This window comes from Hyphomicrobium denitrificans ATCC 51888 (assembly GCF_000143145.1).
Taxonomy (GTDB): domain Bacteria; phylum Pseudomonadota; class Alphaproteobacteria; order Rhizobiales; family Hyphomicrobiaceae; genus Hyphomicrobium_B; species Hyphomicrobium_B denitrificans.
This window is the reverse complement of sequence record NC_014313.1, coordinates 2,445,991-2,501,791: the sequence shown is the minus strand read 5'-3', so window position 1 is coordinate 2,501,791 and position 55,801 is coordinate 2,445,991. Positions and strand designations below refer to the sequence as shown.

The following is a 55,801-nucleotide window of genomic DNA, read 5'->3' as shown; positions in this document are numbered from 1 at the left end:
AGCCCGCCATTGACGGCGACGTGCGGGCGGAGAACGCTCGGCTCCGGGCCGAACTCGCAACCGCTCAGCAACGCATCGCGGAGCTGGAACAGCGTACCGCAGACGCCCTAAATCGGATTGATTGGGCTCTCGATTCGCTTCATAACCATTCCCCAGGCGAATGAGGTGCGCGTCATTCAATCAGGGGGACGGCTGCGCCGTCGACGTGAGTGGCTGACGTTGCAATAAACTTCAACGGCCGCAGCTATCGTTTCGCTTGTGGCGATAACGAAGTTCAGCGCCTCGAAGAAATCGCGAAATATCTGACCGGCAAGCTCGAGGCCTTGACGCGCGAGCACGGCAACATCGGCGACGAACGGCTCATGCTGATGGCGGCCCTGGTCGTCGCCGACGAGCTTTTCGACGCTCGCGCCGATGTCGACGAGCTTTTGCAAGGCCCGTCCGACAACACGGACTCGACCGAGCCTGCTGCCACCAGACGCACGGCTTTCGGCTGAGCACATCCATCGCGTCGAGGTTGGCTCTGGATTTTTGACGGCCACTCGCCTAATTCTGGGATGCTGCGGGGCTCGTTAGGGGCAATATGACCCGGGGGCCTATAAGATCCGCACGGGCGCTGTCCCTGACCGGAGCCGTGGCTTCGGACACACGGTGCCCACCTACGCTCGTAGGGACCACGCGGGATCATGATCCCGACGGCCTTCGCGGCACTTGATTTCCTAGAGGTACTGCTGGGTGACGGACGAAACGAAGCTTGAGGCTAAAAAGAAGTTGCGCGCCGAAGCGCTTGAGCGCCGCAAGGCCGCTTTCGCACAGCACGGCGCCGAAGCGAGCCGCAAGATCGCGGCGCATGGCGTCGATTTTCTGAACGCTGCCCCGGGCGCAATCGTGTCTGGTTTTGCGGCGATTAATGACGAAATCAATCCCGCGCCCCTGATGACTTGGCTGCAGGCCGAGGGCTTTCGCCTGGCGCTGCCGGTGATGCAGGGGCGGGGAAAGCCGCTGTTGATGCGCGCCTGGACGCCGGGCGATGCGATGAACGTCGCGGCTTGGGGAATTGCCGAGCCGATGGAAGACAAGCCGGCCGTCGATCCCGATATTCTGCTCGTGCCTTTGCTGGCCTTCGATGCGCGCGGTTATCGTTTGGGCTACGGCGGCGGCTTTTACGATCGCACGCTGCAAAGGTTAAGAAAGCTGAAACCGATCGTGGCTGTCGGTCTCGCCTACAATGAACTGAGGGTCGACGCCGTGCCTGCCGAAAGCTATGACGAGCGCCTGGACTGGGTGCTCACGCCCTCCGGTCCTATCCATTGCCTCGACTCCTGATCCAGGCCTGCTGATGCGATTGTTGTTTCTCGGCGATATTGTTGGTCGGCCGGGCCGGACCGCGATTTGTAACGCTCTTCCCGCCCTCATTACGCGCTACGGAATCGATTTCGTCGTCATCAACGGCGAGAACGCCGCCGGTGGCTTCGGCATTACCGAAGCGATCTTGAACGATGTGCTCGACGCTGGCGCCGATTGCGTCACGCTCGGCAACCACTCGTTCGACCAGAAAGACACGCTCGTTTTCATCGAGCGCCACGACCGCCTGATCCGCCCTCTCAATTATCCGAAGGGTACGCCCGGCAAGGGCTCAACATTGCTGAAGGCCAGGAACGGCGCCGACGTGCTCGTCATCAATGCGATGGGCCTCGTCTTCATGCCCGATCTCAATTGCCCCTTCCGCGCCGTCGATGCGGAGTTGACCGCGTGCGCTCTGAAGAGCGGCGCCGACGTCATCCTCGTCGATTTTCACGCCGAGGCGACGAGCGAAAAGCAGGCGATGGGGCTTTTCCTCGATGGCCGCGCCAGCGTCGTCGTCGGCACGCACACCCACACGCCGACCGCCGACGCCCGCATTCTGCCCGCCGGAACGGCCTACATGACCGACGCTGGGATGTGCGGTGACTACAACTCGGTGCTCGGAATGGACAGCGACGAGCCGATCAACCGCTTCCTGACCAAGATCCCGCGCAGCCGCTACGAGCCCGCCACCGGCCCCGGCACGTTGTCCGGCCTCCTCGTGGACATCGACGATGCGACCGGCCTCGCGACGCGCGTCCAGCCGCTCCGCCAGGGGCCTTGCCTGGCGCCCGCAACGCCGGAAGTGTGAGGGATGCCGCGCGAGGCTTGACCGTGGCAATCGGAGCCGCGAAAAGGAGCGGCAATCTTCAGAAACTGGACGCTCGACGGACTAGGACTCATGGCCGGCCATTCGCAATTCAAGAACATCATGCATCGCAAGGGCAAGCAGGACGCCATGCGTTCCAAGCTGTTTGCGAAGCTCGCACGCGAAATCACCGTTGCAGCCAAGTCCGGCACGCCCGATCCCGACATGAACCCGCGCTTGCGCCTCGCGATCCAGGAAGCGCGCGCCGAAAACATGCCCAAGGATAACGTCGAGCGTGCGATCAAGAAGGCCGCCGGCGGCGATCTCGCGAACTATGAAGCGGTGCGTTACGAGGGCTATGCACCCGGCGGCGTCGCGATCATCTGCGAAGCGCTGACCGACAATCGCAATCGCACGGGCGGCGTCGTGCGCAGCGTCTTCACGAAATACAACGGCAATCTCGGCTCGACGGGCTCCGTCAGCCACATGTTCAATCACATCGGCGAAATTACTTACAAGCCCGAGACCGGCTCGGCCGAAGCCGTGCTCGACGCCGCGATCGAGGCCGGCGCCGACGACGTCCAGTCCGACGCCAACGGCCACGTCATCGTCTGCGCGTTTGAAACGCTGGGCTCGACGGCGGCGGCGCTCGAAAAGGCGCTCGGAGAAGCGCAAAGCGTCAAAGCTGTCTGGAAACCCAATCTCACGACGCAGGTCGATGAGGACAACGCTCAAGCGATCATGAAGATGCTTGCGGCGCTCGAAGACGACGACGACGTTCAGAACGTCTTCGCCAACTTCGAAATCTCCGACGAGGTCCTGAAGAAGCTGACGGCGGCCTGATCAAGCGCCGCTTCAGCTTCCAACGTAGAAGATGCCGAGGAAGATCGCCATCAGCCCGGCGAGCATCATCAGAAAGCCGACGATCCCGAAAAATTGCGACATCGCCCGTCGAAAGCTTCCCGGCGGGGATGCCTTCGCGCCTGCCTGACCCTTCAAAATCTTTCCGAAGTTCGCGTCGCGCTGCCCGGCGGCGCTCCGCGCCGGCGCACCGAGGCGCCGTGCCCATCGGAACAACAAAAAGCCGACAAAGACCAGCAAGACGCCGGACGCGATCCAAAGAGGATGACCGAATGTCGGGTCCATTTCGCCCCCCATTTCTGGCAACGGATGTGAGGCTGCGCCTCCCTGATAGAGGGACAAGTAGTTAAAGGGAAAGAATGGACTTGGCGAGCCTTGTCGGGTCACGCGTTTTGGGTCGCGCGGAGGAAAAAAGGCTTTATAATTAGGTTGGTGTAGCCGGTCGCGTGGGAGACGGGCATGTCGTCGGACGTGCGAGCGAGGGGAGGGAGCCGGACGCGTATCGGCTTGGTGGTCGTCCAAGGTGTTGGTGACACCGAGCCCGGATATTGCGTTAACGCTCTTCTCGATACCCTCGCCGCGACAAGGCCCGGCTACAGCGTCCTGCCGGCGAACGAATTCAATCGCATCGCGGAGCCGGGCGTCGAAGACCCGGCGCCGGTGTTTCCGGTCATTCGCCGTGGCGGACGCCACACCAGCGGCGTCGATATCGAAGCCGTCGAAGTCCATCTCGCCGATCTTGCGGCGATGGGCTCCAGCCGTGTCGACACGATGCTCGGATTGTTCCGGGTCATTTTCGAATCCCACCATCTCGTTGACGCGATGCTGTCGCGCTCGCTGGGGCTGATGGCGGTCGTCGTGCGAACGATCCTCTGGTTCGCCGCTTGGTTGCTGCGCGGTCCGATCGCGGCGCTGACCGTCGCGACGTCGCTCATCTGCGGCGTCTATCTCTACGAGCCGAAATGGCTCGGCATCGATCGCTTCGATGCCGGATTGCAATTCATCGTCGTCCAGACGGCGTTATGCGCGGCCGGGCTCTATCTCGGCTATCGCATCGTCAAGGGCCAGGATTACTCGTGGTACGACGCGGCGTTCTGGCTGGTCTTTACGAGCGCGGCGCTGGTCGCTCTTGCCGCAAACGGTGCCCTGATCCCGCTGACCGATCTCTTTCCGCCGCTGAAGGTCCGCGGCGCTCAGATCGCGATGGAGACGAGCAACTGCCTGCCGAGCGACCCCTTGGCGGCGTGTTACGTCAACGGTCTCTACCGCGTCATCATCTACGGCTGGCGCTTCTGGGGCGCGCTCATCCTGGTCGCAACACTGCTGTTGCTGACCGCGCTGGGCGGCAAGCGGCGCTCCGGCGACCCGTCGCGGCTCGCAGCGCTTTCGACGAGCGTCGGCATCCTGATCATGCAGTTCCTTCTGTGGACGACGATCGTCGTGACCATCATCTACACGATGCTGACGCGCGCCGAGACCGGCTCGTCGCTGCAGGCGGTGCGCGACGCCGTCTTGAGTGCCGTTCGCGAGAAACGGATCGCCGTCGACAACCCGATCCTTCCCTACCTGCAGGTGCCTGACCTGAAGCTCGAATGGATTGCGCGGTTCAAGTTCATCTATGCCGCCGCCGCCCTGACGGTCATGGCGTTCCTGCTCGGCGCCTGGCTGCTGATGAAAATCCGGCGCTACCGCGCCCGCACCGGCCTCGACGATCTCGAGCACACCTCGCGGACCATGCCCCGGCTGTTGTTCAATCCGTGGCTGGTGGCGCTGCTGATCGGGTCGTTTGTGATCGTGCTGACGTTCGTTTTCTTCCAGCCCGAAATGGAATCGAGCCACGCGTTCATCTCGTTCCGCAGCTTCGTGCTGCCGCTGGCGGCGGTTGCGGCGCTCCTCGTGCCGTTGTCGTTCGGCCATCGCGTCGCGAACGTCATCCAGATCGCGCGCGACCTGATCGATCACAACTATCGCCCGACCCTCGAAGCCGCGATGTTCTTCATCCCGGCGAGATTCCGCCCGGCCTCCGAACGCCCGCGGCGCGCCCGCATTCAGGAACGGCTGAAACTCGTCCTCAAAACCTTCGTCCAGCATCAGGGCTACGACGGCGTCATCTTCCTCGCGCACAGCCAGGGCTCGATCGTCGCCTACGACTATCTCCGCGACAACGGCCCGGTTTACCCGGAACTTGGCGACGCCGCGCCAGCTCTGCTGACGTTCGGATCGCCGCTCGGGACGATCTACCAGAAGTATTTCCACGAATACGCCGCCTCGCATCCCGTTCCGCATGGCATCGCGGCGCGCTTGAAGTGCTGGATCAACCTGTACCGCGTCGACGACTACATCGGCGGACGCGTAATCGCGCCGTCCGGCCTGCGCGTCGACAATCACGTGATGGGGCCCGGCGGCCACACCGGCTACTGGACCGAACCGGATGTCGCCGAGGCTCTGGACGCGATTTTAACGGGAAAAGTCGCCGATGCGACCAAGCCGCCGCCGCTTCCGCCGCTGCTCGCTTCGCCTTCGGCCTCCTACGCGGTTCGTGCTATGCGCAATGCATGACTGCACGAGCGATTCGCATCATCGGATTTGACCCCGGCCTTCGGCGCACGGGCTGGGGCATCGTCGAAAGCGATGGCGTGCGCCTCGTTTACGTGGCCTCCGGTGTCATCACGCCGCCGAAGGACGACGATCTTGCCTATCGCCTTTCGGCCCTGTTCGATGCCGTGACCAGTGTCATTCAGAGCTTCAGCCCGTCGGAAGCCGCCGTCGAAGAAACCTTCGTCAACGAGAACCCGCGCTCGACGCTGAAGCTCGGACAGGCGCGCGGCGCCATCCTCCTGGCGCCTGCAAGGCTCGGTCTGCGAGTCGCCGAATACACGCCGAACCTGATCAAGAAATCCGTCACCGGCACGGGACACGCCGAAAAGCAGCAGATCCAGGCGATGATCTCGTTCCTGCTGCCCAAGGCGACGTTCGATTCCGCCGACGAGGCCGATGCGCTCGCCATCGCGATCACCCACGCGCATCATCGCTCCAGCCGCCAGCGGCTCGCGACGGTCGCAGCGAAAGTGGCCGGCACATGATCGGCAAACTCAAAGGCAAGGTCGACGCGATCGGCGAGAGCTTCCTCATCGTCGACGTGCATGGCGTGGGGTATGAGGTTCAGGCTTCCTCGCGAACGCTCCGCAATCTGAAGCCCGGCGACGACGTCACCCTGACCATAGACACGCACGTCCGCGAGGACGCGATCCGTCTGTTCGGATTCCAGAGCGAATTCGAGCGCAGCTGGTTTCGCACGCTGCAGACGATCCAGGGCGTCGGCGCCAAGGTCGCCTTGAGCGTTCTCGGCGTGCTCGGACCGCAGGAGATCGCGAACGCGGTGGTGCTCGGAAACTGGGCGGCGGTCGAGGAAGCGCCCGGCGTTGGCAAGAAGCTCGCGCTGCGTATCGTTGCGGAATTGAAGGACAAGGCACCGTCGTTGTCCCTAGCCGGACTTCCCGCAACTCCGGGCGGCGGACCGGCTGCGGCCGTCGCGCCCGTCGGCCTCCCAGCCGCCGAAGCCATCTCTGCGCTGACCAATCTCGGCTATAATCCAGCGCAGGCCAATCAGGCCGTGGCCCTCGCGTCCCGAGAACTCGGCGAAGCCGCCGACACGGCGGCGCTCATCAAACGCGCCCTCAAGGAACTTGCGCGCTAGAGTGCTTCCGGAAAAGTGGGCCCCGGTTTTCCGATAAGAAGCACGACCAAACAAACGGCCTGAAGCCGTTCCGCTATTCAACGAAAAGCGGAATGGCTCTAGGTTTCACCGCGAACAGGATTGAATGAAAGTGAACGACGTGAGCAACGGACAACGTGCCCTTTGGATGGTGCTGATCACGTCGCTCGCTGCGCCGTTTTTCGCGAGCCTGTTGTGCACCGGACTAGCGCTCGCACGGCCGCTGACCGAGTTCTTGATGCCGGAAGCTCCGATGCCGGCGCCGGGCGAGTTCGCCGTCGATGTCTTCGCCTGGAGCGCGCTTCCCGCTACCGTCGCAGCACTCGGCCTGACACCGTTCGTCCTTCAGCAAGGCACCTATTCGTGGCTGCATGCCGCCGTCGCGGGCGTGCTTGCGTTTACAGCCGCGTCGATCATCTTTCCGTTCCCGAACCAGGCCGCATTGCCGGTTCTGGCATTTCTGGCCGGCCTTATCGCCATCGGCATGCGGCAGCTGCTGATCACGGGCCGAATTCTGCTCGAAACTCCAAAATCTTGATTTTGTCCGCGCCGCCTTTGTCGTTGGCGATTGGAACGCTCGGCTTGACGTCATCGCCGAATAGCCCCACGAACAAACCATGACCGACCGGCTCGTCAGCAGCGCGCGCAAGGAAGTGGACGCCTACGAGGCGACGATCCGCCCGCAATCGCTTGATGAATTCATCGGCCAGGAGCAGGCGCGCGCCAACCTCCGTATTTTCATTACGGCGGCACGCGGACGCGGCGATGCTCTCGATCATGTGCTGTTTGCCGGACCTCCGGGCCTCGGCAAGACGACGCTGGCGCAGATCATGGCCAAGGAGCTAGGCGTCGGATTTCGCGCGACGTCGGGCCCGGTGATCTCGAAGGCCGGCGACCTCGCGGCGCTGCTGACCAATCTCGAAGAACGCGACGTGCTGTTCATCGACGAAATCCATCGCCTCAACCCTGCGGTTGAAGAAATTCTCTATCCCGCGATGGAGGACTTCCAGCTCGATCTGATGATCGGCGAAGGTCCTGCCGCGCGCTCGGTTCGGATCGATCTTCCGAAATTCACGCTCGTCGGCGCCACGACACGTGCCGGGCTGCTGACCAATCCGCTGCGCGATCGCTTCGGCATTCCGGTGAGATTGAATTTCTATTCCGTGCCCGAATTGGAGTTGGTCGTCTCGCGCGGCGCCCGTGTGCTCGGCGCCAACATGGCAAGCGATGGGGCGCGCGAGATCGCCAAGAGATCGCGAGGAACGCCACGCATTGCCGGACGTTTGCTGCGCCGGGTTCGCGATTTCGCGGCGGTCGAAGGCGCGGCCGTCGTCAATGCGGCCGTCGCCGATCGGGCTCTCAAGATGCTGGAGGTCGACGGCGAGGGGCTCGACGCCCTCGATCACCGCTACCTCGGTTGCATCCTGAAAAATTACGAAGGCGGCCCCGTCGGCATCGAGACGTTGGCGGCAGCGCTCTCCGAACCCCGTGATGCGCTCGAGGAAATCGTCGAGCCTTATCTCTTGCAGCAGGGCTTCATCAGCCGCACCCCCCGCGGCCGCGTCCTGACGCTCAAAGCTTACCGCCACCTCGGCGTCAGCGGTCCGGCGCGGACGGCCACCCCCGATTTGCCGATTTTCGACGACGGTGCTGACGAGACTTAACGCCGCTATCGCACGCTCTCGCGGCAAATATTCACGATTCTGTCCGCATTTTCGGGCGATCATTCGACGCTCACAGTATAGATTGCGCCACATCGGTCGAAGGACTGCCTCGTGATCACCCGCCGCGATTTGCTGAAGATGCTTGCTGCCGTGGGGGTCGGCTCCACGGCGCTGAGCAGCTATGCCGTCGCGGAATCGTTCGGCGAATGGGTAACACCTTACGCCCTGACGCCGCCCGGATGGACGCCTGGCTTGCGAGTGCGCCTTGCGGTGCTCGCCGATCTCCACGTCTGCGAACCCTGGATGTCCGTCGATCGCGTCGCGGCCATCGTCGATCAGACCAACAGTCTCAAACCGGACGCAATACTGCTGCTCGGCGATTACGTCGTCGGCCGAAGCCTCCGCAGATTGTCGACCTCGGTTGTCAGCGCCGGAACATGGGCGACAGCGCTCGGACGCCTCAAGGCGCCGCTCGGCGTGCACGCGGTTCTCGGCAATCACGATTGGTGGGATGACCCCAATGTGCAGAAGCGGCGGGCGGGGCCGACACGCGCGGGGCTTGCGTTGCAGGCTGTCGGCATCCCCGTTTACGAGAACCAGGCAGTCCGGCTGGAGAAGGACGGGCAAGCATTCTGGATCGCGGGCCTGGGCGATCAGTGGGCATTCCGCTCGCGAGAGGGCGACGACGAAATCCCGCCCAGCAAAGGCTTTCGCTATCAAGGTGTCGACGATCTCCCGCGCACGTTGGCGCAAGTGACTGATGATGCGCCGGTGATTCTGATGGCACACGAGCCCGACATTTTTCCTGAAGTGCCCGACCGCGTTTCGCTGACGGTTTCCGGCCATACGCACGGTGGTCAGGTTCGAATTTTCGGCTTTGCGCCGATGGTGCCGTCACGGTTCGGGCTGCGTTACGTATACGGCCATAAAGTGGAGCACGGCCGCAACCTGATCGTGTCCGGAGGCCTCGGCTGCTCGACGCTTCCCGTGCGGCTCGGATCGCCGCCCGAGATCGTCAGGATCGATCTCGGCGGCAACGGGGGAGAAGTGTGACCGACAAGAAATGGCCGGATCTCGCAGGCCGCATTTTCCGCGACGAAGCAGGCCAGCGCCATGTGCTGCCGGTGCGCGTTTATTTTGAGGACACCGACGCGGGCGGCGTCGTCTACCACGCGTCCTACGTCCGCTTTTGCGAGCGTGGGCGAACGGACTTCCTACGCCTGCTCGGAACCGACGCGCGCCGTTTGATCGACGGCTCTGACAACCGCGAGCCTGCCGCGTTCGTCGTCCGCCGGATGACGTTCGATTTCTTCCGCCCCGCACGCATGGACGACCTGCTCGAGGTCGAGACCCGCGTCAAGGAAATCGGCGGCGCGAGCGTTACGCTCATCCAGACGGTCACGCGCGACGGCAATCGCATCGCCGAAGCGGAGGTGACCGTGGTGCTGATATCGGTGTCGGGAAAGCCGTTGCGTCTGAGCCAGGCGGTGCGCGGCGCATTTCTCGCGCATACGCACGTGCAGGTGAGCTAGCTAACGGCGCGCCGCCTTTCAGCAAAAGCCTACGGATTGCGACGCTTCCAGGCTTCCCAGTTGATCCGCGCCATACGGTAGGCATCCGGGATCGACAGCGCCCACACGAACAGGCCGAGCGCCGATCGCCCGATGATCGAACGATCCGGCGGCGCGAATTGCCAGGTGACCAAGGCGAGCAGCAGCGTAAACAGCGCGAACATGAACCCGCGCTGTTGCTGGCCGATCGCAACGTGTCCCATCCCCGGAAGAACGATCGCAAGGGCAAGAATGAGATACGGGTTGATCGGTTTGCGATCGGCTTGCAGCGCATTCATGCAGCAGACACCAGCTTGACGTTGAGAAGCAGACCCTCGACTTCGAGCACCTCCGCGAGGAGTTCTCCAAGGTCGTCCGGGTTCAATCGTGCGTTTTCGAACACGATCTGCCTGAGAATGAGATGGTCGCCGCGTTTGCCTTCCGCAAGCTGGCGCATGATGCGAATGCCGCGCGGCGTGATCACGACCTCCTTGACGTAGGGATCGCGAAGAAGGCCGGCGACGTAGGGCGCGACCCGCTCGAAGATATGACGCGCGCCGGGGCCGTCGCCCTTGATCAGACACATCTCGGGAAAGTTTGCAGGCGGCTCGATGCGGTAGGTCAAGCGATCGGTCAGCGAGAAATAATCGGCGCCCGTCGGCCGGATCAGAATGGCGACGCTGCCGTCGATCGGCAGGTTGCGCCTCATCGTGACGTCGAGCCAAAGCTGCGGCAGCCGGCGGAACGTCAGCGTGTCGGGAACGAGGGCAACGCGGAATGCACGTCCGCGGAACGTCCCGTCCATTTTCGGGAAGCCGCACGTATCGATTTCGACACGCGCGCCGTCGAGGACGTCCTTTGCGGAATCGAGAATGGAATGTCGGGCGGCGGCGGCGATGCGCGCCTCGCGGCGACCGTAAATGACGAAAAACGCGATCGTTGCAGCGATCAGCAAAGCGGCAAGCGTGAGAGGCATGAACGGGTTTCCCGCAAAAGAGGAAGGTGGCGCATCGCGAGGATGCGCCACCTTTGGGTTAGCGTTCTCAGTAGCCCTGCGGACGCGGCCAGTTCATCGTGAACTGGTCGCCGCGACGGACGTACTTGTAGCGGTGGAAGTGGAACCAGAGCGAAGCGACGATGAAGAACACCATCATCGCGACGAGCTGGGTGCCGTATCCAAGGAACACCGCGAAGTATGTTGCGGAGCAGATGGTCAGCAGAACAAGCGCCGGGATCGGATGGAACGGATGCACGTATCCGCGTTTGATCATGTCCAGCGGCCACATCTGACGGAAGAAGATCACCTGGATCGACATGTACGTATATCCGAGCAGACCCGACAGGATCGAGAACGTGATCACCTGATCGAGCGGCGCGAAGTACGCAAAGGTCAGGGCGACGGGCACCAGGAACACGATCGACCGGAAGGGCGTCCTGTTCTTGGGATGCACGGCGCCGAACCAGGTCGGCAGATAACGGTCGCGGCCCATCGAGAACCAGGCGCGCGACGCGTCGTTGATGCAGCCGTTGGCGGATGCAAGCGTCGAGAACATCGTACCGATGAACAGCAGGACCATCAGCGGCGTCGAGCTTGTCAGCCGTGCGGCGTCGAAGAGCGGCGTCGTGGCCTGACCGAGGTATTCCCACGGCATCAGACCGGAGCAGAGGTACCACGTCATCGTTGCTGCGATGAGCAGGGTCATGATGCCCGCCATCGTTCCGAGCGGCAGCGAGCGAGCTGGCGAGCGGACCTCTTCGGCAGCCTGACACGTTCCCTCGATGCCGAGGTAATACCAGAGGCCGAAGTGGAGCGAAGCAAGCACGCCGATCCAGCCATAGGGCAATCCGTTCAGGATCTCCTTATGATTGAGCATCTCGGTCGACCACGGCTTCACCGCGGTGAACAGGATGACGACGGCGATGAACGCAATTGCGGTCAGAACCAGGTTCACCGTCAGCGTCGCGTAGACGCCGCGATAGTTCAGCCACGCAAGGAACACGATGGCCAAAACGATGAATGGCTTGTCCTGAGCTTCTGCGAATCCGGCCATTTGTCCGACGGTCTGGACGAGATAGCCGAGCGTGATGGCATTCGCGGCTTCCAGCATCGTGTAGGCAAACACGAGATAGAGACCGACGTTGAACGCCATCAACGGTCCGATGATGTGTTTCGACTGCGCGTACTGACCACCGGCGGCAGCGACGGTCGACGTCACTTCCGAGTCGATCATGGCGACGCAGGTATAGAGTAGGCCGGCAGCCCAGCAGGCGATCAAGGCCGCGATTGCGCCGCCCTTGCCCACCGCGAAGTTCCAGCCCATGTACTCGCCGACGAGCACGATGCCGACGCCCAATGCCCACACGTGTGCGGGACCGAGGACGCGGAGCAGAGAGATTTTCTCTCCGTGAACAGCAGTTGTCTGATTCACAGGTGCCCCCCTTGGTGCGGCGGGTCGATGACGAGCGCTTCATCGATTTCGCCTTCGCGCGACGACGTCAGCAAGTCTTCGCTGTAAGCGCGATTGGTTTTGATGGTGTCGAAGAGCATGTAGAGACCGAGCACGATCGAAAGTGCCCAGGCTGCATATTCAATGAGTTGAAAACTATTCATCGCTGCCTCTCACTTTTTGCCAAAGCGCTCTTCGAGCACTTCGATGTATTCACGCTTCGAGAACATAAACAGCAGCACGAAGTAGCCGATCACCACCACCGCGGTGATGCCGAGTTCGAGCGGGCTGAAGCTGTAATCGAATCTAGACGTGATCAGCGGAGCAGCAGTATCGGGAGTGAATCCGAGCTTTTCCCATTGTCCGGCTTGCGCGGCGTTCTGGCCGAGCCCGGTCCACGTCGATTTGTCGGCGACAGGAAGATCGATTTTGCCGCCGCCGGCGAGTTTCAGATAGAGAGGCGTGAAGAGAGCGGCGAGCACGAGGACAAGCAAGAACAAGCTGTCGAATAGCTGGCCGACTGCGGATTGCTTTGGAGGTTCGTAGTGAGGCTTTTCCACGGTACCACCTATCAGCTGTAAGATTTTTTCTTGGCGAGATCGATGTAGTGAAGATCCAGCCCATAGATTTCATCACGCTCCTCGCTGAGGTGCGCGACCATCGCCAGAATGGCGGCGGTATTGAACAAGAGGACAAGCCCACCAAATATAGCGAGTGTCCAAGCAACCTGTTGGTCGACGTAGTCCTTCACTTCGTAGAAGACGAAAGCGTAGAGCGCCCATAGAACGCCAACTGCGACAAATGACCAGTTACGGTCACCCGCAAACTTCTTGGCTATTCGTGGGTCAGCGTGAGGATTTTCCTTGTTCATCAGCGTTTCCCTGTCATTCAACGTGTACGGATTAGTTTCTTTTTTTGATACGCGTTTGAGCCTGGACCACAGCAAAGTGTGTCACTTTGCCTGATTGCCCAGCCTAGTACCAACTCGCGTATCTGTTGGCTCTTAGTCAACTTTTTTTCGTAACATGAAAACAAAATTCGATGACGCGCTGCGCATAACGCAGTGCGGTCAACCTAGACATTATTGATTGAAATCAAATTGTTGGGCTCGTGCTGCAGCGCGAAATGCATAAATTTTGATCAATTGCTTAAATAGAGTGCATTCATTTTCGGCCGTCCGGTCAGTGAGACGAGCGCCCCAAAACCAGCGCGAAGGACTGTATTTCCGCGGCAAGGATGGCGCCAACACCCAACGCGCGCGATTGTCGCATGTTTTGCGTGGATAAACCACCGTCTGCGCCATCGCGTCTGCGGCGCAGGGGCCCTTGTTTCGTCATATTGCGCGGCGAAAGCTCTGATCCACGAAAAGCGCATGCGGCGGGGCATGTCAGTCAGGGTGGACGTCATATCATCGCCACACGCTATCGCGAGCGATCCCGCGGCGCGCGATTGCCGGCGTCTTCTGGCTTTAATCTCATGCGCGCTCCGACCGAGCCCTGCATTTCTTCGACATGGATGGTGAAATGAATCCCGCGGATGTCGCTCAAGGCGTCGTTGCTCCGGTCAATGCAGCTGGATTTTCCTTCATTGAACTATTCATGCAGGCCAGCCTCGTCGTCAAAATCGTGATGACGGGATTGGGTCTCGCCTCGATCTGGTCGTGGGCGATCATTTTCGAGAAGCTGCTGGCGTTTCGCCGCGCCCGCGTCGAGAGCGATAAGTTCGAGCAGATGTTCTGGTCCGGCCAGTCGCTCGACGAGCTTTACGCCAATCTCTCGCGCGGACGGACGATCACGATGGCTGCGCTGTTCGTCGCCGCGATGCGCGAATGGAAACGCTCCGTCGAAGGCAACATCCGCGCGCTCGGCGGCATTCAGCTGCGCGTCGAGAAGGTGATGGACGTCACGATCAGCCGCGAGATGGAACGCCTCGACCGCCGGCTGCTCTTTCTCGCGACCGTTGGCTCGACCGCGCCGTTCGTCGGTCTGTTCGGCACCGTCTGGGGCATCATGACGAGCTTCCAGTCGATCGCTGTTTCTAAGAACACGTCGCTGGCGGTCGTTGCGCCGGGTATCGCGGAAGCGCTGTTCGCAACGGCGCTCGGCCTCATGGCCGCTATTCCCGCCGTCGTGTTCTACAACAAATTTTCCGCCGATTCGTCTGCGATTTCTCAACGCCTGTATGCGTTTTCCGATGAGTTCGCCGCGATCGTATCGCGTCAGATCGACGTGAGGACCTGATTCCATGGGCGCCAGCATCAAGGTAGGCGGCGGAGGCGGCGGTCGTGGCCGCCGGCGTCGCGGCCGCAACGCTCCGATGAGCGAAATCAACGTCACGCCGATGGTCGACGTGATGCTCGTGCTTCTGATCATCTTCATGGTCGCCGCGCCGCTTCTGCAGGTCGGCATCCCGGTCGATTTGCCGGAAGCGAAAGGCCAGCAGATCCCGACGCCGAAGCAGGAGCCGCTCGCGGTCACCGTGAAGGTCAACGGCGACGTCTTCATCGGCGATACGCAGATCAGTCTCGATGAACTGGCGGACAAGCTCAAGGCCATTGCGAAGAACGGATACGACGAGACGATTTTCGTGCGCGGCGATAGAGGCGTGCCTTATGGCGTCGTCATGAAGGTGATGGGACGCATCAACGACGGCGGATTCAAGAAGCTGTCGTTCGTTCTCGATCAGGAGAAGGGAGGCACTTAGCGGTGCCCTTCGGACTTGTCCTGTCGTTAGCATTTCATGCCGCGCTCCTCGGATGGGCGCTTTTTTCCATGCGCTCAGTTCCGGCCCTGACGCCGGACACGCCGGCGATTGCTGCCGACATCATCACACCGTCGGAGTTCCTGCGCCTGAAACAGGGGAGCGAGGACGCGAAGAACCTCGAGACGAGGGCCAAGGAAGAACCGAAGCCCGACGACAGCAAGAACGACACGGCCAAGCCGAGCAACGCTGCGCCGCCACCACCGCCGCCGCCGCAGGAGCAGCAGGTCGCCAAGGCTGAGCCGCCGCCCGAGGCGGCCGAGCCTCCTCCGCCCGCCGAGCCCCCGAAGGCAGCCGAGCAGGTGAAGCCTCCGCCGCCACCTGATCCGATCGCGAAAAAGCTGGAAGAGCCGCCGCCTCCTCCTGAGCCCGCGCCCGGCCCGACGCCGGACGAAAAGAAGATCCTCGAGCAGAAGCTCGAGGACGAGCGCAAGGCTGAGGAAGCCAAGAAGAAGGCGGAGGACGAAGCGCGCAAGAAGGCCGAGGACGAGGCAAAGAAGAAGGCTGAAGCAGAAGCCAAAAAGAAAGCCGAGGAGGCCGAGAAGAAAAAGCGCGCTGCCGAGCTGAAGAAAAAGAAGCAGGAAGAAGCCAGGAAAAAAGCCGAAGCGGCGAAGAAGCAGTTCGATCCGAGCCGCATCGCGTCGATCCTCGACAAGTCGCCGGAAGACGCGCCTCCGAAGGCGCTGCTCGACAAGGACCCGAGGAAAAAAGGTCAGCAGGCGGCCGGTTCGAGCGCGACCGCGGAAAAAACCGGCCGCGAAGCCGGAACGGCCACCGGCACCGACACCGTGCTGTCGCTGCGCGAGCAGGACATGCTGAAAGGCATGATAAAGTCGCAGCTCAACGGCTGCTGGCGTCCGCCCGGCACCGGCGGCGGCGAGGAGGTTCCAGTTGTCGAACTGCATTGGGAAATGAATCCCGACGGCAGCCTATCGGGCGAGCCTCGCGTTACCTCCGCGCCACCAACCACGGCGGGACAGGTTTATACGGAAGCGGCGCTCCGAGCGGTGCGAATGTGCGCGCCGTTCAGATTGCCTCCCGACAAATACAACGCATGGAAGATCGTCGACTGGACTTTCGATCCGCGCCAGATGTTGTAAACGCCAAAAAGTTGCTTCATTCGACCACGAAGCGAACACGACCTGTGATGGCCAACGATTGACGGATGAGAGATCGAGCATGAGCCCGAAAAATCCACTGCAGTACGCGCTTGCCTTCATCTGTCTGATCGCTGTCGGGCTCGCGCTCGACAGTGGTTTTGCAACGAGGGCGCAGGCACAACTCAAAGGCACGCAGACGGAAGGCACCATCGCGCCGATCCCGATCGCGATTCCGCTCTTCGTTGGTGATGATCCGCAACTCGCGGCCAACGTCTCGGATGTGCTGCAAGCAGATCTCGAACGGTCCGGCCTGTTCCGGCCCCTCGACCGCGCGTCCTTCCTGGAGCAGATCAGGGACGTCAACGCCGTGCCGCGCTTCGGCGACTGGCGCTCCGTGCAGGCCGATGCCCTGGTTGTTGGGCGCATCGTCAACGCAGGTGACGGCCGTGTGGGCGCTGAGTTCCGGCTTTGGGACGTCGCAAGCGGCAAGCAGCTCGCCGGCCAGCGGTTCTCGACGTCAGCGCAGAACTGGCGGCGCATCGCGCACATGATCGCCGACAGCGTCTATGAGCGTCTCACGGGCGAAAAGGGCTACTTCGATACGCGCGTCGTGTTCGTCGACGAGACGGGCCCGGCGCAGAATCGCGTCAAACGCCTCGCGATCATGGATCAGGACGGCGCCAACGTGCGCCTGCTGACGCAAGGCAAGGAGCTTGTGCTCACGCCGCGGTTCTCGCCGACGAACCAGGAAATCACCTACATGTCCTACACGTCCGACCAGCCGAAGGTTTTCATCATGAACCTCGAGTCGGGACGGCGCGAGCTTGTGGGCGACTTTCCCGGCATGACGTTCGCACCGCGCTTCTCGCCGGACGGGCAGCGCGTCGTGATGAGTCTCGGCACGCCGGACGGACGCTCCAGCATTTATGAAATGGACCTGCGGACACGGCAGCCGCGCCGGCTGACCGAGTCGAGCGGCATCGACACCAGTCCGAGCTATTCTCCTGACGGCCGCCAGATCGTGTTCGAGAGCGACCGCGACGGCACGCAGAAGCTTTATGTCATGAATGCCGACGGCTCTGGCGCGCACCCGATCTCGCTCGGAGGCGGCAGCTACTCGACGCCGGTCTGGTCACCGCGCGGCGACTACATCGCCTTCACTCAGCAGGCCGGCGGCCGATTCTTGATTGGCGTGATGAAGCCCGACGGCTCCGGAGAGCGTGTTCTGACGGAGGGTTTCCATAATGAAGGGCCGACTTGGGCGCCCAATGGCCGCGTCCTGATGTTCTGGCGCGATTCTCAGTCGACGAGCGGCGGACCGAAGATTTACTCGGTCGACATCACCGGCTTCAACGAACGTCAGGTGACGACGCCATCCTTCGCATCAGACCCCGCCTGGTCACCGCTTCTAAATTAACACCTTCTTTAGAAACGGCGGGCTCCGGAACTTCGAGCAGGTTTCGGAGCAGACAAAATAATATGGTTAAAACAACAAGTTAGGTGCGCTTTCGACGTCCGCAAAAGTGTTGACTTTCCCACACGCGCTGTCGTTGCATTTTCGCATCTATAGGATTGGAAAACTTGGTTTTTGTCGCCTCTGTCCTTGATCGTGCGACGCCCTCCCGGTACCCCAGAGTACGGCTTTTGCCGGAATCGTATCAGGAGATATGACCATGCAGGGTGTGAAGGGGCTGATCCTTTTGTCAGTCATAGCTACGGCTGTCGCAGTTAGCGCATGCCGTCGCGAAGCTGAGCACGTTCCTTTGAAGCTCGGCGGTCCCACCGCAAGCAGCCAGGCCGTTCGCTAATAGCGGACTGTTTGGAACTCAAAGGAGACTACACATGAAGAGCGCAATCGTTCTTGCTGCAGTTCTAGTTGCTGTTGCTGTCGGCGCATGCCGGAAAGAAGTTGAGCATCAGCCTCTGAAGCTCGGCGGTCCGGCCGCTTCGGCTCAGGCAGTGCGCTAAGCACCGCCTGTTGTCTTAGTAATGCGTTTTTCATACCGATCTTCAAGACCGAGTTGTTGGCGATTTCCTCGCCACCATCTCGGTCTTGAGCTTTTTGGCGTATCGATTCGTCGGCTGTCGAATTTCGGTTAGGAACCGAGTCGAAAATGTGCTGACGGCATGACCACATTTTGCATGTGGGAAATTCTGCAAAATCGAATTGGTCGCACGTGCGCCGCAAAGCCGCGATGTTACATACCGTTGGGTCGGCTGATGGTCTCGCTGCGCTAACAATTGCGTCGGCATTCGATGCACATGAAATCGCTGTGAATCTGCGGAATCGGCCATATTTTCGGCTGATCATTCCACTAAACGCTGACAGAACAAAGATGGCCTCTTGCGGAGCGGATTAAACGCGATCTGGCTTGCTCGAGAGTTGCGATCGAGACGAAAGGGATAAACGAAATGCTGGCAACGATAGCGCGGAGCATGTGGCTGCGCCTCGCCGCCGTTTCGATTCTCGCAGCGACTGTCGGTGCGTGCGCGAGCAACAAAGAGCTCCAACCGGACGCGTTGAGCGGCAAGTACGGCGCCGCGACTCCCGGATCTCAGCGCGACTTCAGTCAGAACGTCGGCGACATCGTCTACTTCTCGACCGACTCGATCGACCTGACGCCGGAAGCGCAGCAGACGCTCTCGAAGCAGGCGCAGTGGCTGCAACAGTACTCGCAGTACGCGATCACGATCGAAGGTCATGCCGACGAACGTGGCACGCGCGAATACAACATCGCGCTCGGCGCCCGCCGTGCCACGACGGTGCGCAATTTCCTGTCTCAGCACGGGATCAACGGCGCGCGCATCCGCACGATCTCGTACGGCAAGGAACGTCCGGTCGCGGTTTGCAACGACATCTCCTGCTGGTCGCAGAACCGGCGTGCTCAGACAGTGCTGAACAGCGGCGGCGTCGTAAGCCAGCGCTAACTTCTGTACCGAAATTCAGATTGGCGCGGGTGGCTGGATTAAATTAGCCACACGCGCCAATTGCTTTTGACGGGCTCTAAATCGGCAAAGTTTGGCCTAATTGGACGGCCATAACGGGCGGGAAAGCCGAATTACGCGCACCCCGTCAAATGCAGAAATCGCTGTCATCCAGGTTCGTGATTGGCGTCATGTCGGCGGTACTCGCCCTCATGATGGCGTTCACGCTGTCTGCGATTGCGCAGGAAGACGACGACGGTCCGAACGGCGAGACTGCTGCGGAACTTCTCGTCGATGGAATGGACGCGGCTTCGGATCGCGCATACGATTCCGCGCGTCGGCTATTCCAGAAATTGATTTCGGCCTTTCCCGATTCGCCCGAAGCGGCGCGTGCGCGCCGGGCGCTGTCGTCCCTCGGTTCCGACGGAGATACCGAAGAAGGGCGCGCCGCAATCCGCGCTGATGAAGCCGAACGAACGGCCGAGTACCGCCATGCGTTTCTGATCAGCGTCGGCGATCGGGTATTTTTTGCGGAAAGCAGCGCGGAACTCGGCGGCCGGGCGCTGGCCATTATCGAGGGCCAGGCCCGCTGGCTGAAACTCCGTCCGAATCTGACGATCACGGTGATTGGCCGCTCCGACGATGGCGGTGACCGGCGATCCGCGCAAACCTTGTCCAAGCAGCGGGCCGAAGCCGTGCGCGATCGTTTGATCGCGGCGGGACTCGATGCGAGTCGCGTCGACCTGAGACCAACGGGCAACGACGACAAGGTTGCGGTCTGCTCGACGTCGATGTGCCGGGCGCAGAATCGCAACGCCGAAGTTTTCATTAATGATCTTCGCGATCAGGATCCGATAAGATCGAGCATGCAATCGTCCACAACGCGGCCGCCTAGAGGATTGTCGGGCCGCCCCGCCGAGACGGGCCAAGTGGCGCAATAAGCCGTCTTGGCTTCGCCGCGATTGCCGCATGGGCGGGGAAGCTCATGACTCTTCATTTGATTTTGCCCAATATCGGGCGCACGAGACAGGTCGATACGCGATAGCTGTGCTAGACTCGGCGCCGATATCGAAACGAGTAGCTTTGATAGAATCATACGGAGCAGGGCCAGGGCATGGCTAAGCGCAAACTGATTCCAGTTCGGTTCGGAATTCCTGTGGCGGCAGTCGCGTTGCTTGTCGCGGCGACGCCTGCGCTTGCTCAGTCCAAGGATAAAGCGCCGAAGGCGGCTGACAGCGGGCTGCAGACGCGCGTTCAGTCGCTCGAAGAACAACTCGTCGATATGCAGGTCGTCGTCGGCACGCTCGAGACGTTGGCGAAGAGCGGTGGCTCCGCGCCCGCGCCATTTCCGGCTTCGACAGCCGGAGGCGACGGCGATGCGGCGCGCATCGAAAGTCTCGAGACTCAGATCCGCGCGCTGACCGCTCAGGTCCAGCAGCTTTCCGATCAGGTTCGCAGCCTCGGCGGTACGCCGCGCCGGTCCGACATCCCGCCATCCTCGGCCACTGCGTCGGCTGCTGACGGAACCTACCCGCAAGCACACGATGGCGAGCCAAGCCCCGGATTCGGCTCGACGACGGTCGCCGCGGGCGAGGACGCGATCGGCGGTTTGCTCAGCAGCGATAGCGCGCATTCGCCGAACGCTGCTCCGGCCGCTGGAAACCCGGCCGCGGAAGCGCCGCCGGCATCGGTCGCAACGGCGGCGTTGGCTCCGGCCAGTGAGTCGAGCAACGATCCGAAACAGCTCTATGAGCAGGCTTACGGCTATCTCTTGCAGCGCGATTACGGCGCGGCGGAAACGTCGTTCACTGAGTTCTTGAAGAAGTTTCCGAACGACTCGCTTTCCGGCAACGCGCAATACTGGCTCGGCGAAACGCATTTCGTCCGCGGGCAATACAAGGCTGCCGCAAGCGCATTCTTGAAGGGCTATCAAACGTACGCGCAAGGCGCGAAGGCCCCCGACAGCTTGCTGAAACTCGCGATGTCGCTCGATCGTCTTGGTCAGAAAGATGCGGCGTGCTCCTCGTTCGCTGAGTTGGCGACCAAGTTTCCGACGGCTCCCAAGAGCGTCAAGACGCGCGCACAGAGCGAACGTCAGCGCGTCGGGTGCCAGTAACGCGTAGCTGGCGGTGAAGAGCGATGTCGCGCGGCTCACATCTGCCGATCACACCAGACGAAGCGGACGCCGCGTTCGAGCCGCTCGCGAAGTTTGAGCACGTCGTCCTCGCAGTTTCGGGCGGACCGGATAGCATGGCTCTGCTCGTGCTGGCCTCCGAATGGCGTCAACGCCGAAACGGCGCTCCGCCATCGCTCTCCGTCGCAACGGTCGATCACGGACTGCGTCCCGAATCTCCGCGCGAAGCCGAGTTCGTCGCAAGCGAAGCGCAGCGATTAGGACTGCCGCACGTCACATTGCCTTGGACGGGCGAGAAGCCGTCGCGCGGCATTCCCGACGCCGCACGCCGCGCACGTTACCGGCTGCTCGATGATCATGCACGCGCGCTGAGCGCGAGCGATGTCGCCGTCGTCACCGCGCATCATCAAGGCGATCAGGCCGAGACGTTCGCCATGCGCCTCGCACGCGGAGCCGGCGTCAACGGGCTCGCCGGAATGCCGGCCGAACGCGTGTTGCACGAAGGCTCGACCGTCAGCCTCGTGCGGCCGCTGCTGGCGTTCGCCAAATCCCGCCTCATCGCAACGCTCGAAGCACGCGGGCTATCGAGTGTCGATGATCCGAGCAACTCGGATCATCGCTATGAGCGCGCGCGCATGCGAAGTGCGCTCTCCGATCTCGATGCGGCCGGAATTTCGCCTGCGGCGTTGGCAACATCCGCACGGCGTCTCGGTGAGGCGGAGGCCGCGTTGCGTTACGCCGACGAATGCTTCGCCGCGACTCTCGCGCTCTCGTTCGGAAACGAAGTCTTCGCCGCCTTCGACCGCAACGCCTTCCGCGCCGGTCCCGCGTTGCTCCGCCAGCGCCTTCTCGGGAGCCTCATCGCACGTTACGGAGGCGCCAGCGAACGACCCGACCTTGTCGAAATCGAAGACCTCACGGCTCGACTTCAGGCGGAAGACAAAAGTACTGCAACGCTCGGCGGCGTGATGGTCTCCAGCGGCAGCCGTTTCGTCCGCGTCTGGCGCGAGGCGGGGCGGCTCACGCAGTCTGACCTTATTCTATCTCCAGGTGAGAGCCGGACGTGGGATCGCAGGTTCATTGTCCAGCGTGCGGCGGACGCGATCGGGGCGGTAAAAGTACGTCCGCTCGGCGCGGAGAATTACGCGAGGATTGCGGGCCGTCTCGCCGCTAAATATCGGCCGCCGTCGCGGGCGGCACATGCGCTGCCGTCGTTCTGGCAGGGTGACGATTTGGTCGCGGTGCCGTCGCTCGCCCCCTTCGCCGTCGCATCGCAGGCGTCGCTTGAGGAGACGGGCTGCCAACTCAAGGCATTGGCAGCCGCGGCTGCTTGTTAAGGATTTATCGGCAGGCTGTAGGCCGAACTTGTGCGGATGTGTCGAGCCTCTTATGTTAAGCGGGAACCCGGCCCCATGCTCAGCCGGAGCCCAGAACGCTGGCCGCGTCACTGGCCTAAACAGGGAACCAAATGAACCCTAATTATCAGAAGCTTGCGATCTGGGCGGCGCTGCTCGTCCTGCTGCTCGCGTTATACAACCTGGTTAGCAACCCGAGCCAGTCCAGGCATTCAAACGAGATTCAATATTCGGAATTTCTTGACGCTGTCGATAAGGGTACTGTGTCGGAAGCGGTTCTGGCAGGTAATCGTATCACCGGCACGAAGCGCGATGCGTCTGGCAGCGAAGCCGCATTCGCGACGTACGCTCCTGAAGACCCGAATCTCGTGACCCGCCTGCGTGAGAAGGGTGTGAAGTTCAAAGCGCGGCCTGCAGAGGATGAAGTGCAGTCGATCACGAGCATTCTGCTGAGTTGGTTCCCGATGCTGCTTCTGATCGGCGTCTGGATCTTTTTCATGCGACAGATGCAGTCCGGCTCCGGGCGTGCGATGGGCTTCGGCAAATCGCGCGCGAAACTCCTGACCGAGCGCCACGGCCGCGTCACGTTCGATGACGTCGCCGGCGTCGATGAGGCGAAATCCGATCTCGAGGAGATCGTCGAGTTCCTTCGCGATCCGCAGAAGTTCCAGCGCCTCGGCGGACGCATTCCGCGCGGCTGTCTGCTCGTCGGCCCTCCCGGCACCGGTAAGACGCTGATCGCGCGCGCCGTTGCCGGCGAAGCCAACGTGCCGTTCTTCACGATCTCGGGCTCCGACTTCGTCGAAATGTTCGTCGGTGTCGGCGCGAGCCGTGTCCGCGACATGTTCGAGCAGGCGAAGAAGAACGCGCCCTGCATCATCTTCATCGACGAAATCGACGCCGTCGGCCGCCATCGCGGCGCCGGTCTCGGCGGCGGCAACGACGAGCGTGAGCAAACGCTCAATCAGTTGCTCGTCGAGATGGACGGCTTCGAAGCCAACGAAGGCATCATCATCATCGCGGCGACCAACCGCCCCGACGTGCTCGATCCCGCGTTGCTGCGTCCCGGCCGTTTCGACCGCCAGATCATGGTGCCGAATCCGGACGTCAACGGACGCGAAAAGATCCTCCGCGTGCATATGAAGAAAGTGCCGCTGGCACCCGACGTCGATCCGAAGGTCATCGCGCGCGGTACGCCGGGCTTCTCGGGCGCCGATCTCGCGAACCTCGTCAACGAGGCAGCGCTGCTTGCCGCTCGCCGCAACAAGCGGCTCGTGACGCAGGCCGAGTTCGAGGATTCCAAAGACAAGGTCATGATGGGCGCTGAGCGCAAGACCATGGCCATGACGCAGGAAGAAAAGCTTGCGACCGCCTATCACGAAGCGGGCCATGCCATCGTCAACCTCGTCGTGCCGGGCAACGATCCGCTGCACAAGGTGACGATCGTACCGCGCGGCCGTGCGCTGGGCGTGACGATGAGTTTGCCCGAGCGCGATCGCCTCAGCTATTCGAAGCAGTGGTGCGAAGGCAAAATCGCGATGGCCTTCGGTGGCCGCGTCGCCGAGCAGATCATCTACGGTCGCGAGCACTTGAACACCGGCGCGTCGAGCGACATCAGCCAGGCGACCGGGATCGCCAAGCGCATGGTCACGGAATGGGGTATGAGCGACAAGCTCGGTCCGCTGCTGTACTCGGAGAACTCGCAGGAAGTCTTCCTCGGGCATTCGATCACGCAGCAGAAGAACATGAGCGAGGAAACCGCCAAGCTCATCGACGAGGAAACCCGTCGCATCGTCACCACCGGGCAGAGCATCGCCTGGGAAGTGCTGACGAAGCACAAGGCCGAACTCGAAACCATGGCGCAGGCGCTCATGGAATACGAGACGATCACCGGCGAAGAGTGCCAGGCGATCATGCGCGGCGAGAAGATCGCCCGTCGCGATGACGACGATGGCACGAAGGGTTCGGCAGGATCGGCAGTGCCCTCGGCCGGGCGTCAACCGCCCCGTCCGCGCAGCGAGCCATCGGGCGGCATCGACATCGGGCCGGAACCCCAGCCGCAAGGTTGAGCCTCCGCTCAAACGCACGATCCACGATCAAACGGCCGCGACCCGCTCGCGGCCGTTTTGTTTGCCGACCTCCAACAGAGCCATCAGTCCGAGTGAAGACGCCGACGAAGCTCCGCTCTAATTCCCCTCCCCTTGACGGGGAGGGGTCAGGGGTGGGGTGGAGAGCCAGGCGGAATATCAACGGCCTGACCGACCCCATCAGCGACCAACGTCAACTCGTCCAACGGCTCGCGCATCTCCGCCCCCCCTTCGACGGCGCGGCGTGAAAATCCAGGCGCACGTTTGAAACTTTTCTCGTAAGAACACCTGCACAGCGATGGACACGGACGCCGAATGAAACGCTCGATTTACCTCCAGCCGACTGCGATCTTCTGGGACAGGAGCCGACGCCGCGCCATCGACGAGCCCGATATCCCGGAATGGCGCGGATTGCCGCTCGCAGGCGGGCGCTTGTCGTTCGCCGCGCTGGATGTCTTGACGCGCGCGACGCCGGAAACGAAGCGGCGCACGATCGTCCTCGGCGATGCGTTCAGCGGCGACTGGGGCCGCGAGGCTCTGGCGGCAGCCGACATCCTCGAGGAACTATCCACGCAGCGTCCACGCATCGCCGGATTGTCGCTCGACCGGCCCCGCATCATGGGCATCGTCAACGTCACGCCGGACAGCTTCTCCGACGGCGGCGAAAACCTCGACGCCGAGAAGGCAATCGCGCACGGTCTTCAGCTCGTCGCCGAAGGCGCCGACATCCTCGATATCGGCGGCGAGAGCACGCGCCCGCAGTCGGACGCTGTTGCACTCGACGAGGAACTGCGTCGCGTCCTCCCGGTCATCGAAGGCCTGCGCGCCCGCACCGACGCCGTGATCTCAATCGATACGCGCAAGGCCGAGGTGATGCGCCGCGCCGCCGCTGCCGGGGCCGACATTCTGAATGACGTCTCGGCGTTCACGCATGATCCGGACTCGCTCGCCGTCGCGGCTGAAACCGAGCTGCCCGTCGTCATCATGCACGCGCAGGGCGATCCGAAAACGATGAACGACAATCCGCAGTATGACGATGTCGTCCTCGACGTATTCGATTACCTCGAAAGCCGCGTGCAGGCCTGTGTCGCCGCCGGAATCCCGAAATCGAAAATCGTCGTTGATCCCGGCATCGGCTTCGGCAAGCACCTTCATCACAACGTCGCGGTGATGGCGGGGCTGTCGCTCTATCACGGTCTCGGCGTGCCGATCCTTCTCGGTGCGAGCCGCAAGAAAATGATCGGCCAGCTCTGCAACGTCGATGACGCGAAGGATCGCGTGTCGGGATCGCTGGCGACGGCCATCGCGGGTGTCGGATCGGGCGTGCAGATCGTGCGCGTTCACGACGTCAAGGAAACGAAGCAGGCGATCGAGGTCTGGCGCGCCTGTACGGCGGGCACCGAAAAGGGGTTGGATTAACCGAGGGATCAAGCGCGGGAGATTGGCTCTGATGCAAATTGCTTCCGACATCGCATTCACACCGTCCGTCAAGGCCGAACAGTCAAAGCGCGGTTCGCGTCTTCAATACGAGCGGATGGAACGTACGAGGGGCTGGCCGAGCACCGTCACGCCGGACCTCACCGCATTCATCGCCGATGCGCGCTCCTTCTACCTTGCAACGGCGAGCGCCGACGGCCAGCCTTACATCCAGCATCGCGGCGGGCCCGCGGGGTTTCTCAAGATCCTCGACGACAAGAGGCTGGCGTTCGCTGATTATGTTGGAAACCGGCAGTACATCACGATCGGCAATCTCGCCGAGAATCCGAAAGCCTACATATTCATCATGGATTACGTGCATCAGCGGCGCGTAAAGCTCTGGGGTACGGCGAAGGTGATCGAAGGCGATGACGAGCTGCTGTCGAAGCTGAGCGATCCGACATATCGCGCGCGGCCGGAACGCGTGATCGTCTTCACGATCGAAGCCTGGGATCAGAACTGCCCGCAGCATATTCCGCGGATGCTGCCATTTGACGAAGTGGCAGGCGCGATTGGACGGCTGCAAACGCGGATCGCCGATCTCGAAACGGAAAATGCCCGCCTGCGCAACGACTCCAAGGCGCAATGAAGGCTCACCGGACGTCCGATTTTCCCATCCGAAGCACTGCGTAAAGCGCGAGGATCAGGGCGATCAGCGCGCCTGCGAGAGCGGGCGCGCGCCAGTCGCTGCTTGCCAGTCGCGTCAAAAGCAGACCCGTGCAAACGGCAATTCCCGCAAGCGGCAGGATCACCGGTATTTCGAACTGGCCCGGCTTTTCGTCGGCGCGGCGCTTGAGCGTAACGAGCGAAGCATTGACGGCGATGAACACCACAAGAAGCAGCAAGACGGTCGCCGCAGCAAGGTCGGCGATGCCGCCCGCAATCACCAGCAGCAGGGACACCGCAAGCAGCGCCAGCACGGCGATATGCGGCGTGCGTTGCTTCGCGTGGAGCCGCCCGAAATGATTCGGCAGCAATCCTTGTCCGGACATGCCGTAGATCAGGCGCGAGGCCGTGACGTAATTCACGAGCGCAGTGTTCGCGACCGAGAACAGCGCAATGAATGTCATGATGCCTGGCGGAATTCCCGGCGCGCTGCGGCGCATGACTTCAGTCAGCGGGCTCGATGTCGTCGCCAGCTCATGCCACGGGACAACCGACACGGCAGTGACCGCGACCGCTATGTAGAGCAGCGCCGCCGTAAAGGTCGCGATGATCAGACCGCGCGGAATAGTCCGCTCCGGATCTTTGCATTCCTCCGCGACGTTGATCGCATCCTCGAATCCGATGAACGCGAAGAACGTCAACACCGACGCCTGCAGTACGATCACGCCGAAGGCCGTATCCGCGCGTTCCGGCGGCGTCTGGAAGTAGTCGACGCTGCCCCAGTAGGAAATGCCGGATGCAATCACGAGCAGCAAACCGCCGACTTCCATCAGCGTGCAAACCACGTTGACCCACATGCTCTCGCGGATGCCGCGAAAGACGATGCCGCCGAGAATGAGAAGAAATCCGATGGCGATGAATGTCGGTGAAAGCTGTTCGAGGCCCGCGATATCCGCAAGGATGGTGGCGAAAATTTTGGATTGCGTTGCGATCGACGTCAGGCCCGAAGCCACAAGCGCGAGCCCGATGATGAAGCTCACGATTGGAAGGCGAAACGCGCGCCCCGTCACGTACGCGGCGCCTCCCGCCCTCGGATAGCGCGAGCCGAGCGACGCATAGGAAAGCGACGTCAGCAGAGCGGCGCAGAGCGCGACGACAAACGACAACCAGACCGCAGATCCGGCCTCGCCGGCAGCCTTTCCGATCAGTCCGTAAATCCCCGACCCGACCATGCTGCCGAGCGCGTAGAGCGCGAGCTGTGTCGTGCCGATCGAGCGGCGCAGAACAGGCCCGTCCCCTTGCGTCCGGTCACTTACATTGTCGCTCATGCGGTGCTCCGATGCGCGACGACACGCGGATGGGATTGAGGCTCAGCTCGCGGCGGCCTTGCGGTCGGCGAGACGCTGCTCTGCGGCCGCGACGATAGCTTTGCGGATATCGTCCAGGCGGCGAAGCTTGGCGTCGACGGGAACGTGTTGCGCTTCCGCGAAGGCGCGCAGATTTTCAACCGTCTTGATTTCCTGCAGACGCTTGCTCAGTCCATCACGGCCCTGCTTCGCAAGCACCACGATCGCCGAAAACAGATACGGATTGAAGTTTTCGGCGCGGGCATGCCGAGCCGCGAGCTCCGGCGCGGCGTCGCCCTTCCCGGCGGCTTTGCCCGTGCGTGGAACGTCGTCCGGCATATCCCAGACGAGCATGCGGTTGACGGCTTTCGTCAACGCTTCGGCGAGCCGCTCGACCGCCGCATCGTCGAGTGACGTCTCACGCCGGATATGCGCGCTGAAAAAGCTGCGCATCTTATCGCCGGGCCAGAGCTGTGTGCCTTTGCTCATGATCGATGCGCTTTTCGACTGATGGCTTTAGGAAACCGCAACCTTGGTTTTCTTGTTTGCGGAGATCGTGTCAATGATCCGCGAGATTTCCTGGTAAAGTTCTTTCACGTCGCCCGCCGCATCCGAATATTTCGCGTCGATCGAGCGGAGCTGCCCAATATAGTCGAAGGCATTGGCGATGCCGTTTCGCTGCGGCAGGAACGTCTCCAGGACCGGATGCACGAGGCTGATTTCCTCGATCATCATATAATCCTTGTCGTCGTTCCGCACGTAGTTTGCAAGGCAGGCGTAGCGCCGGTCGTCCATCGGAATTTCCGAAAGGTCGTCGAGGTTCCGGGTGTCTTCGATCAGCATCGCCACGCGGTCGACCGCGAGCTGCGAAACATAATCCGGACGGAACGGAACGATGACCTTGTCCGCCGTCTTGAGCGCGGCAAGCGCCGCGAACGACAGTCCCGGCGCGCAGTCGAGGATCACGACATCGTAGTCGCCCTCGAAGCGCCGGATCAGGCTTTCCATGCGTCCGCGTACCCGGTTCGCGACCACGTCCGGAATGTTGCTCTGATTGGCCTGCTTCAGATAAAGCTCGCCCTGGATATCCTCGAGCAGCAGCGATCCCGGCACCAGCGAGATCGGCGCGGGCTTGCCGTTGGTCGCCGAAACGTCTCCGGCGTTCTTGGAAACGTAATCGCGCGCGTTGGCCGGGATACCGTCGAACAGGTCGTAGAAATAGTCGGCAATCGTCTTTCCGGCCTTGCGCGCCTCGTTCCATCCGTGGCCGCCCATCAGGATCAACGACGCGTTGCACTGCGAATCGAGATCGATGAGCAACACGCGCTTGCCGCCGTGAACCGCCAGCGCGTGCGCCAGCATCACGGAGACGGTGGATTTCCCGACCCCGCCCTTGCGGTTCGCCACCGCCAGAAACACTGCCATAAACCTTTTACCCCTCGCTATGCCGGCCCTGACCCTCATCGCCGGCAGACGCAAAACAGACCTAGCCGACCTATGGGCCGATTCCGTGGCCCTATCCAAGAGCACTCGAAGCCGCCATGATGATCGCTATGTCACTACAACGCGGGGGAAAATGGTCGGAAATTTGCGTAAGCTCAACCTTCGAAGTGGCATGATCGTACGATCCGCGCCGAGTGTGGCCCGTAATCAGCGGCGAGAGCCGCTGGGCCAAGCTCGCCTTCCGCGGTAACTTTGGATATTGAGCCTCTGGAATAGACCTTCCAGCAGGGGCACGTCGGGAGAGCACATGTCACGCCGCTATTTTGGGACAGACGGTATTCGCGGCCAGGCCAACCGCCATCCGATGACGTCGGAGATCGCGCTGAAAGTCGGCATGGCGGCTGGGACCATGTTCCGCTCCGGCAACCATCGGCATCGCGTGGTGATCGGCAAGGACACGCGGCTCTCGGGCTATATGCTGGAAGCCGCGCTCATGTCGGGCTTCACGTCAGTCGGCATGGACGTCTTTCTCTTGGGTCCGATGCCGACACCGGCCGTCGCGATGCTGACGCGTTCGCTCCGCGCCGATCTGGGGGTCATGCTCTCGGCGTCCCATAACCCGTCGAGCGACAACGGCATCAAGCTCTTCGACGCCGACGGCTACAAGCTGTCCGACGAGATGGAGCGCCAGATCGAGGATCTGATCGACACCGACTCCAAGACCTTGCTGGCCCCGGCCGAGCAGATCGGCAGGGCGACGCGGGTCGAAAGCGCACAGGAACGCTATATCGAATTCGCCAAGCGCACGATGCCCAAGCACCTGCGTCTCGCCGGCCTTCGCATCGTCATCGATTGCGCCAACGGCGCCGCCTACAAGGTCGCCCCGGAAGCTCTCTGGGAACTCGGCGCGGAAGTGATCAAGATCGGCGTCGAGCCGAACGGGCAGAACATCAATCTCAATTGCGGCTCGACCGCACCCGACCTTCTGGTCGAAAAAGTCAAGGAATTCCGGGCTGATATCGGCATCGGCCTCGACGGCGACGCGGACCGCGTCGTCATCGTCGATGAGAAGGGCCGGATCGTCAACGGCGACCAGCTGATGGCGGTCATCGCCGACAGCTGGCAGCGTTCCGGACAACTGACGGCCGGCGGCATCGTCGCGACGGTGATGAGCAACCTCGGGCTCGAACGCTATCTGAAGTCGATCGGCCTGACGATGGCGCGCACGCCGGTCGGTGATCGCTACGTCACCGAGCACATGCGCAAGCACGGCTTCAACGTCGGAGGCGAACAGTCCGGCCACATCGTGCTGTCGGACTTCACGACGACCGGCGACGGCCTCGTCTCCGCTCTGCAAATCCTCGCTTGCGTCGTCGCGACCGGCAAGACGGTCTCAGAAGTCTGCGATCGATTCCATCCGCTTCCGCAAATCCTGCGCAATGTGCGCTACGCCAGCGGCAAGCCGCTTGACGACAACCGTGTCGTCAAGGCGATCGAAGGCGCCAAGGCGAAGCTCGGCGAAAACGGCCGCCTCGTCATTCGCCCGTCGGGCACCGAGCCCGTCATTCGCGTGATGGCGGAAGGCGATGACGAGCAGGTTGTCTCGAGCATCGTCGGCGACATCGTCGAAGCAGTAGAATCTGCCGCAGCAGCCTGATCGGTTCCTAAGCCGCATATCGAGCAACGTCCGGGTGCGCTCGGCGACGCGCGAGCGAACGCGGTGTTCGTCACCGACTGAGCGCCGATTTCCGGACGCTGCGATATCGTCCGTTTACGCCGCGTTCCGCCGCTGAAGCCGCCGCAGCGTGCCAATTCCCAACGCCGATTAAGTGTCCTTTAATCGTTTCGTCTGCATTGTCCTCACCGGTTCATTATCCGGCTCGGCCGCTTTGTTCGCACCGCGTCGGAGCGAAAAGGAAATGTCAGATGTTCAACGCGCGCAAAGTATCGATTCTCGGCGCGGCCTTCGTTCTCGGTAGTGTTCTGAGTGCGTCGGCTGCAGATCTCGGTGGCTTGAAGGACGAACCCATCGCGGCACCGGCAGCAGCCGGTCCCTCCGGCTGGTACATTCGCGCCGACGGCGGATACGCCTGGTACAACAAGCCCGGCATCGAAATCACCACCCCTTACAGCGCGCATGACACGAACATGGACGGCGCATGGAGCGTCGGCGGCGGCATCGGCCGTTACTTCGGTCGCGGCTTCCGCGGTGACATCACCGTCGATCATCTGTTTGACGCCTCGGCGAAAACGACGCTGTGCGAATGCGGCACCGACGTCGGTCACGCGAAGTTCGACTTCAGCAGCACTGTCGTGCTCGCCAACCTCTACTACGACATCAACCGCGGCGGCCGCTTCATGCCGTACATCGGCGGCGGCATCGGCTTTGCGCACAACGAAGCCTCCAGCGGCACGATCGATCCGGAATGCGGCTGCGAAGGCACCCTCGGAGGCGGATCGAGCAACAGCTTTGCAGCTGCGGGTATGGCCGGCTTTGCCTGGCGCATTCGCGGCGGCGAAATGCGTTACATGGGTGGCGGAATGAAGGACGAGCCGGTGGCTGTCAGCAGCGGCAACGCGCTCTACCTCGATGTCGGCTATCGCTTCCTCTATCTCGGCGACGTCAAGACGGGCGCGGCTGACTGGGATGGCGGCTTCGCAGAAGACGTCAAGGTGAAAGACGTGACGGCGCATCAGATCCGCGTCGGCCTGCGTTACGACCTGAACTAGTTCGCGTTGGCGCGCTGCGCGCGCCGCGAAGAGACGGCCGGGAGCAGGGGCGCGTTCGCGCCTGCTCTCGAACTAAGCGTAAATGCCAACGGTGTGGTTCGTTCCATGGCGTTTTGCTGCGAGCATCCGAGTGTGGATCGCGGCAAGCCGTCTGTCCCTCGTGTGGCTCGGTTAGCGCATGCGTAGCGTTGAACAGAGTCCTGAGCGGCGCATTTCGCGTCCGCTTGCATGGGGAAGAGGCGGCTATGACGTTTTCGAAAGCGCTCGCATTGGCGGGCCTCACGCTGATTGGAGCTGCGACGCCGGGCTGGGCAGCCGATTGGGGCGGCGTCAGAGACATGGGCGGCGGAGTTCCGGTTCCCGTTCCTGCGCCAGCTCCGGTTCCCACTTACGATTACGACTCCGACTGGTACGTCGGCCTCGGGATCGGCGCCAACGTCTCGCAAAGCGCCAAGATCAAAGATAGCGATATCGACTATCTGGGCAATTCAACCCCTGGCTTTCTGGCGCGAGATAGCGGCGACATTGGCGCGTCGCCGATCTTCAGCGGCAGTTTCGGTCGCTACATCACACCCTCGCTGCGCGCAGAAGTCGTTTTCGATTACTCGCCCGACGCCGAGATCAGCGATTCACGCAAACTCGGATATGCTGTTATGAACAGCGCTCCAAAGATTTCTGGAGGCGTCGTCAGCATCGATACGAACGCCTATGCAGTCACACGCACGGACACGGTAAAGCTCGCTCGCACGACGGGGCTGGTCAATCTACTTTACGATATACAAACTGGTACGCGCTTCACGCCGTACATCGGCGGCGGCGTCGGCTTCACGTGGCGCAGTTTGCGGCGAAATTACACAGAAAATGCGACGTGCATCGGAGCAACGAATTCGGTCGATGGGCTGTACACGCCTTTAGGAACGTGCTCCGGAAACACGTACCTGCCTGCAGACGGCACGATCTCAGGCTCGAGCTCCAAACAGCAGCTCGACTTCGCAGCCGCCGTTCAAGCAGGCTTGGCCTACAACATCACGGACTCGATCATCTGGGATAATGGCTGGCAGATGCTCTGGGAAAGCAACGCCATCGCATCGTCAGCGCCTTCTGCATCGGGCGAAAATCGCATCGTGTTCAAGGACTCGACCGTGCAGCAATTCCGCTCCGGCATCCGCATCAGGTTCGACTGAAAGCTGCGTACCTTTGTTGTCGTTGCCTAAAGGCGGTCGAAATGGCCGCCTTTTTCGTTTCCGCAGTCAGGCAAGCCGCGTCGCTACAGCCAATTTTTCGCTTGAGCGATCTCGTGCTAAGAGGCCCGGCCCGTCGCGGTGACGGGACCAATGACGGGAATGAAATGTCCGCACCAGAAAAGCCAAAAAACAAGCCGAACCGGCCGTTCTTTTCCTCCGGCCCTTGCGCCAAGCGTCCGGGCTGGACCGCGAACGCGCTGAATAGTGCTCTCACCGGACGCTCGCATCGTTCGCCCGAGGGACGCGAACGGCTAAAGCGCGCGATCACGCTGACGCATGAAGTTCTGCGCGTTCCCGAAGGCTACAAGGTCGCGATCCTTCCCGGTTCCGACACCGGCGCGGTCGAGCTTGCGATGTGGAATCTCCTCGGCGCGCGCGGCGTCGACGTCCTCGCCTGGGACGTGTTCGGACGCGTCTGGCTGCGCGACGTGGCCGAAGAGCTGAAACTTCCCGGCGCGCGCACGATGGACGCCGAGCCCGGCCACCTGCCGGACTTATCGAAAGTCGATTTCGCGCGCGATGTGGTCTTTACCTGGAATGGCACGACGACTGGCGTTCGCATCCCCGACGCGAATTGGATTCCCGATGATCGCCAGGGACTGACGATCTGCGACGCGACGTCGGCGCTGATGGGACAGACGATCGATCTCAACAAGATCGACGTGCTGACCTATTCCTGGCAGAAGGCGTTCGGCGCCGAAGCCGCGCACGGCATGGCGATCATGTCGCCGCGCGCGCTCGAACGGCTTGCGTCCTACACGCCCGCCTGGCCGATCCCGCGCCTGTTCCGCATCAAGAACCGCGGCGAGATCGTTCATGACGTCTTTGAAGGCGTGACGATCAACACGCCGTCGATGCTCTGCGTCGAGGATTATCTCGATGGGCTCAACTGGGTGAAGGAAATCGGCGGCATCGACGCCAGCATTGCGCGCGCGCACGCCAACGCCGAGGTGCTCTATGCCTGGATCGAGCGAACGCCCTGGGCGGAAGCGCTGCCTGTCGATCCGAAGACACGTTCGGAAACCTCCGTTGCGATCCGTTTCGTCGAGCCTGATCTCCTCGCGCTTGGCGAGGCGAAAGCGCTCGCCGTGCAGAACGACATGGTGCGCATCCTCGCCAGCGAGAAGGCGGCGTTCGACCTTGGCGCCTATCGTGGCATGCCCATCGGCCTGCGCATCTGGTGCGGTCCGACGATCGAGAAAGCCGACCTGCTCGACCTTCTGCCCTGGCTCGAATGGTCATACGCCGAGGCGCGCCGCCAAAACGGGCTTTGAAGCCATAATTTGAGCCCGCCGAAAGGTTAACGCGGCCATGAGTCAAAGCTTTTGCTGTGGCCGCGTATCGGCGATAATAACGGCCGAGCGTCCCCGGCTGCGGGAAGGGCGGCGCATGTCGATCCGTAACAATAACGAAGGTTCCAGCGCGATGCGTTTTGCCCTTGCGGCAGTTCTTGTGGCTGCACAGTCAGTGAGTGCGTTTGCCGCCGACGTTCCCGCGACGTCTACGGTCGACGCGGTGACCGTGTTTCTGTCGGGTGCGGAAGTCACGCGCCTCGCCAAGGTGAAGCTCGACAAGGGTGAGAACACGATCATTCTGGGCGACGTTCCGGCGAGCGCCGTTCCGGGATCGATCCGCGTCGAAGGCAAGGCGACGGGCAAGATCGAGATCGGTTCCGTCGATACCGCGCGCAAGCTTCTGCAGCGTGAGGAAAGCCAGGCCGCCGACGTTAAACGCAAAGAACTCGAAGATCGCGTTGAGCAGCTCAAGGATGAACGGTCGACGATAGACGCCCAGGCCCAGGCCGCGGCGATCCAGAAGAAGCTGATCGCAAATCTGGCGGAGCTTCCGAAACGTCGGCCGTCCTCAGACACAGCGCCCGGCGCTGGCGAGGACTGGCAGAAGATCCTCTCGCTCATTCCGCAGGCTGCAGGCGAATCCGGCAAGCTCGCCCTCGATGCGCAGCAGAAGATCCGCGCCATCGATCGCAGCATCAAGGACCTGAAGAACCAACTCGCGTCTCTTGCGCCCGCCAAGACGCAGCAAACCGAAATCCGTGTTTTCGTTTTCGCGCAGACGCCGGTCGATGCCGATCTGACGATCCGTTATCAGGTGCCGAATGCGAACTGGGCACCGATTTACGACGCCCGCCTCCAGACGGGCACGAAGACCGAGCCGCCGAAGCTGACACTCTCCCGCCGCGCCGCGATTTCGCAAAAGTCTGGCGAGGATTGGACAGGCGTATCGCTGCAGCTTTCAACCTCGCGTCCCTCCGACGGCGCTTCCGCACCGGCGCTCGATACGCAATTCGTCGATTACGAGCAGCCGCCAAGGCCCGTTGCCGCGGCTCCGGCCTCGGCAAACTTCGAGCTCGCGAAACGCGACCGGCTTGCCGATGGACGCGCGCTCGCAGGTGCAGCCGCACCGCCGCCAGTGGAGCAGCAAGCGGACGAAGTCGCGGCCCCGGAGCCCGTCGTCGAAACGGTGGCGAAGCTCGAGAGTGCGCCGTTTGAAGCGACGTTCGAAGTGCCTGGCCGCACGACGGTCGCAGGCAATGGCGACGCCAAGCGCGTGCTGCTGATGGCGGACGACATCGAGCCGGCGCTCGGCAGCAGGGCTGTGCCGAAACTTGATTCCAACGCGTATCTCTACGCGACCCTCAAGATCGCCAAGGGCACGCCGCTGCTGCCCGGTCGCGTCTATCTCTTCCGCGACGGGACGTTTGTCGGAACCGGGGATGTGCCGCTGCTGCCGCCGGGCGAAGAATACAAGCTTGGCTTCGGCATCGACGATCAGGTCAAGGTGAAGCACGCGGTGCTTGAAGAAAAGCGCGGCGAAAGCGGGATCATTTCAACCTCGCATGTCGACAGCCGCAGCTTCCGCGTCAACGTCAAGAACCTGCACGAGCGTCCGATCAACGTGACGATCCTCGACCGCGTTCCCGTTTCGCAGAACGACGAGATCAAGGTCGAATACACGGGTCGCGCGACGCCGACGATGCAGAATGTCGATGATCGTCGCGGCGTCGTGGCCTTCGAGGCCAAGCTCGATCCCGATGAAGAGAAGATTCTGGAATACGGCTATCGCATCTCGTGGCCGGCGTCGAAGTCGATTGTCTACGGTCCATAAGCGAGCCTGCGGGTAGTTGAGTTTCCGAAACGAAATCTGAAAAACGCGCGGTGTCACCGCATGGCCTCGGCTTCTGCCGGGGCCAAGTCATGAGAAGGTGTGAGAATGACGAACGTTGTCGTGGTCGGTGCCCAGTGGGGCGACGAGGGCAAAGGCAAGATCGTGGATTGGCTGTCGGAGCGCGCCGATGTCGTCGTGCGCTTCCAGGGAGGTCATAACGCGGGGCACACGCTCGTCATCGACGGCACGACCTTCAAGCTGTCCCTGCTCCCGTCCGGCGTCGTCAGATCCGACAAGCTCTCCGTTATCGGCAACGGCGTCGTCGTCGATCCGTGGGCGCTCGTCGCGGAAATCGACAAGCTGAAGAAGCAGGGTTTGTCGATCACGCGTGACAATCTCCGCGTTGCCGAGAACGCAACGCTGATTTTGCCTCTGCACCGCGAACTCGATCAGCTTCGTGAGGAAGCCGCAGGCACCGAAAAAATCGGCACCACCGGACGTGGCATCGGCCCTGCGTATGAAGACAAGGTCGGCCGCCGAGCGATCCGCGTGCAGGATCTGGCGTCGCCCGAAACGCTCGGACCGAAAATCGATCGCGTCCTGGCGCATCACAACGCTTTGCGTCGCGGCCTCGGCCAGCCCGAAGTCGCAAAAGATAAACTCATCGCGGATTTGAACGGCATCGCACCGCAAGTGCTCCCGTACATGGATGTCTCGTGGGAACTGCTCGATATCGCGCGACGCCAGGGCAAGCGCATTCTGTTTGAAGGCGCACAAGGCGCACTGCTCGACATCGATCACGGCACGTACCCTTACGTCACGTCGTCGAACACCGTTGCGGCTCAGGCAGCGACGGGTTCGGGCATCGGTCCGCGTTACGCTGGATATGTGCTGGGAATTGCGAAGGCCTACACAACCCGCGTTGGCTCGGGTCCGTTTCCGACGGAGCTGACGGACGCAGTCGGCGAAAAGATCGGCGAGCGCGGGCACGAATTCGGCACGGTTACCGGACGCAAGCGCCGCTGCGGCTGGTTCGATAGCGTACTTGTGCGGCAGGTCGCGAAGGTGTCGGGGATCGACGGAATAGCTCTGACGAAGCTCGACGTTCTCGACGGCTTCGATACGATCCGCATCTGCGTCGGCTACACGCTCGACGGCGAACGGCTCAATCGGCTGCCGGCGAGCGCCAGCGCGCAGGCAAGAATTATTCCTGTCTATGAAGATTTCGAGGGCTGGTCCGAGTCGACACAAGGCGCACGCCGTTGGGCCGATCTCCCGGCCCAAGCTGTCAAATATGTTCGCCGCGTCGAGGAACTTATCGAATGCCCGGTAACTCTTTTATCGACGAGTCCTGAGCGTGCCGACACCATCCTGATGAAAGACCCATTCGAATGAGCGAATATCGTAGTAGTCGGATTGACCAAATGTCATGTTGAATATGGGGCGGCTTAGCTGGCAAGGTGGGCGTGTAAAAGTTTGAGATGGTAGGTGCGTGATGAGAGGGAACATCGCACGTGAACCCGTCGACGCAATACGAACGATTGACGACACTGCGACGCAATCAATCCTTCGATTCCGATGCCAGCCATGCCTCGTTGACCCTACAGTTCCAATCCGAGCCCATTGTCAGGATTAGGACGAAGGGGCGGCGCACCTTTTATCTGCGTCGAGATCTCCTGAAGGAAGACGAGCATCTCATCGTCTACCAGGTTTTCGTCGACGAGCGGTCGGCCAGGGAAGGCGAAAACGACGTTGCCTTCTGCCGGATGACGAAACCGGAAAACGGCATTGTCACCATCGTGAAAGCCGAGGTCAAAGAGCCGTTTCGCAAGAAAGGCATTGCCACCGCCGTTTATGATTGTATCGCGCGCGATCTGGAGCGAGCCGGCGCGCTTTTATGGCCGACTGCTCCCGCAAAAATGGCTGATGCGGAATTCAAGATGTGGTGGCGATGCTCGCCCGCCTTGGTTTTCTATTATCCGCACCGCGAACGGCTTGGCTTCGAGCCGCGGCGCGAATTCGAGGAATTGCTCAGCAACGGCCACGCGACGAAAGTTTCGCTTCCCAAGAACTCGACCGTTCCCGGTGCCTCGGGATTTCGAAACAGATTTTTGCGCGTGCGACGCTGGCTGTTCCGCGCCAGCGATTAAACGGCTGAGACGCGTCCCGATACCGGTCAGCGCTTCGCCAACGCGGAAATCAGCGCGCGCAGGTTTGGCTCTCGCACTTTCCGGCTCGCGGTCTCCGCGTCGAACCAGACGCGATTGCGCTCCGCCTTTTCCTTCCACTGCTTCTTTTCTTTTTTGACCCAGAGCAGGTAGACGTCGACCTCGATCAACCGAACGTTTTCCTTTTCGATTTTCCGGTATCGATAGTTGCCGACGGGCTTCTTCGCGATCTTGCCGACGACGCCGGCCTCTTGTTTGGCCTCGCGCGCTGCAGCGGCGCTGTCGACCATGCGTTTTGACGGCCATCCCTTGGGGATGACCCATCTTCCTGTGTCCCTGGATGAGACGAGAAGCACTTCAATCATGTTGCTCGGCGCTTTGCGCAGCGGCAAGGCGCCGACCTGTTTTAATAAAGGCATAATCCGATGATGGTTTGAATTGGCAGCAAAAGAAAGCCTGAGCCGCAGACTTCGTGTGTACGGCGCGCCAGACTCCGAATCTTACGAATTTGACAGCGGCCGATGAGCAACTGCCGCTTGGAAGGTGCACGCCGTATCGGGTAAACCCAAACAGTTCGCTGTAATCCGGGGACTTTGACATGCAGGCCGCACGTATTCTGACGCTCGCCGCAGTTGCAACGGCGACAGTGGCGCTCGCGGCCGATATCGCGGAAGCCGCCGAGCAAGCCTGCGCCGCGGGCACGCTCGGTATTTCGCGAACGATCGAGGTCGATACGACAGGCGGCCCGTGGTTTGGCGCCCCGAAAGGCGACCCAAAATTCCTGCAACCGAAAGAAGTCGTCCTGACGTTCGATGATGGGCCCTCACCCGCGAACACGCGCAAGATTTTGGCCGCGCTCGCCAAGGAATGCACGACGGCGACATTCTTCGTCGTAGGCGAGATGGTCGCCGTGCACCCGGAGGTCATCAAAGAGATCGCCGACCAGGGGCACACGATTGGAACTCATACCTGGTCGCATCCCAATCTTGCGCGGCGGGATATTGATGATGTCAAGCACGAGGTCGAAGCGACATTCAACGCTGCTCAGAAAGCGAGCCCGACGCCGATCGCTCCATTCTTCCGGTATCCCTACTTGAGCAGCAGCGACGTTACCGAAGACTATATGAAAAGCCGCAACATCGGGCAGTTCGCGGTCGATATAGATTCGCAGGATTGGCGTGTGCGCAGCGCGAAACCGGTTGTCGCGCGCGTCATGGCCGGACTGAAAGCGCGCGGCCGTGGCATCATTCTGATGCACGATATTCACCGGTCGACGGCGGATGCCGTTCCACAACTCCTCGCGCAATTGAAAGCTGGCGGCTATCAGGTCGTTCAACTCAAGCCCAAAGAAAAGGTCGATCTGATTGCCGACGTGACGCCGCCCGAAAAGCCCGCCCACACGCAGCGCGCACGCAAGCGCGGGAAAGCGGCTGCTGGGAAAACTCAACGCAAAATGGCTTTGCGCACGCGCAAGCCAGCCGCGTAGCTCGATCGGCATCGAGCGATACCGCTTAGGTTTCTAGAGCAAGCTTAGGGCGATGGGCGAATGGCCTTTTCACCCGATCCCGGTGTCGGGGAGGCGCCGATCGTCGCCATACCTGCGCCCGAATGCCCCGCCATCGGCGTCGCATAAAAATACCAGCTCGCCAGAGCGAACGCGACGAGCAAAACCATAAGCAGGACGTTCAGCGCGTTGTCGCCCGAATGAACAGCGTCATCCAACGATCGAGGTCTGCTCAATCCATGAAAGATGGCCATAGCCGCCTCCTTGTTTGGAGGCTAACGGATCACCGGCCGCACTTGTTCCGGCGTTATCTGCTGCTGAGAATGGTGATCGCGGGATTGGTCTGAGTAATATCGCTGTTGTTGATGTCGTACATCGCCGAGAACCTCGCCAGGAATTTTTTGAGCTTTTCCGGGTCCTGCAGATCGGCGATTTTCAGTTTTTTCGTGATCATGTTGGCCTGTACGTCGATATCGGCATTCGACATCGACGTCGGCAATCCGAGCGCCGTTTGCGCCACCTGAAGCAACGCTTTGTCGGCGAGGATCGAATACGCCGACGTGATCGATGGAGCCAGGCGTTGGAAGTAGAGCGCGAGGCGCGCGCCCTCGTTCTGGTCGCCGGCGTTTTCTTCGAGCGTCTGCCGCGCATAGGCGTCGGTCGTCGCCACCATCTGGCTGCGTGTCTGCACTTGCTGAGTAGGCGTCGTGAGATCTTTGCCGTCCGTGCCGAAATTGAACGCGACGGCCATCGAACGATAGGCTGAATTTTCAGGCTTGTTGATGAAGCTCTTCGGGTCCGTCGGATCGCTCGTCAGGATTTTGCGCAGAGTATCGTTCGAAAGCGCCTTGTCCTGCAGATCGAAGGCGGTAAGCGCGAACGTCACGAGGCGCTTGTTCTTCAGAAACTCGTCGACGCTCTTGATGGTGCCGATCGTGTTACCGTAATAAGTGTCTTCATCGGACGTCTGCTTTTTTTCCGCTTTCGCATCGCCCATCTCGCTGTTGTAGAGCTTGATCGTCGAAACGAGACTTGCATTCACCTGCGCCGAGCTCGCGGTCTTGGCTTTTCCGTCAGCATCGAAATTGAACGCGGCCGCCAGTTTGCTGTAGGCGGAGTTGTGAGACATGTTCGCGTAGCTGCTCGGATTGCTGGCGTCGCTTTCCAGAACCTTTTCGATCGTGAGCTTTGAAGTTTTGCTCGGATCAATTCCGAACGCGCTCAAGACAAAGCCATAAAGCCCGGTGTCTTTGATGAAATCCGACACGCTCGCGATCTTGGCGATGTCCGTCTTATAGAAATTGATTTGGCTCGATTGATACTTTTCAACCGCGGTCGTGTTGTTCGTCATGAACGACGAAACGGTGCTGTCGGTCTGAGATGCGGTCTGCGCCTCGCTTCCGTTGATCGAGCCGTCAGTGTTGAAATTGAACGCGGCAGCAAGCGCACGATAGGCGTCATTTGTCTGCTGATTTGCGTAGCTGTTGGGGTCTGAGAGATCACTCGTCAGAACATTGCGTAGGATCGCGGTCGATTGCTCTGACGGGTCGAGGCCGAATGCCGTTTCGAGATAGATGAAGAGGCGCGCATTCCCGAGCAGATCGTCGACGGAACTCACGCCCGCGATCGCGTCCTGATAATATTGCGATTTGAACGCTGCTGCAGGCGCGCTGCCGCCGGTCCCCGATGCATCATAGTACCGGTAGACGGTGAAACTGACGTCGTCGCTCGACTGCGCCGAGGCGCCGTTGATCGAGCCATCGGTGTTGAACGAGAAGGCTTCCGCCAACAGTTTGTAGTTGCCCGGCATCTGATTTGCGAAGCTGCCGGGATCGGAGAGATCGCTCGTCAGCACCTGTTTGATCGCCGAGGCCGATGCAATGCTGGCATCGATGCCGTAAGCCGTCAGGGCGTAGTTCAGCAGGCGCGTGTTGCCGACGAGGTCGTCGACCGATGCGACGTTGCCGATGTTCGCCTGATAGTAGGCGGAATCGTCGGCAGCGGTCGCGCCCTTGTTGACCTGCTGCTGGGTATAGAGATTGATGAGATCGGACTGGTCGTTCGCCTGCTGCGCCGTCACGGGCTGCGTGGCGACTTTCCCATCCGCCGAAAACTGAAACGCCTGCGCGAATTTCAGAAACCGCGGATCGGTCAGTTTTCCGACGAAGCTCTTCTGCAGATTGGTCGAGGTGCTGATATCGCTCGTCAGCACCTTCTTCATGAAAGCCTTGGCATAGGTCATGTCCTCTAGTCCGTAAGCCTTCATGGCGTAGGAGAAGAGGCGATGATTGTTCATGAAATCGTCGACCGATTTCACCTTGCCGATGTTCGCATTGTAGTAGGCGGTTGCGCTCGAAACTTCCGCTTGCCCCGAAACCCGCGCGAGCGAGCGCGACATGTCCGAGGCGTAGCTGGTGTACGTGAGGAATGTTGAGATCATCGCCGGCCTTCGCGTCGCGTCACGCCTGACACGTGGTGAACGAGAGCCTCGAGGCTAGGACGGGCAACTTGCATGAACCTGCCTCGATGGGAGCGATCGGCGATGGCGCGGAATGCGCATGCAATCCGCCCGCGCCCGGACTCCGGAATGGTCCAGTGAATCGTTTACCAAAAGGTTATCAGCGGCCCGTGCGTGGGGTCGGCGTCAGCCCTGGCTAGGCATGCAGCCCATTCGATGGGATGGCGACGATGAGCCCGCGGAATTCGGCGAGCGCGCCATCCTTCAATTCACGCACGAGCAGGCGCGCCGGATTGACGGGGCCGGGAAATACGATCTGGCCTGCGGGTACAACCTTGAAGCCGAAACGGCCGTAATACGGATCGTCGCCGACGAGAACGACAAGGGACGTGCCTCCGACGCGCGCCGCCTCGATGGCTTCGTTCATCAGCTTGGTGCCGAGCCCGATGTTGCGATGGTCGGGATCGACGGCGACCGGCCCGAGCAGGGCGGCACCCGGACGGCCTCCGATCGTGATCTCGGTCATCCGGAGAGACGCGATGAGCTGCCCGCCGAGATGCGCAACTAGGCAATACCGCGAAAGGTGACCCTTGCCCTCGCGCACCCGGTAGGCCGAGCGCGCAAACCGTCCCGGCCCAAAAACGCGGGCATGCAGCCGCGAGATTTCGGGTACGTCTTTTGGAACGGCCTTTCGGATAACGAGCGGCGAAGACATTGCGTTTGAAGCTTCCGGCGTGAGATTGCGCGCCTTCTAGCATACTTCGAACGGCGCGCGACCCTCGGCAGCTTGGCGAATGCGCGCGGCATCCTGCGGCGGCAATTCCGGCGGCAGGGCGTCGAGGCCGAAAAATGACAATCCAGCAGCCGGTGCGGCGTCCTGGCGCCAGTGTCGCACAACGTAAAGACCCGTCATGCCGTGCCGCTCCGCCAGGCTTTCTTCATACATCCAGAAAAGCTCCGGCCGGGACGCGAGGCGAATGCGATAATCGGCCACCAGAAAGCGCCGGAGCGCTTCATCGAGCGCTTCACCTTTGTGAACTTCGGTTCGCGGCAATTGCCAGCCGCGTCCCGTGGCGCTTTGGACGAGCGCGACCCGGTCCTCGCCGTCGATCAGGCACGCTTCGGCCGCCAGCGTGAAGCTCCGCGTCACCCGCCAGTAAACCCTGAACCCGCTCGTGACGATCCTGCTGACGTAGGCCATCGTTCCCGCCCAAATGCGTCCTCCGCCCGGACGCATTTGCTAATTAGCACAGTGTGCTAGATTGCACCTGCCCGCCCCGGTTTGAACTCTCCAGAATGACAGAAACGTTTACGCTCGCGCATTTTTCCGACGTGCACATGTCTCCGGTCGTCGGGTTCGGCTGGCGCTATTGGAATGCCAAGCGCGTGCTCGGCTATCTCAATTGGCAGCGCAAACGTCGCCGCGTGCATGTCACGGCCGTTGCGGATCGTCTGATCGCCGACGCGCACTCGCTACGGCCGGATCATATCGCGATCACGGGTGATCTCGTAAATCTCGGGCTCCCGGCCGAACATGAAGCGGCGCTCGCGTGGCTGCGCAGCGTCGGCTCGCCTGCGAGCGTGACGGTCGTCCCAGGCAATCACGACATCTATTCGAGTATGCACGGCGATCGCGGCGTGGTGCGCTGGGCGGCCTACATGGGCGGCGAAGAAGACACCCTCGCGTTTCCGTTCGTGCGCCGCGTCGGACCGTTGGCGCTCGTCGGCTTGAATTCCGCCGTCGAGACGCCGCCGTTCTTCGCGAGCGGCTCTCTCGGATCGCACCAGCTCGAAATCGCGCGTGAGCAACTTTTGCGTCTTGATGAAGATGGCGCGATCCGCGTCGTGCTCATTCATCATCCGCCACTCGCTGATATGACAACGCCGCGCCGCCGCCTGAACGATGCCGCGCATTTCGCGCATCTTCTCGAGCGCACCGGCGCCGAGCTCGTCCTCTACGGACACAACCACACGCCCGCGATCGATTGGTTGCCGTCGCGGAAAAAACCGATCCCGCTGATCGGTGCTGCGTCTGCGTCGGCAGGCACGGAGCACGGAGACGAACCGCTTGCACGCTACAACCTCTTCACGTTTTTCCGCAGTTCATCGGGCCTTCGCATTCGTCATGTCGTGCGCGGACTCGAAACACCCGACGGCCCTGTCACAAAACTCAGCGAGAATTTTTTGGACGCTGCCGCCTGATTCATACCGGCGGTTTTGTAGCGGCCAATTGACACGCGAATGAGCGCTCCTCCTGACATAATCGCGGTCCGAAAAATGCGAATGCTTTGGTGCTGAGCAGGATGGTGCCTAAATGGAGCGTCGCTGATCGCCAGGTATGCAATTCGCCACGAACTGTTGTGCGAATGCAGCTTGTGTCTTTGAAATTAAAGCGTGTGAAAGATCGGGCGTCGTGCCGCAGGTGCGGTGACATCGGACTGCCGCGAGCGCTAGTGATATTCGACGCCGGTGCCGCTTCGCAGTTTTAAGCGGCTCCTGCGGGGAGCAGCACAATTTGCCGAAAACGGCTGACATAAATCTCGCCCTGCAAGGTGGCGGGGCTCATGGTGCCTTCACCTGGGGCGTTCTCGATCGTCTTCTCGAAGACGATACGATGCGCTTCGGCTGGATCAGCGCGACGAGCGCCGGTGCCGTCAACGCCGTCGCCATGGCTGCAGGACTTGCGGAAGGCTCGCGCGAAAAAGCTCGCGAGAAAATGTACAAGATCTGGCACGCGATCTATCAGGCGGGCGTGCCCGATCTCACGCGCCTCAATCCGTTTCTCAACGGTCTCGTGCGGCCATCGCAGCTGACCACGCATCTCGCGACGATGCTGTCGCCTTACGAATTCAATCCGCTCGGCTTCGATCCGCTTCGCCGCGTGATCACCGATCACGTCGACTTCGATCTCGTGCGAAGCAAATCGCCGGTCGAGCTTCTGATCGCCGCGACACACGTTGCGACGGGCCGCGCTCGCCTCTTCCGTCACGACGAAATCACGATCGAAGCGGTGCTTGCCTCGGCGTGCCTGCCGGTGCTGCATCACGCCGTCGAAATCGAAGGCTCGGCGTATTGGGATGGCGGCTTCTCCGCCAATCCTGATCTCGTGACGCTCGCCAGCGAAAGCCCGGTCAGCGACACGCTGCTGGTCATGGTCGCACCGCGCGTCAACACCAAGCTGCCGACCACCGCGCGCGATATCTCGAACCACGCCAACCGGCTGACGTTCAACGCGCCGCTTCTGCGTGACATCGAAGTGATCACGTCGGTCCGCGAGGCTTGCTCCGGCGCCTTGCTGACGAAAAATCGTCTGTCGCCGATCAGCCGTCACCGCTTCCATCTGATCGATGGCGGCCCGATCACCGGCACGCTTAACCCCGAAACGTCGCTGAAGCCCGACTGGGACATGATCACCTACCTGCACGGCGCAGGCCGCGACCACGCCGACAAATGGCTCGCCGTCGCGCGTTCGGCAGTCGGGCGTCTCGAGACGGTCGACCTCGCGAAGTACTTTTTCCCGGCCGTCGACGAGGGCGTGCTGTTCCGCCCGGCGACCATTTTGAAGCGCGCGTCGGCGAAGCGCCGCGCCACCGCCAGGCGCGCGAAATAGCCTTTGATCGACTGTCTTCTGTGAACTCGGTCAGAGAGCGTCAGCCGACGAGCCGCGCATAGCCCTCGGCGACGGTCTCATCCAGAAGCCGCTTGTATTCGGCATAAACCCGGTTCTTCGGCGTGATTTCACCGAACGCGTCGGCGTCGAAATTCTCGCGGCGGGCGTAGAGGATGGCCGTTGCGACTGGCGTCATCGTTGCGCGCTGCTTGTTGATCGTCGTGATGATGCCGCGCATCTCTTCCGCGCGATCGAGTTGCGAGACGACGATCATCCGCATTGCGCCCTTCGTGAGCGATACGAGATGAATGAAGCTCGACGACGCTGGAATATAAAGCCGCCCGCGATGCGCGTAGGGCTCATCCGGCCGGTTGCGCTCCTGAAAAAGAAGGCTTGGCCATTCCGCATCCCATGTGATGTCGGTGCGATACGAAACGATTGTGTCGGGCAGTGAGAATGAGCGGCGCAGCGTCAGATAGCTGCCGACATAATGATCGACGGCGATTTGCGCATAGGCGCCCATGTAGACCGGCGCGACGCCGCCGCTCTGCGCCTTCGCATTCATGCCGCCGTTGTCGACCGCGACCGACTCGCCGTGCCACGCGTCTCTGAGGCCGTGGAAATCGAGGCCGAGCACCATGCAGACGTCGAACAGCGTCTGATCGCGCACGGAGCGTCCGCCTAAAAGATTCTGAATGGTCTTCTCATGACAGTCGGAGGCGTCCGCCAGCTCTGCCTGCGTGAGTTTCTTCTCGACCATCGCCGTCTTGATCCGGTCGAGAGCTTCCGAGCGGGTCGTCACCGGGCCGGCGGCAGGCTGCTTTTTCATGAGATCACACGGGTGACTGAGGGCGACGAGTTGCGGGAAAATACCGATTTTTATCCCTCGAAGGCAATCGGAATCCGGCATCAAGTTTCGCCTTCCGCGTGCTGTCGCCGCTTCGGTCCTGACGGGCTGATGTTTCTGCGCGGCGAACGGCATCTTCACGTCATCGCCGCCACCGCTGGGGTGGACGTCGAACGATCGAGGAGATGGGCACCGTGTCAGACACATTCACATTGCGATTTGCGGCAGCGATTTCGGCGACAGCGCTCGCTGCTCTTGCGGTTCTTGCTGCTCAGGCCGGGCGCGCCAATGCCCAGGAGTTCGACTGCCGCCGGGCAGGGATGGCGTCCGAGCGCACGATCTGCCGAAGCGACGTTCTGGGCGCGTTGGACGAAAAGATGAGCGGCCTCTACGCCGAGCTGAAGCAATCCTACGGCCGGCGCAGCGAGCGCGATCAGTTGAAGCGCTATCAGCGCCAGTTCCTCGCCGCGCGCAACGACTGCGGCCGCGATACGGAATGCATCAAAGGCGCTTATCTGGATCAGATCGGCGTGCTGCAAGCCCAGATCGAGCGCAACAACCGCCTGAGCGAACGGTGACGGTTGCGGCCCGCTCGGCAGCGCTAGTTCATGACCTCGAGACGGACGTTGGTCAGGCCGATGTCCGTCATCTTGAGGGTCTTGGCGGCGCCTTCCGAAAGGTCGATCACCCGGCCCGGCTTGAACGGGCCCCGGTCGTTGATGCGCACGACGACGCTTTCACCCGTGTCGACCCGCGTGACCTTCACCCGCGTCCCGAAGGGCAGCGTGCGATGCGCGGCCGTCATGCCCGAGGGATCGAAGCGCTCGCCGGTTGCCGTCTTGACGCCGGCGCTGATGCCGTAAAACGATGCAAGCCCGGTCGTTGCGTGACGGCCCTTGTCAGGGACAGGGCCGTGCAGCCCGTAGGGGTGAGTAACGGCGGAGGGATCGAGCGTCGCCGTAGCCTTCACCTTCGGAACGGCGACCGTCACCGAGACTGTCGGGCTCCATGATGCGATGGCCGACTTATTGACCGTAATCTTGGCCGCCCACGGCCCCATTTGCAGAGCCTTGCCTGCGGGCTTTGCGAGACCGTCGCTCAGCGACTCTGCCCAAAGCGGGGCCGCCGTCGTGGCAGCCACCAGATTGATGGCTAGAACAAAGCCAACTCGCCCCCATCGATGCACGCACATTCCCCCCGGAACCACGCCGAATCTCATCGACTATGCTGATTCGCAGGGCGAAAAAACGTCGAAGGCGCCTGGTTCCCCAGACGCCTTCGTTAGTCCGGATCTGTCGAAAGGCTCAGCTACGGCCGAGAACTTCGAGCGAAACCGCTGCCACACCCTGGCCGGTCATGCTGATCGCCTGGGCGGCTGCGCGCGACAGGTCGATGATGCGACCGCCGATGAACGGTCCACGATCATTGATCGTGACGACGACCGAGCGGCCATTCGAGCGGTTCGTGACGCGAACGCGCGTGCCGAACGGAAGCGAGCGATGGGCAGCCGTCAGCGCGCTGGGGTTAAAGCGGACGCCGGAAGCCGTCATCTGGCCCTGCCAGTAGTAGGACGCCATTCCGCTGGAGGCGACGCGACCGGCCGGAGCCGCATGGGAGACGCGACGCTTGCGCACCGGAGCCGACGAATAGTTGCGGCGAGCAACCCGATTGCGCGAGGCATAGCGCGAATGCTTCACGCCGCGGCGCGGAGCATAGGCATGACGCGAATGCGAGGATTTATGTGAAACGTGCGATTTGCCGGCCTTATGCGAGACCGACTTGCCGCAAACATGAGCCGAGCCGCGGCAATTCCAGGCGGCAGCGTCGGCCGGAGCAGCGCTTGCCGCCATTCCAACGATACCAAATGCGGCAACAGCGATTAACGAACGCATTAGTGCACTCCTTGTTAAAAGGAGCAGCAGCGTTTCCGGGTCGAATGAGCGATTTCCCCCGCCTGCGGCGCAGATAGCTGCAGGACAACCGCCATCGTGGCGGCACCGTCGTTAACGTTGGGAGAAGTGACTCTTAAAATGAATTCCCTGCAAGACCCGTAACCCGAACCCCAGAACCCGGTTCGACTGCTACCCGTGATGACTGGGGAAACCCCCGTCCTGGCGCGCCCAACGAGCATCGGAAGCAGGGTCGGTCAACCCGCTGCTTCTACCACATTTTAACCATAGTATTTAAGGTTTTGAAAAACATGATTGTTTTGTCATGCAGCTTTGAGTTGCGTGACGTCTGGCCGCAGCGAAATGCCCGCTTACGTGGTTAATGGCGCCCTCGCAAACATTCCCTTTGCAGTCAATCGACTACTGCAATGCAGCGTCGACCATTCGTCAGGGTACGTCGTATTTGACGAAAAATGGCGACGATCGAGTTATGCTGTGAGCGCCCGATCGAATGCGCATTGCTCCTGCATCTCGAGTGCTCAGAGCCAGCCCTTCTTTCGGAAATAGACAAACGGAACGAGACCCGACACGAACATCAGCGCGAGCGCCAGGGGATAGCCCCACGTCTCCGCGAGTTCGGGCATGTACTTGAAGTTCATTCCGTAGATCGACGCGACCAGCGTCGGCGGCATCAGCATCACGGCCATCACCGAGAACAGCTTGATGATCTGGTTCTGCTCGGTGGAAATCATGCCGAGCGTCGCATCGAGCAGGAAGCTGGTGCGCGACGAGAGAAAGCGCAGGCTTTCCATCAACGATGTGATGTCGTGGTTAGCGGCCTCGATACGCCCCATGATGCGCTTGTCGTCTTTGCGCTCGCGCACCGCGTTCGCGAAGTAGAGCAGAAGCCGGTGGATCGACATCGCACTTTCCTGGGCTCTCGCGGTGACGTCGCCTTCCTTGCCGACCGTCTTCAGAAGCACGTCGAGTCGCCGGTCGCGGGAATTGTGGGAGCCGTTCTGGCCGAACACGATCGGCGCCATCCGCTCGACCTGGTCCTGGACGCGCTCGATCAGATCCGCTTCCCGTTCGATGAGCATTTCGATGAGACCGATCATGATGCCCGGACCGCTCACACAGGCGGGATCGCCTTTGGCCGCGCGGGCGACATAGAGCGGAAAGGCGCGGGGCTCGGCGTAGCGCACGGTCACAAGGCGCGAGCCGGCCAGTATGAACGTGATGACCGCCGTCAGCGGAACGTCCTGCGTGCTGTTGTGCACGATGATCGACGTCATGTAGTAGGCGCCGCTTTCGGTATAGAACCGGTTCGACGCCTCGATCTCGCGCATTTCTGATCGCGTCGGAACTTCGATGCCGAGCGCCTGCTCGATGATCTTGTCCTCATCCTCCGCCGGATTGAGAAGATCGATCCAGACGCCGCCCGTCGACAGGTTCCCGATTTCCGGGCGCGTCACCAGCTTGCCGCCGACTGCGTCGTACACAGTTATCATCGGGATACCTCTGTAAAATCGATCGTTTGCGGCTATCTGAAAGGGATGAGCCAGAGCGTTCTGCGCCGCGTCTGACCGGCGAGACCAATTTCATGACGGCTGCGGCAAGGCAAGCCTGCTAAACTGAAATTCGATTGATTTGAGAGCGCGGCACGCCCGCGCGGCAACGGACCGAGGATTTGACGATGGCAAAACAACACACGGTGTTGCTGGCTCTGCTGGCGGCCGGGGGCGCTGTCACAATAGTGAAACCTGCGGAAGCCAAAATCAGGTGCAATGAGGGATTCCAGCTCGTCGATGGCGCGATGCTTTCGACGCCCTATTGCCGTGACAATTACGTGGCCGCGGTCGCGCGCAAATACGGGTTCGATGCGCCAGACGCCAAGGTCCGCAACAATCCGAATTTCAAGCGCGAGATCTGCCGCTGGATCGGACACGACATCCGCGTAAAGGATGCTTGCGAAGAGGTCGAGCCGAGCGGCCGCAGCCGCTTCTGAAACACGACCTCGGAGGCGTGCGAGAAACACGAAAGGCGTTTGCTTGAACCGCAAACGCCATTCTGAAAACCGGTCTGGAGCGGAGTAGCGCTCGAAGATTACCCGAGGTCGGGCGTCACTTCGCTGACGTCCTTGGCGCGTCGCACGCTGCCGTCGAACTGCGCGCCTTCGTCGATCGAGAGCGTCTGTTTGATGATGTCGCCCTCGACGCGGGACGTCGCGTTGAGATTGACCGATGAGCCCTTCAGAGCACCGCTGACTTCGCCCTGGATGATGATCGTGCGCGCGGTGATCGTGCCGACAACGCTGCCCGTGTCGCCGACCGTTACAGACTCGCCGTGCACGTCGCCCTGGATATGGCCCGCGATCAGCAGCGAGCCTTTCGTCTTGATGACCAGCTGCTGCCCGGCGATGGTGATGTCCTGCCCGAGCACGGACGTCGGAGCGTCGATGGCGGGCGTAGAGTGATGCTGCGTCGTCCCGAAGAGCGGCGGTGTCGACGTTTTGATCGGTGAGATTGGCTGCGGCGTGATGGATTTGATCGGTTCGACGTTACGCGGATCAGGCGTCGATACGCGGTTGAACATTATTTACCCCCTAAGATGACATCGGTTGTCGCCAGCCCCGCGAGGACCGTTACACCACCGCACTTTGAGCACATTATGACCGAGCGAAAAAGTTCTCCAGGCAAATACAAGCGCCTGATGAAAACTTATGCGCTGTCGGATGGGTGCCGGAGCAAGCCCGATCTGACCGTTAACGAGGGTTCCAGAGATCGACGAAGGGTGCAACGACCCGCGTGCCCCGCCGACCCTTGTAGACGTGAACGAACGGCGCATCGACGACGGTCCGTCGGCCGCTTTCGACACGCGCGAACGGTGCGTCGACAACCCGTCCCCGGTAATAGCGGCGGTGATAGCGGCGCGATCGATATCCGACGTCATGCACGGAATTCGCTGCAGGCGAGACCGTTCTCATGGCTGCCGCGCCAGCGCCCGGTGCAGCCTGCGCATCGCCGATCGCAGCAAAGCCCATCAGAGCGAATGCTGCTGCCGCGACCATCGCCGCCGGACTGAAAAAAGCCGTCATGAGAAGCTATCTCCGTTGCACATTATAGAGCGTTGAAAATAGGCAGGGATTTTCATGCGAGCAACCGCAGCTGCGCCGAATGCCGACTCGTGCGACACTTGTACTGAGTGCCGAGCTAACCGATGACCCATTTCGGGCGGTTTCGGGGACCTGCGGCAGGCAAATCAGGCTGATCTGCGCGCCTGCTTTGCCCGAACGGAATTGCTGACGAACGGGGAGAACGTCGATGGCATTGCGCTGGTTGGTGCGGGGTTGTTTGTTCGCATTGCTGAGCGGCGTCTCGGCCAGCGCTTGGGCTCAGGACACATGTCCGAAAGCCGGAACGCTCGGAGTTTCGCGCACCGTTGAAATCGACACCACTGGCGGTCCGGGCTTCGGCATGGAGCACTACAAGGCCTACGACTTCCTTCAAGACAAGGAAGTCGTTCTGACGTTCGACGACGGTCCGCAGAAGTACGCCACCGAAGCCGTGTTGAAGGCCCTCGCCGACGAATGCGTGAAAGCGACATTCTTCTCGATCGGCAAGATGGCGCTGGGATATCCGGAAATCATCCGCGAGGTTGCCAAGGCCGGTCACACCATCGGCACGCACACCTGGAGCCACAAGGCCATAGCCAAGGCGAAGACGTTCGAGGAGGGCAGGGCCGAGATCGAGCGCGGCATTAGCGGCGTGCATCGCGCCGTCGGTGGACCGATCGCGCCGTTTTTCCGCTTCCCGACGCTCGTCGATACCCAGGAAGCCGTCGCCTATCTCGGCAAGCGCAACATCGCGATGTTCTCAACCGACATCGACAGCAACGACTACCGTCCGCAGACCGTCGATCATCTTGCCAAGTCGGTTGTCGCGAAGCTCGAGAAGCGCGGCAAGGGCATCATCCTGATGCACGACATCCACAAGCGGACTGCGCAAGCGCTGCCGATCATCCTTGCACAGATCAAAGCCAAGGGCTTCAAGATCGTCCACCTGACGGCGAAGGCGCCGCTCGTCACGCTCGCCGAATTCGACGAGGCGATTGAAAAAGAAGCCAAGGGACTGCCGCAGGTCGGCGCCGAACGGCCGATGTCGAGCGTCGTCAAAACCGTCGGCGGCGCTGCGCCAAGCGATGCCGCTGCGAATGACGCCAGCGAGCCTGAGGGACTGCCCGCGCCTGCTGAGGAAAATGCGCACGCGCCCACGACGCCGTTGCCTGCTTTCCCTTCGGCATCCACGCCGGCGGAAAAATCCGCTTCTCCGGAAGCCTCTCCGCCTGCCGCATCGTCCGCAACTCCCGGCAAGCAATCGTCCAACGAGCCGTCAGGCGCAGCGTCGGCCAGCGCGCAGCCCGCGCAAGCGGCTCAACCTTCAGCGCTGCCGGTTGCTTCGTCCGATGGCACGACGGCTCCGCCGCCGTCGATGACCACCGCCTCCGTCGTGCGCACCGTTTCGGGTAACGGCGAAACAGAGCCTTCCGGGACGCCGGCCGAACCTGCGGCGGCAAAGAGCGAACCGCCGGCACCGCACAAATCGCTGATGGAGCGCGCCAAGGAAACGTGGAAGCTCTGGTTCGGAGAATAGGAGCTGGCGCGCTATCGCGAAGCTCTATGACGCGACGAAAAAGAAATGGGTGGCAGAATATGCCACCCATTTCTTTTTGGCCGCCCTTAGGTCCCCCCGGACCCGCCGCAAGCCAAGCTCTTATTGGGCGTATGCGATGCAGCGAGATATGAAACCTGCGCATCGTGTTACGGCATGTGTGGGTACTTCGCTCCCCCCAGTCGGTCCCCCGATCGACTGCCCACGGCCGGGAAGCTATGTCAGCAATCGCAGTTCTTCCACAGAAAAACGAATCACTCTCGCTGATTCGATATTGTTGTGGTGTTTTGGTTACAACAAAACGCTGAGCAAAATCGCGTTGTCACGTCGGCGTCGCAAATGAAAAGGGCCGCTTGTGACAGCGGCCCCGTGAGATCATTCGTCATGAAAGCGGAGTGCAATGTCCGCGCTCGTCGTATCAGGCGCACTCCGGGAGATTTCCGGATGCAAGTCTGAGCGACCACGACATCGACCGCCTCAAGATCCCACTCGACATCGGATCACCTCCTCTCGGTTGTTGCTGATGAAGAAAGACTCGCACTGTTCGCGCGTTTTGCAAAGAGGGACGAAGCGCTCAGCTATTTCACGCAGCTTGGATACGGCGCTTTTTCGCCGGCGACGACAGGACAGATGCGGAAAGGCACCATCTGTTTCAGTCGGGCTTTCCATTTGCTTTCGTCAATCGTCAGATTTTCCGCATTCGCCGGAGCGCGCTCCGCCCACTGGATCGTGTAGACGGCTTCGCGGGCCTTGATCGCGACCGTCAGCGCCGTTTCGCTATGCTTGTCCGGCTCGATCTTTCCGCAACTCGTCACCGCTACGAACGCGTCCTGCCCGTCGATCTTCGTCGGCCCGAATGGCTTGACGGAGAAGGTGTCGGGGCAAAGCTTCTGAATGCTGCTCGAGATGTTCGCGGCAATGAACTGCGCATTCTTGGTCGGATCTTTGTCGGTATCTTTGACGCCGGTGATGCTGATCATCTGTGTCCAGTTGTCGGAATTCTCGCCCTTTAATAGCGCGGGTCGAAAATACCGCGTGGCGTCGGCATCCTCCTTTTGGATCGCAAACCCGTCCGGAAGCGTGAACCCAACCAGCTGCCCGAGCACGGGCGCGATGACCGTCGATGACGGAGTGTCGGCAATCGCCGCCGATCCGGCCAATCCGGATAAGGCAGCGAGCAGGGCAGAGGCAAATCGCATTCGCATATTGCAAACCTTCGTTGTCGAGCGTCCGATAGAAGTGTGATGCGTCAAAAACATGGTCGCGGCCGGCGGTTCGAACGTCGTTTGATCCTAGCCGCGAGTTCTTCGCATTTCCATGGCGCGCCCGAAGCCTGCGAGCAGGGTGCCGAGCGCGAACAGCGCAAGCACGATCCATTGCAGAATATCTTCGACGCCTGTCTTCTCGAACATGTAATCGGCGATATCGGCATCGGAATTTTTATAATGCGCGATGCTCTGATCGCGTAGCGTTTCGGCTTCCTTGATCTTCTCCTCCGGCGCATTCGCCACCTGCAGGAGCGTGATCCTATTGTCGTAGATCGCCTTGATCTGAACCTGCGCCGACTGCTGAGTGCTGAAGGCGGCGAGCCGCCATTCGATCTCGCGCTTCAGCGGATCGAGATAGAACATCTGCGTCGCGGTCGCGCCGAGCAGCAGCAGAATGCCGAACAATTCGCCAAGCTGGTAAATCTTGAACCCCATCGCATCCCCCCTGCGCCCGGCCCCTCAATTCCATCTCGGCTGAGCAATCAGTATCGAAAGAAAAAATAGCCCGCCGAGAATTGCCGGTATTGCGACGACTGCAAGCACAGCCGCGCCCACGGACGTTCGTCCTCGTGTCTTGAGGCCATACCCGACCCCGACGACAGCCGTCAGGCCGCCGAGCACCGCAAGCCAAAGCACGATGTTGAACGACGACACCGACCCATCGCT

Annotated in this window: 60 protein-coding genes and 1 other RNA gene (1 of these 61 cut by a window edge); 37 read left to right on the top strand and 24 right to left on the bottom strand. The window is 61.4% G+C overall.

The features are described 5' to 3' along the window. The first annotated feature begins 209 nt into the window (after positions 1–209). From HDEN_RS12060 to HDEN_RS12045, 5 genes are all read left to right on the top strand, one after another. Positions 210–497, top strand: coding sequence for a cell division protein ZapA (locus HDEN_RS12060; RefSeq protein WP_013216400.1), 288 nt, complete (start codon positions 210–212; stop codon positions 495–497). Positions 498–554: 57 nt separating this feature from the next. Next, a non-coding RNA gene (gene ssrS, locus HDEN_RS18000) (6S RNA) lies at positions 555–715 on the top strand. Positions 716–735: 20 nt separating this feature from the next. Continuing rightward, a complete protein-coding gene (locus HDEN_RS12055) occupies positions 736–1,326 on the top strand; it encodes a 5-formyltetrahydrofolate cyclo-ligase (protein WP_013216399.1) in 591 nt (196 codons plus the stop codon). Positions 1,327–1,339: 13 nt separating this feature from the next. After that, positions 1,340–2,155, top strand: coding sequence for a TIGR00282 family metallophosphoesterase (locus HDEN_RS12050; RefSeq protein WP_013216398.1), 816 nt, complete (start codon positions 1,340–1,342; stop codon positions 2,153–2,155). A 90-nt stretch (positions 2,156–2,245) separates the two neighbouring features. Next, on the top strand, positions 2,246–2,995 hold the full coding sequence (locus tag HDEN_RS12045; protein WP_013216397.1) for a YebC/PmpR family DNA-binding transcriptional regulator: 750 nt from the start codon (positions 2,246–2,248) through the stop codon (positions 2,993–2,995). 12 nt (positions 2,996–3,007) lie between these two features. Here HDEN_RS12045 and HDEN_RS12040 read toward each other — a convergent pair whose 3' ends face one another. Further along, positions 3,008–3,298 carry a hypothetical protein gene (locus HDEN_RS12040; protein ID WP_013216396.1) on the bottom strand — a complete coding sequence of 97 codons (291 nt, stop codon included), beginning with the start codon at positions 3,296–3,298 and terminating at the stop codon, positions 3,008–3,010. 174 nt (positions 3,299–3,472) lie between these two features. Here HDEN_RS12040 and HDEN_RS12035 point away from each other — a divergent pair, with 174 nt between their 5' ends. From HDEN_RS12035 to ybgC, 7 genes are all read left to right on the top strand, one after another. Then, the gene (locus HDEN_RS12035) at positions 3,473–5,572 is read left to right on the top strand and encodes a hypothetical protein (RefSeq protein WP_013216395.1); all 2,100 of its coding nucleotides are present in this window, start codon (positions 3,473–3,475) and stop codon (positions 5,570–5,572) included. Beyond that, positions 5,569–6,096: a crossover junction endodeoxyribonuclease RuvC gene (gene ruvC / locus HDEN_RS12030; RefSeq protein WP_013216394.1), complete on the top strand. Its 528-nt coding sequence runs from the start codon at positions 5,569–5,571 to the stop codon at positions 6,094–6,096. The genes HDEN_RS12035 and ruvC overlap by 4 nt, the downstream gene beginning before the upstream one ends. After that, entirely contained in the window at positions 6,093–6,710 is a 618-nt protein-coding gene (gene ruvA, locus HDEN_RS12025) for a Holliday junction branch migration protein RuvA (RefSeq protein ID WP_013216393.1), read from the top strand. The genes ruvC and ruvA overlap by 4 nt, the downstream gene beginning before the upstream one ends. 124 nt (positions 6,711–6,834) lie before the next feature. After that, complete coding sequence (locus HDEN_RS12020; protein ID WP_013216392.1) at positions 6,835–7,266, top strand: hypothetical protein; 432 nt, start codon at positions 6,835–6,837, stop codon at positions 7,264–7,266. Positions 7,267–7,345: 79 nt separating this feature from the next. Then, positions 7,346–8,392 (top strand): Holliday junction branch migration DNA helicase RuvB, encoded by a 1,047-nt coding sequence (ruvB, locus tag HDEN_RS12015; protein ID WP_013216391.1) that lies wholly within the window; start codon positions 7,346–7,348, stop codon positions 8,390–8,392. A 111-nt stretch (positions 8,393–8,503) separates the two neighbouring features. Then, positions 8,504–9,445: a metallophosphoesterase gene (locus HDEN_RS12010; RefSeq protein ID WP_013216390.1), complete on the top strand. Its 942-nt coding sequence runs from the start codon at positions 8,504–8,506 to the stop codon at positions 9,443–9,445. Beyond that, positions 9,442–9,924 carry a tol-pal system-associated acyl-CoA thioesterase gene (gene ybgC, locus HDEN_RS12005; RefSeq protein ID WP_013216389.1) on the top strand — a complete coding sequence of 161 codons (483 nt, stop codon included), beginning with the start codon at positions 9,442–9,444 and terminating at the stop codon, positions 9,922–9,924. The genes HDEN_RS12010 and ybgC overlap by 4 nt, the downstream gene beginning before the upstream one ends. A gap of 29 nt (positions 9,925–9,953) precedes the next feature. Here ybgC and HDEN_RS12000 read toward each other — a convergent pair whose 3' ends face one another. The 6 genes from HDEN_RS12000 to HDEN_RS11975 form a co-directional block, all read right to left on the bottom strand. Further along, positions 9,954–10,241 (bottom strand): hypothetical protein, encoded by a 288-nt coding sequence (locus HDEN_RS12000; RefSeq protein WP_013216388.1) that lies wholly within the window; start codon positions 10,239–10,241, stop codon positions 9,954–9,956. After that, positions 10,238–10,918 carry a hypothetical protein gene (locus HDEN_RS11995; protein ID WP_013216387.1) on the bottom strand — a complete coding sequence of 227 codons (681 nt, stop codon included), beginning with the start codon at positions 10,916–10,918 and terminating at the stop codon, positions 10,238–10,240. Before HDEN_RS11995 ends, HDEN_RS12000 begins: the two co-directional genes overlap by 4 nt. Positions 10,919–10,985: 67 nt before the next feature. Next, entirely contained in the window at positions 10,986–12,371 is a 1,386-nt protein-coding gene (locus tag HDEN_RS11990; protein ID WP_013216386.1) for an APC family permease, read from the bottom strand. Further along, positions 12,368–12,553: a hypothetical protein gene (locus tag HDEN_RS11985; RefSeq protein ID WP_013216385.1), complete on the bottom strand. Its 186-nt coding sequence runs from the start codon at positions 12,551–12,553 to the stop codon at positions 12,368–12,370. The genes HDEN_RS11990 and HDEN_RS11985 overlap by 4 nt, the downstream gene beginning before the upstream one ends. A 9-nt stretch (positions 12,554–12,562) precedes the next feature. Beyond that, positions 12,563–12,949, bottom strand: a complete 387-nt coding sequence (locus tag HDEN_RS11980; protein WP_013216384.1) for a hypothetical protein — start codon at positions 12,947–12,949, stop codon at positions 12,563–12,565. Positions 12,950–12,960: 11 nt separating this feature from the next. Beyond that, the gene (locus HDEN_RS11975; protein ID WP_013216383.1) at positions 12,961–13,260 is read right to left on the bottom strand and encodes a hypothetical protein; all 300 of its coding nucleotides are present in this window, start codon (positions 13,258–13,260) and stop codon (positions 12,961–12,963) included. Between the two features lie 652 nt (positions 13,261–13,912). Between HDEN_RS11975 and tolQ the strand changes: the two genes are divergently transcribed. The 12 genes from tolQ to HDEN_RS11920 all read left to right on the top strand — a co-directional run bounded on the left by tolQ (position 13,913) and on the right by HDEN_RS11920 (position 26,815). Further along, positions 13,913–14,629 (top strand): protein TolQ, encoded by a 717-nt coding sequence (gene tolQ / locus HDEN_RS11970; RefSeq protein WP_013216382.1) that lies wholly within the window; start codon positions 13,913–13,915, stop codon positions 14,627–14,629. Positions 14,630–14,633: 4 nt separating this feature from the next. After that, a complete protein-coding gene (locus HDEN_RS11965; protein ID WP_013216381.1) occupies positions 14,634–15,092 on the top strand; it encodes an ExbD/TolR family protein in 459 nt (152 codons plus the stop codon). 2 nt (positions 15,093–15,094) lie between these two features. After that, complete coding sequence (gene tolA, locus HDEN_RS11960) at positions 15,095–16,249, top strand: cell envelope integrity protein TolA (RefSeq protein ID WP_013216380.1); 1,155 nt, start codon at positions 15,095–15,097, stop codon at positions 16,247–16,249. A 79-nt stretch (positions 16,250–16,328) separates the two neighbouring features. Then, a complete protein-coding gene (tolB, locus tag HDEN_RS11955) occupies positions 16,329–17,666 on the top strand; it encodes a Tol-Pal system beta propeller repeat protein TolB (protein ID WP_013216379.1) in 1,338 nt (445 codons plus the stop codon). A gap of 425 nt (positions 17,667–18,091) precedes the next feature. Next, complete coding sequence (locus HDEN_RS18580; RefSeq protein ID WP_013216377.1) at positions 18,092–18,217, top strand: hypothetical protein; 126 nt, start codon at positions 18,092–18,094, stop codon at positions 18,215–18,217. Positions 18,218–18,661: 444 nt separating this feature from the next. Further along, positions 18,662–19,177, top strand: a complete 516-nt coding sequence (pal, locus tag HDEN_RS11950; protein WP_013216376.1) for a peptidoglycan-associated lipoprotein Pal — start codon at positions 18,662–18,664, stop codon at positions 19,175–19,177. Between the two features lie 188 nt (positions 19,178–19,365). Next, complete coding sequence (locus tag HDEN_RS11945) at positions 19,366–20,115, top strand: OmpA family protein (RefSeq protein ID WP_245256629.1); 750 nt, start codon at positions 19,366–19,368, stop codon at positions 20,113–20,115. 173 nt (positions 20,116–20,288) lie between these two features. Further along, the gene (ybgF, locus tag HDEN_RS11940; protein WP_013216374.1) at positions 20,289–21,290 is read left to right on the top strand and encodes a tol-pal system protein YbgF; all 1,002 of its coding nucleotides are present in this window, start codon (positions 20,289–20,291) and stop codon (positions 21,288–21,290) included. 23 nt (positions 21,291–21,313) lie between these two features. Next, entirely contained in the window at positions 21,314–22,645 is a 1,332-nt protein-coding gene (gene tilS / locus HDEN_RS11935) for a tRNA lysidine(34) synthetase TilS (RefSeq protein WP_013216373.1), read from the top strand. A gap of 131 nt (positions 22,646–22,776) precedes the next feature. Next, positions 22,777–24,732 carry an ATP-dependent zinc metalloprotease FtsH gene (gene ftsH, locus HDEN_RS11930; protein ID WP_013216372.1) on the top strand — a complete coding sequence of 652 codons (1,956 nt, stop codon included), beginning with the start codon at positions 22,777–22,779 and terminating at the stop codon, positions 24,730–24,732. Positions 24,733–25,065: 333 nt separating this feature from the next. Then, on the top strand, positions 25,066–26,169 hold the full coding sequence (gene folP, locus HDEN_RS11925) for a dihydropteroate synthase (RefSeq protein WP_013216371.1): 1,104 nt from the start codon (positions 25,066–25,068) through the stop codon (positions 26,167–26,169). 31 nt (positions 26,170–26,200) lie between these two features. Next, entirely contained in the window at positions 26,201–26,815 is a 615-nt protein-coding gene (locus HDEN_RS11920; RefSeq protein WP_013216370.1) for a pyridoxamine 5'-phosphate oxidase family protein, read from the top strand. Between the two features lie 4 nt (positions 26,816–26,819). Here the strand turns inward: HDEN_RS11920 and HDEN_RS11915 are convergent, their stop codons facing one another. From HDEN_RS11915 to HDEN_RS11905, 3 genes are read right to left on the bottom strand one after another with little or no spacing between them, the layout of a single operon-like run. Then, positions 26,820–28,160, bottom strand: coding sequence for an APC family permease (locus tag HDEN_RS11915; RefSeq protein WP_013216369.1), 1,341 nt, complete (start codon positions 28,158–28,160; stop codon positions 26,820–26,822). A 42-nt stretch (positions 28,161–28,202) separates the two neighbouring features. Further along, positions 28,203–28,667: a hypothetical protein gene (locus HDEN_RS11910; protein ID WP_013216368.1), complete on the bottom strand. Its 465-nt coding sequence runs from the start codon at positions 28,665–28,667 to the stop codon at positions 28,203–28,205. Between the two features lie 27 nt (positions 28,668–28,694). After that, positions 28,695–29,603 carry a ParA family protein gene (locus HDEN_RS11905; protein WP_013216367.1) on the bottom strand — a complete coding sequence of 303 codons (909 nt, stop codon included), beginning with the start codon at positions 29,601–29,603 and terminating at the stop codon, positions 28,695–28,697. A gap of 325 nt (positions 29,604–29,928) precedes the next feature. Here HDEN_RS11905 and glmM point away from each other — a divergent pair, with 325 nt between their 5' ends. From glmM to HDEN_RS11870, 7 genes are all read left to right on the top strand, one after another. Continuing rightward, entirely contained in the window at positions 29,929–31,278 is a 1,350-nt protein-coding gene (gene glmM, locus HDEN_RS11900) for a phosphoglucosamine mutase (RefSeq protein ID WP_013216366.1), read from the top strand. 269 nt (positions 31,279–31,547) lie between these two features. Then, positions 31,548–32,351, top strand: a complete 804-nt coding sequence (locus HDEN_RS11895) for an outer membrane protein (RefSeq protein WP_013216365.1) — start codon at positions 31,548–31,550, stop codon at positions 32,349–32,351. Between the two features lie 245 nt (positions 32,352–32,596). After that, the gene (locus HDEN_RS11890; RefSeq protein WP_013216364.1) at positions 32,597–33,535 is read left to right on the top strand and encodes a hypothetical protein; all 939 of its coding nucleotides are present in this window, start codon (positions 32,597–32,599) and stop codon (positions 33,533–33,535) included. A 164-nt stretch (positions 33,536–33,699) separates the two neighbouring features. Then, positions 33,700–34,869, top strand: a complete 1,170-nt coding sequence (locus HDEN_RS11885) for a phosphoserine transaminase (protein ID WP_041921653.1) — start codon at positions 33,700–33,702, stop codon at positions 34,867–34,869. Positions 34,870–34,984: 115 nt separating this feature from the next. Next, positions 34,985–36,721 (top strand): mucoidy inhibitor MuiA family protein, encoded by a 1,737-nt coding sequence (locus HDEN_RS11880; RefSeq protein ID WP_013216362.1) that lies wholly within the window; start codon positions 34,985–34,987, stop codon positions 36,719–36,721. Between the two features lie 105 nt (positions 36,722–36,826). Beyond that, positions 36,827–38,116 carry an adenylosuccinate synthase gene (locus tag HDEN_RS11875; RefSeq protein WP_013216361.1) on the top strand — a complete coding sequence of 430 codons (1,290 nt, stop codon included), beginning with the start codon at positions 36,827–36,829 and terminating at the stop codon, positions 38,114–38,116. A 119-nt stretch (positions 38,117–38,235) separates the two neighbouring features. Next, a complete protein-coding gene (locus HDEN_RS11870; protein WP_013216360.1) occupies positions 38,236–38,871 on the top strand; it encodes a GNAT family N-acetyltransferase in 636 nt (211 codons plus the stop codon). A gap of 26 nt (positions 38,872–38,897) precedes the next feature. Here the strand turns inward: HDEN_RS11870 and HDEN_RS11865 are convergent, their stop codons facing one another. After that, positions 38,898–39,308 carry an NUDIX hydrolase gene (locus HDEN_RS11865; protein ID WP_013216359.1) on the bottom strand — a complete coding sequence of 137 codons (411 nt, stop codon included), beginning with the start codon at positions 39,306–39,308 and terminating at the stop codon, positions 38,898–38,900. A gap of 179 nt (positions 39,309–39,487) precedes the next feature. On the opposite strand from HDEN_RS11865, the gene HDEN_RS11860 reads away from it, so the two are divergent. Continuing rightward, entirely contained in the window at positions 39,488–40,375 is an 888-nt protein-coding gene (locus HDEN_RS11860; RefSeq protein ID WP_013216358.1) for a polysaccharide deacetylase family protein, read from the top strand. A 44-nt stretch (positions 40,376–40,419) separates the two neighbouring features. On the opposite strand, the gene HDEN_RS11855 is transcribed toward HDEN_RS11860, so the two are convergent. From HDEN_RS11855 to HDEN_RS11840, 4 genes are all read right to left on the bottom strand, one after another. Beyond that, positions 40,420–40,647 (bottom strand): hypothetical protein, encoded by a 228-nt coding sequence (locus HDEN_RS11855; protein ID WP_013216357.1) that lies wholly within the window; start codon positions 40,645–40,647, stop codon positions 40,420–40,422. 53 nt (positions 40,648–40,700) lie between these two features. Next, positions 40,701–42,833, bottom strand: coding sequence for a DUF1217 domain-containing protein (locus HDEN_RS11850; protein WP_013216356.1), 2,133 nt, complete (start codon positions 42,831–42,833; stop codon positions 40,701–40,703). A 214-nt stretch (positions 42,834–43,047) separates the two neighbouring features. Beyond that, positions 43,048–43,566 (bottom strand): GNAT family N-acetyltransferase, encoded by a 519-nt coding sequence (locus tag HDEN_RS11845; protein WP_013216355.1) that lies wholly within the window; start codon positions 43,564–43,566, stop codon positions 43,048–43,050. 36 nt (positions 43,567–43,602) lie between these two features. Next, positions 43,603–44,052, bottom strand: coding sequence for an NUDIX hydrolase (locus HDEN_RS11840; protein WP_013216354.1), 450 nt, complete (start codon positions 44,050–44,052; stop codon positions 43,603–43,605). A gap of 95 nt (positions 44,053–44,147) precedes the next feature. Between HDEN_RS11840 and HDEN_RS11835 the strand changes: the two genes are divergently transcribed. Then, positions 44,148–45,053 carry a metallophosphoesterase family protein gene (locus HDEN_RS11835; RefSeq protein WP_013216353.1) on the top strand — a complete coding sequence of 302 codons (906 nt, stop codon included), beginning with the start codon at positions 44,148–44,150 and terminating at the stop codon, positions 45,051–45,053. A 313-nt stretch (positions 45,054–45,366) separates the two neighbouring features. Further along, positions 45,367–46,461 (top strand): patatin-like phospholipase family protein, encoded by a 1,095-nt coding sequence (locus tag HDEN_RS11830; RefSeq protein ID WP_013216352.1) that lies wholly within the window; start codon positions 45,367–45,369, stop codon positions 46,459–46,461. 40 nt (positions 46,462–46,501) lie between these two features. Here the strand turns inward: HDEN_RS11830 and HDEN_RS11825 are convergent, their stop codons facing one another. Then, positions 46,502–47,290 carry a helix-turn-helix domain-containing protein gene (locus tag HDEN_RS11825; protein ID WP_041921652.1) on the bottom strand — a complete coding sequence of 263 codons (789 nt, stop codon included), beginning with the start codon at positions 47,288–47,290 and terminating at the stop codon, positions 46,502–46,504. A 212-nt stretch (positions 47,291–47,502) separates the two neighbouring features. Here HDEN_RS11825 and HDEN_RS11820 point away from each other — a divergent pair, with 212 nt between their 5' ends. Continuing rightward, complete coding sequence (locus tag HDEN_RS11820; protein WP_013216350.1) at positions 47,503–47,886, top strand: lysozyme inhibitor LprI family protein; 384 nt, start codon at positions 47,503–47,505, stop codon at positions 47,884–47,886. A gap of 23 nt (positions 47,887–47,909) precedes the next feature. Here the strand turns inward: HDEN_RS11820 and HDEN_RS11815 are convergent, their stop codons facing one another. The 3 genes from HDEN_RS11815 to HDEN_RS11805 form a co-directional block, all read right to left on the bottom strand. Next, the gene (locus HDEN_RS11815; protein ID WP_245256628.1) at positions 47,910–48,449 is read right to left on the bottom strand and encodes a septal ring lytic transglycosylase RlpA family protein; all 540 of its coding nucleotides are present in this window, start codon (positions 48,447–48,449) and stop codon (positions 47,910–47,912) included. Between the two features lie 163 nt (positions 48,450–48,612). Next, complete coding sequence (locus tag HDEN_RS11810) at positions 48,613–49,200, bottom strand: septal ring lytic transglycosylase RlpA family protein (RefSeq protein ID WP_013216348.1); 588 nt, start codon at positions 49,198–49,200, stop codon at positions 48,613–48,615. A gap of 536 nt (positions 49,201–49,736) precedes the next feature. After that, a complete protein-coding gene (locus HDEN_RS11805; protein ID WP_013216347.1) occupies positions 49,737–50,708 on the bottom strand; it encodes a magnesium transporter CorA family protein in 972 nt (323 codons plus the stop codon). Between the two features lie 185 nt (positions 50,709–50,893). Here HDEN_RS11805 and HDEN_RS11800 point away from each other — a divergent pair, with 185 nt between their 5' ends. Next, positions 50,894–51,205 (top strand): hypothetical protein, encoded by a 312-nt coding sequence (locus tag HDEN_RS11800; protein WP_013216346.1) that lies wholly within the window; start codon positions 50,894–50,896, stop codon positions 51,203–51,205. A 98-nt stretch (positions 51,206–51,303) separates the two neighbouring features. Here the strand turns inward: HDEN_RS11800 and HDEN_RS11795 are convergent, their stop codons facing one another. After that, on the bottom strand, positions 51,304–51,792 hold the full coding sequence (locus HDEN_RS11795) for a bactofilin family protein (protein ID WP_013216345.1): 489 nt from the start codon (positions 51,790–51,792) through the stop codon (positions 51,304–51,306). A 169-nt stretch (positions 51,793–51,961) separates the two neighbouring features. After that, the gene (locus HDEN_RS11790) at positions 51,962–52,294 is read right to left on the bottom strand and encodes a hypothetical protein (protein WP_013216344.1); all 333 of its coding nucleotides are present in this window, start codon (positions 52,292–52,294) and stop codon (positions 51,962–51,964) included. A 226-nt stretch (positions 52,295–52,520) separates the two neighbouring features. On the opposite strand from HDEN_RS11790, the gene HDEN_RS11785 reads away from it, so the two are divergent. Continuing rightward, entirely contained in the window at positions 52,521–53,849 is a 1,329-nt protein-coding gene (locus HDEN_RS11785) for a polysaccharide deacetylase family protein (protein WP_013216343.1), read from the top strand. Between the two features lie 596 nt (positions 53,850–54,445). Here the strand turns inward: HDEN_RS11785 and HDEN_RS11780 are convergent. The 3 genes from HDEN_RS11780 to HDEN_RS11770 form a co-directional block, all read right to left on the bottom strand. Further along, complete coding sequence (locus HDEN_RS11780) at positions 54,446–55,072, bottom strand: hypothetical protein (RefSeq protein ID WP_013216342.1); 627 nt, start codon at positions 55,070–55,072, stop codon at positions 54,446–54,448. An 87-nt stretch (positions 55,073–55,159) separates the two neighbouring features. Next, entirely contained in the window at positions 55,160–55,570 is a 411-nt protein-coding gene (locus HDEN_RS11775) for a hypothetical protein (protein WP_013216341.1), read from the bottom strand. A 24-nt stretch (positions 55,571–55,594) separates the two neighbouring features. Then, positions 55,595–55,801, bottom strand: partial view of a hypothetical protein gene (locus tag HDEN_RS11770; RefSeq protein ID WP_013216340.1) — the 3' portion only. 78 nt of this gene lie beyond the right edge of the window; the window shows 207 of its 285 coding nt (coding positions 79–285); the start codon falls outside the window, past its right edge; the stop codon is at positions 55,595–55,597.

Coding starts and splice junctions, on each gene's coding strand:
- HDEN_RS12035 (WP_013216395.1), top strand. CDS start 3,473: ATGTCGTCGGACGTGCGAGCGAGGGGAGGGAGCCGGACGCGTATCGGC.
- ftsH (WP_013216372.1), top strand. CDS start 22,777: ATGAACCCTAATTATCAGAAGCTTGCGATCTGGGCGGCGCTGCTCGTC.
- HDEN_RS11985 (WP_013216385.1), bottom strand. CDS start 12,553: ATGAATAGTTTTCAACTCATTGAATATGCAGCCTGGGCACTTTCGATC.
- HDEN_RS11865 (WP_013216359.1), bottom strand. CDS start 39,308: ATGCCTTTATTAAAACAGGTCGGCGCCTTGCCGCTGCGCAAAGCGCCG.
- ruvA (WP_013216393.1), top strand. CDS start 6,093: ATGATCGGCAAACTCAAAGGCAAGGTCGACGCGATCGGCGAGAGCTTC.
- HDEN_RS12020 (WP_013216392.1), top strand. CDS start 6,835: ATGAAAGTGAACGACGTGAGCAACGGACAACGTGCCCTTTGGATGGTG.
- tilS (WP_013216373.1), top strand. CDS start 21,314: ATGTCGCGCGGCTCACATCTGCCGATCACACCAGACGAAGCGGACGCC.
- HDEN_RS11910 (WP_013216368.1), bottom strand. CDS start 28,667: ATGAGCAAAGGCACACAGCTCTGGCCCGGCGATAAGATGCGCAGCTTT.
- HDEN_RS12050 (WP_013216398.1), top strand. CDS start 1,340: ATGCGATTGTTGTTTCTCGGCGATATTGTTGGTCGGCCGGGCCGGACC.
- HDEN_RS11915 (WP_013216369.1), bottom strand. CDS start 28,160: ATGAGCGACAATGTAAGTGACCGGACGCAAGGGGACGGGCCTGTTCTG.
- HDEN_RS11885 (WP_041921653.1), top strand. CDS start 33,700: ATGTCCGCACCAGAAAAGCCAAAAAACAAGCCGAACCGGCCGTTCTTT.
- folP (WP_013216371.1), top strand. CDS start 25,066: ATGAAACGCTCGATTTACCTCCAGCCGACTGCGATCTTCTGGGACAGG.
- pal (WP_013216376.1), top strand. CDS start 18,662: ATGCTGGCAACGATAGCGCGGAGCATGTGGCTGCGCCTCGCCGCCGTT.
- HDEN_RS11880 (WP_013216362.1), top strand. CDS start 34,985: ATGTCGATCCGTAACAATAACGAAGGTTCCAGCGCGATGCGTTTTGCC.
- HDEN_RS11810 (WP_013216348.1), bottom strand. CDS start 49,200: ATGCGTTCGTTAATCGCTGTTGCCGCATTTGGTATCGTTGGAATGGCG.
- HDEN_RS12000 (WP_013216388.1), bottom strand. CDS start 10,241: ATGAATGCGCTGCAAGCCGATCGCAAACCGATCAACCCGTATCTCATT.
- HDEN_RS11775 (WP_013216341.1), bottom strand. CDS start 55,570: ATGGGGTTCAAGATTTACCAGCTTGGCGAATTGTTCGGCATTCTGCTG.
- glmM (WP_013216366.1), top strand. CDS start 29,929: ATGTCACGCCGCTATTTTGGGACAGACGGTATTCGCGGCCAGGCCAAC.
- HDEN_RS11875 (WP_013216361.1), top strand. CDS start 36,827: ATGACGAACGTTGTCGTGGTCGGTGCCCAGTGGGGCGACGAGGGCAAA.
- HDEN_RS11905 (WP_013216367.1), bottom strand. CDS start 29,603: ATGGCAGTGTTTCTGGCGGTGGCGAACCGCAAGGGCGGGGTCGGGAAA.
- HDEN_RS11805 (WP_013216347.1), bottom strand. CDS start 50,708: ATGATAACTGTGTACGACGCAGTCGGCGGCAAGCTGGTGACGCGCCCG.
- HDEN_RS12040 (WP_013216396.1), bottom strand. CDS start 3,298: ATGGACCCGACATTCGGTCATCCTCTTTGGATCGCGTCCGGCGTCTTG.
- tolB (WP_013216379.1), top strand. CDS start 16,329: ATGAGCCCGAAAAATCCACTGCAGTACGCGCTTGCCTTCATCTGTCTG.
- HDEN_RS11920 (WP_013216370.1), top strand. CDS start 26,201: ATGCAAATTGCTTCCGACATCGCATTCACACCGTCCGTCAAGGCCGAA.
- HDEN_RS11825 (WP_041921652.1), bottom strand. CDS start 47,290: ATGAAAAAGCAGCCTGCCGCCGGCCCGGTGACGACCCGCTCGGAAGCT.
- tolQ (WP_013216382.1), top strand. CDS start 13,913: ATGAATCCCGCGGATGTCGCTCAAGGCGTCGTTGCTCCGGTCAATGCA.
- HDEN_RS11975 (WP_013216383.1), bottom strand. CDS start 13,260: ATGAACAAGGAAAATCCTCACGCTGACCCACGAATAGCCAAGAAGTTT.
- HDEN_RS11995 (WP_013216387.1), bottom strand. CDS start 10,918: ATGCCTCTCACGCTTGCCGCTTTGCTGATCGCTGCAACGATCGCGTTT.
- HDEN_RS11840 (WP_013216354.1), bottom strand. CDS start 44,052: ATGGCCTACGTCAGCAGGATCGTCACGAGCGGGTTCAGGGTTTACTGG.
- HDEN_RS11845 (WP_013216355.1), bottom strand. CDS start 43,566: ATGTCTTCGCCGCTCGTTATCCGAAAGGCCGTTCCAAAAGACGTACCC.
- HDEN_RS11795 (WP_013216345.1), bottom strand. CDS start 51,792: ATGTTCAACCGCGTATCGACGCCTGATCCGCGTAACGTCGAACCGATC.
- HDEN_RS18580 (WP_013216377.1), top strand. CDS start 18,092: ATGAAGAGCGCAATCGTTCTTGCTGCAGTTCTAGTTGCTGTTGCTGTC.
- HDEN_RS11965 (WP_013216381.1), top strand. CDS start 14,634: ATGGGCGCCAGCATCAAGGTAGGCGGCGGAGGCGGCGGTCGTGGCCGC.
- HDEN_RS11850 (WP_013216356.1), bottom strand. CDS start 42,833: ATGATCTCAACATTCCTCACGTACACCAGCTACGCCTCGGACATGTCG.
- HDEN_RS11945 (WP_245256629.1), top strand. CDS start 19,366: ATGTCGGCGGTACTCGCCCTCATGATGGCGTTCACGCTGTCTGCGATT.
- HDEN_RS11780 (WP_013216342.1), bottom strand. CDS start 55,072: ATGCGAATGCGATTTGCCTCTGCCCTGCTCGCTGCCTTATCCGGATTG.
- HDEN_RS11785 (WP_013216343.1), top strand. CDS start 52,521: ATGGCATTGCGCTGGTTGGTGCGGGGTTGTTTGTTCGCATTGCTGAGC.
- HDEN_RS12045 (WP_013216397.1), top strand. CDS start 2,246: ATGGCCGGCCATTCGCAATTCAAGAACATCATGCATCGCAAGGGCAAG.
- HDEN_RS11800 (WP_013216346.1), top strand. CDS start 50,894: ATGGCAAAACAACACACGGTGTTGCTGGCTCTGCTGGCGGCCGGGGGC.
- HDEN_RS11835 (WP_013216353.1), top strand. CDS start 44,148: ATGACAGAAACGTTTACGCTCGCGCATTTTTCCGACGTGCACATGTCT.
- ruvB (WP_013216391.1), top strand. CDS start 7,346: ATGACCGACCGGCTCGTCAGCAGCGCGCGCAAGGAAGTGGACGCCTAC.
- HDEN_RS11860 (WP_013216358.1), top strand. CDS start 39,488: ATGCAGGCCGCACGTATTCTGACGCTCGCCGCAGTTGCAACGGCGACA.
- HDEN_RS11855 (WP_013216357.1), bottom strand. CDS start 40,647: ATGGCCATCTTTCATGGATTGAGCAGACCTCGATCGTTGGATGACGCT.
- ruvC (WP_013216394.1), top strand. CDS start 5,569: ATGACTGCACGAGCGATTCGCATCATCGGATTTGACCCCGGCCTTCGG.
- HDEN_RS11790 (WP_013216344.1), bottom strand. CDS start 52,294: ATGACGGCTTTTTTCAGTCCGGCGGCGATGGTCGCGGCAGCAGCATTC.
- ybgF (WP_013216374.1), top strand. CDS start 20,289: ATGGCTAAGCGCAAACTGATTCCAGTTCGGTTCGGAATTCCTGTGGCG.
- HDEN_RS11890 (WP_013216364.1), top strand. CDS start 32,597: ATGACGTTTTCGAAAGCGCTCGCATTGGCGGGCCTCACGCTGATTGGA.
- HDEN_RS11895 (WP_013216365.1), top strand. CDS start 31,548: ATGTTCAACGCGCGCAAAGTATCGATTCTCGGCGCGGCCTTCGTTCTC.